General features: G+C 43.7%; 55 protein-coding genes (2 of these 55 cut by a window edge). 2 read left to right on the top strand and 53 right to left on the bottom strand.

Features of this window, described 5'->3' with window-relative positions; genetic code table 11:
- The 30 genes from xerC to SLU01_RS01890 form a co-directional block, all read right to left on the bottom strand.
- Positions 1-768 carry the 5' portion of a tyrosine recombinase XerC gene (gene xerC, locus SLU01_RS01740; protein ID WP_246110837.1) on the bottom strand. Its footprint begins 138 nt before the window's first position, so only the first 768 of its 906 coding nucleotides appear in the window; the start codon lies at positions 766-768; its stop codon lies beyond the left edge, outside the window.
- A 374-nt stretch (positions 769-1,142) separates the two neighbouring features.
- On the bottom strand, positions 1,143-3,218 hold the full coding sequence (gene topA, locus SLU01_RS01745; RefSeq protein ID WP_147054691.1) for a type I DNA topoisomerase: 2,076 nt from the start codon (positions 3,216-3,218) through the stop codon (positions 1,143-1,145).
- A 180-nt stretch (positions 3,219-3,398) separates the two neighbouring features.
- Positions 3,399-4,277 carry a DNA-processing protein DprA gene (gene dprA / locus SLU01_RS01750; RefSeq protein ID WP_147054693.1) on the bottom strand — a complete coding sequence of 293 codons (879 nt, stop codon included), beginning with the start codon at positions 4,275-4,277 and terminating at the stop codon, positions 3,399-3,401.
- Between the two features lie 73 nt (positions 4,278-4,350).
- Positions 4,351-5,253, bottom strand: a complete 903-nt coding sequence (gene sucD, locus SLU01_RS01755) for a succinate--CoA ligase subunit alpha (protein WP_147054695.1) — start codon at positions 5,251-5,253, stop codon at positions 4,351-4,353.
- A gap of 18 nt (positions 5,254-5,271) precedes the next feature.
- A complete protein-coding gene (gene sucC, locus SLU01_RS01760; protein ID WP_147054698.1) occupies positions 5,272-6,432 on the bottom strand; it encodes an ADP-forming succinate--CoA ligase subunit beta in 1,161 nt (386 codons plus the stop codon).
- 117 nt (positions 6,433-6,549) lie between these two features.
- Positions 6,550-6,849, bottom strand: a complete 300-nt coding sequence (locus tag SLU01_RS01765) for an EscU/YscU/HrcU family type III secretion system export apparatus switch protein (RefSeq protein WP_147054700.1) — start codon at positions 6,847-6,849, stop codon at positions 6,550-6,552.
- Positions 6,846-8,744 (bottom strand): TP0910 N-terminal domain-containing protein, encoded by a 1,899-nt coding sequence (locus SLU01_RS01770; RefSeq protein ID WP_147054702.1) that lies wholly within the window; start codon positions 8,742-8,744, stop codon positions 6,846-6,848. The genes SLU01_RS01765 and SLU01_RS01770 overlap by 4 nt, the downstream gene beginning before the upstream one ends.
- On the bottom strand, positions 8,741-9,520 hold the full coding sequence (gene rnhB, locus SLU01_RS01775; protein WP_147054704.1) for a ribonuclease HII: 780 nt from the start codon (positions 9,518-9,520) through the stop codon (positions 8,741-8,743). Before rnhB ends, SLU01_RS01770 begins: the two co-directional genes overlap by 4 nt.
- An 88-nt stretch (positions 9,521-9,608) precedes the next feature.
- A complete protein-coding gene (gene ylqF, locus SLU01_RS01780) occupies positions 9,609-10,490 on the bottom strand; it encodes a ribosome biogenesis GTPase YlqF (protein WP_147054706.1) in 882 nt (293 codons plus the stop codon).
- 19 nt (positions 10,491-10,509) lie between these two features.
- Positions 10,510-11,067, bottom strand: a complete 558-nt coding sequence (lepB, locus tag SLU01_RS01785; protein ID WP_147054708.1) for a signal peptidase I — start codon at positions 11,065-11,067, stop codon at positions 10,510-10,512.
- A 264-nt stretch (positions 11,068-11,331) separates the two neighbouring features.
- Positions 11,332-11,676 carry a 50S ribosomal protein L19 gene (gene rplS / locus SLU01_RS01790; RefSeq protein ID WP_147054710.1) on the bottom strand — a complete coding sequence of 115 codons (345 nt, stop codon included), beginning with the start codon at positions 11,674-11,676 and terminating at the stop codon, positions 11,332-11,334.
- Positions 11,677-11,799: 123 nt separating this feature from the next.
- The gene (gene trmD / locus SLU01_RS01795; RefSeq protein ID WP_218029687.1) at positions 11,800-12,540 is read right to left on the bottom strand and encodes a tRNA (guanosine(37)-N1)-methyltransferase TrmD; all 741 of its coding nucleotides are present in this window, start codon (positions 12,538-12,540) and stop codon (positions 11,800-11,802) included.
- A complete protein-coding gene (rimM, locus tag SLU01_RS01800) occupies positions 12,537-13,052 on the bottom strand; it encodes a ribosome maturation factor RimM (RefSeq protein ID WP_147054712.1) in 516 nt (171 codons plus the stop codon). Before rimM ends, trmD begins: the two co-directional genes overlap by 4 nt.
- Before the next feature lie 214 nt (positions 13,053-13,266).
- Positions 13,267-13,500 (bottom strand): KH domain-containing protein, encoded by a 234-nt coding sequence (locus SLU01_RS01805; RefSeq protein ID WP_147054714.1) that lies wholly within the window; start codon positions 13,498-13,500, stop codon positions 13,267-13,269.
- A gap of 20 nt (positions 13,501-13,520) precedes the next feature.
- Positions 13,521-13,793 carry a 30S ribosomal protein S16 gene (gene rpsP, locus SLU01_RS01810; protein ID WP_147054716.1) on the bottom strand — a complete coding sequence of 91 codons (273 nt, stop codon included), beginning with the start codon at positions 13,791-13,793 and terminating at the stop codon, positions 13,521-13,523.
- Positions 13,794-14,046: 253 nt separating this feature from the next.
- Positions 14,047-15,402: a signal recognition particle protein gene (gene ffh, locus SLU01_RS01815; protein ID WP_147054718.1), complete on the bottom strand. Its 1,356-nt coding sequence runs from the start codon at positions 15,400-15,402 to the stop codon at positions 14,047-14,049.
- 12 nt (positions 15,403-15,414) lie between these two features.
- Entirely contained in the window at positions 15,415-15,750 is a 336-nt protein-coding gene (locus tag SLU01_RS01820) for a putative DNA-binding protein (RefSeq protein ID WP_147054720.1), read from the bottom strand.
- Positions 15,751-15,837: 87 nt separating this feature from the next.
- A complete protein-coding gene (gene ftsY, locus SLU01_RS01825) occupies positions 15,838-16,827 on the bottom strand; it encodes a signal recognition particle-docking protein FtsY (RefSeq protein ID WP_147054722.1) in 990 nt (329 codons plus the stop codon).
- A 29-nt stretch (positions 16,828-16,856) separates the two neighbouring features.
- The gene (gene smc, locus SLU01_RS01830; RefSeq protein WP_170232549.1) at positions 16,857-20,420 is read right to left on the bottom strand and encodes a chromosome segregation protein SMC; all 3,564 of its coding nucleotides are present in this window, start codon (positions 20,418-20,420) and stop codon (positions 16,857-16,859) included.
- A gap of 2 nt (positions 20,421-20,422) precedes the next feature.
- On the bottom strand, positions 20,423-21,190 hold the full coding sequence (gene rnc, locus SLU01_RS01835; protein ID WP_373866380.1) for a ribonuclease III: 768 nt from the start codon (positions 21,188-21,190) through the stop codon (positions 20,423-20,425).
- A gap of 181 nt (positions 21,191-21,371) precedes the next feature.
- Positions 21,372-21,605 carry an acyl carrier protein gene (locus tag SLU01_RS01840; protein ID WP_373866381.1) on the bottom strand — a complete coding sequence of 78 codons (234 nt, stop codon included), beginning with the start codon at positions 21,603-21,605 and terminating at the stop codon, positions 21,372-21,374.
- Between the two features lie 400 nt (positions 21,606-22,005).
- Positions 22,006-22,752, bottom strand: a complete 747-nt coding sequence (fabG, locus tag SLU01_RS01850) for a 3-oxoacyl-[acyl-carrier-protein] reductase (protein WP_147054730.1) — start codon at positions 22,750-22,752, stop codon at positions 22,006-22,008.
- 3 nt (positions 22,753-22,755) lie between these two features.
- Positions 22,756-23,694 carry an ACP S-malonyltransferase gene (gene fabD / locus SLU01_RS01855; RefSeq protein WP_147054732.1) on the bottom strand — a complete coding sequence of 313 codons (939 nt, stop codon included), beginning with the start codon at positions 23,692-23,694 and terminating at the stop codon, positions 22,756-22,758.
- Positions 23,691-24,683, bottom strand: coding sequence for a phosphate acyltransferase PlsX (plsX, locus tag SLU01_RS01860; protein WP_147054733.1), 993 nt, complete (start codon positions 24,681-24,683; stop codon positions 23,691-23,693). Before plsX ends, fabD begins: the two co-directional genes overlap by 4 nt.
- Positions 24,683-25,264 (bottom strand): transcription factor FapR, encoded by a 582-nt coding sequence (fapR, locus tag SLU01_RS01865; RefSeq protein ID WP_147054735.1) that lies wholly within the window; start codon positions 25,262-25,264, stop codon positions 24,683-24,685. Before fapR ends, plsX begins: the two co-directional genes overlap by 1 nt.
- Before the next feature lie 165 nt (positions 25,265-25,429).
- Positions 25,430-27,478: an ATP-dependent DNA helicase RecG gene (recG, locus tag SLU01_RS01870; RefSeq protein ID WP_147054738.1), complete on the bottom strand. Its 2,049-nt coding sequence runs from the start codon at positions 27,476-27,478 to the stop codon at positions 25,430-25,432.
- A complete protein-coding gene (gene sdaAA / locus SLU01_RS01875; RefSeq protein ID WP_147054740.1) occupies positions 27,459-28,367 on the bottom strand; it encodes an L-serine ammonia-lyase, iron-sulfur-dependent, subunit alpha in 909 nt (302 codons plus the stop codon). The genes recG and sdaAA overlap by 20 nt, the downstream gene beginning before the upstream one ends.
- A gap of 14 nt (positions 28,368-28,381) precedes the next feature.
- A complete protein-coding gene (gene sdaAB / locus SLU01_RS01880; protein WP_147054742.1) occupies positions 28,382-29,044 on the bottom strand; it encodes an L-serine ammonia-lyase, iron-sulfur-dependent subunit beta in 663 nt (220 codons plus the stop codon).
- A 115-nt stretch (positions 29,045-29,159) separates the two neighbouring features.
- Positions 29,160-30,818, bottom strand: a complete 1,659-nt coding sequence (gene fakA / locus SLU01_RS01885) for a DAK2 domain-containing protein (RefSeq protein ID WP_147054744.1) — start codon at positions 30,816-30,818, stop codon at positions 29,160-29,162.
- A 21-nt stretch (positions 30,819-30,839) separates the two neighbouring features.
- Positions 30,840-31,199, bottom strand: a complete 360-nt coding sequence (locus SLU01_RS01890) for an Asp23/Gls24 family envelope stress response protein (RefSeq protein WP_147054746.1) — start codon at positions 31,197-31,199, stop codon at positions 30,840-30,842.
- Positions 31,200-31,421: 222 nt separating this feature from the next.
- Here SLU01_RS01890 and rpmB point away from each other — a divergent pair, with 222 nt between their 5' ends.
- The gene (gene rpmB, locus SLU01_RS01895) at positions 31,422-31,610 is read left to right on the top strand and encodes a 50S ribosomal protein L28 (protein WP_041073990.1); all 189 of its coding nucleotides are present in this window, start codon (positions 31,422-31,424) and stop codon (positions 31,608-31,610) included.
- A gap of 160 nt (positions 31,611-31,770) precedes the next feature.
- Here rpmB and spoVM read toward each other — a convergent pair whose 3' ends face one another.
- The 13 genes from spoVM to gmk all read right to left on the bottom strand — a co-directional run bounded on the left by spoVM (position 31,771) and on the right by gmk (position 44,312).
- The gene (gene spoVM / locus SLU01_RS01900; protein WP_147054748.1) at positions 31,771-31,926 is read right to left on the bottom strand and encodes a stage V sporulation protein SpoVM; all 156 of its coding nucleotides are present in this window, start codon (positions 31,924-31,926) and stop codon (positions 31,771-31,773) included.
- Between the two features lie 13 nt (positions 31,927-31,939).
- Complete coding sequence (locus SLU01_RS01905) at positions 31,940-32,593, bottom strand: thiamine diphosphokinase (protein WP_147054750.1); 654 nt, start codon at positions 32,591-32,593, stop codon at positions 31,940-31,942.
- Entirely contained in the window at positions 32,593-33,258 is a 666-nt protein-coding gene (rpe, locus tag SLU01_RS01910; RefSeq protein ID WP_147054752.1) for a ribulose-phosphate 3-epimerase, read from the bottom strand. Before rpe ends, SLU01_RS01905 begins: the two co-directional genes overlap by 1 nt.
- A complete protein-coding gene (gene rsgA / locus SLU01_RS01915) occupies positions 33,251-34,147 on the bottom strand; it encodes a ribosome small subunit-dependent GTPase A (RefSeq protein ID WP_147054754.1) in 897 nt (298 codons plus the stop codon). The genes rpe and rsgA overlap by 8 nt, the downstream gene beginning before the upstream one ends.
- A 14-nt stretch (positions 34,148-34,161) precedes the next feature.
- The gene (gene pknB / locus SLU01_RS01920) at positions 34,162-36,129 is read right to left on the bottom strand and encodes a Stk1 family PASTA domain-containing Ser/Thr kinase (protein WP_147054755.1); all 1,968 of its coding nucleotides are present in this window, start codon (positions 36,127-36,129) and stop codon (positions 34,162-34,164) included.
- Positions 36,126-36,887 carry a Stp1/IreP family PP2C-type Ser/Thr phosphatase gene (locus SLU01_RS01925; RefSeq protein ID WP_246110838.1) on the bottom strand — a complete coding sequence of 254 codons (762 nt, stop codon included), beginning with the start codon at positions 36,885-36,887 and terminating at the stop codon, positions 36,126-36,128. Before SLU01_RS01925 ends, pknB begins: the two co-directional genes overlap by 4 nt.
- A gap of 25 nt (positions 36,888-36,912) precedes the next feature.
- A complete protein-coding gene (gene rsmB, locus SLU01_RS01930) occupies positions 36,913-38,262 on the bottom strand; it encodes a 16S rRNA (cytosine(967)-C(5))-methyltransferase RsmB (protein WP_147054757.1) in 1,350 nt (449 codons plus the stop codon).
- On the bottom strand, positions 38,259-39,200 hold the full coding sequence (gene fmt / locus SLU01_RS01935) for a methionyl-tRNA formyltransferase (protein ID WP_147054759.1): 942 nt from the start codon (positions 39,198-39,200) through the stop codon (positions 38,259-38,261). The genes rsmB and fmt overlap by 4 nt, the downstream gene beginning before the upstream one ends.
- The gene (def, locus tag SLU01_RS01940) at positions 39,197-39,694 is read right to left on the bottom strand and encodes a peptide deformylase (protein WP_147054761.1); all 498 of its coding nucleotides are present in this window, start codon (positions 39,692-39,694) and stop codon (positions 39,197-39,199) included. Before def ends, fmt begins: the two co-directional genes overlap by 4 nt.
- Before the next feature lie 38 nt (positions 39,695-39,732).
- The gene (priA, locus tag SLU01_RS01945) at positions 39,733-42,144 is read right to left on the bottom strand and encodes a primosomal protein N' (protein WP_147054763.1); all 2,412 of its coding nucleotides are present in this window, start codon (positions 42,142-42,144) and stop codon (positions 39,733-39,735) included.
- A complete protein-coding gene (coaBC, locus tag SLU01_RS01950; RefSeq protein ID WP_147054765.1) occupies positions 42,134-43,354 on the bottom strand; it encodes a bifunctional phosphopantothenoylcysteine decarboxylase/phosphopantothenate--cysteine ligase CoaBC in 1,221 nt (406 codons plus the stop codon). The genes priA and coaBC overlap by 11 nt, the downstream gene beginning before the upstream one ends.
- Positions 43,355-43,466: 112 nt before the next feature.
- Positions 43,467-43,691, bottom strand: coding sequence for a DNA-directed RNA polymerase subunit omega (gene rpoZ, locus SLU01_RS01955; protein ID WP_147054767.1), 225 nt, complete (start codon positions 43,689-43,691; stop codon positions 43,467-43,469).
- A 3-nt stretch (positions 43,692-43,694) separates the two neighbouring features.
- Positions 43,695-44,312, bottom strand: a complete 618-nt coding sequence (gmk, locus tag SLU01_RS01960; protein ID WP_147054769.1) for a guanylate kinase — start codon at positions 44,310-44,312, stop codon at positions 43,695-43,697.
- A 334-nt stretch (positions 44,313-44,646) separates the two neighbouring features.
- On the opposite strand from gmk, the gene SLU01_RS01965 reads away from it, so the two are divergent.
- Positions 44,647-46,338 carry an Rqc2 family fibronectin-binding protein gene (locus tag SLU01_RS01965; RefSeq protein WP_147054770.1) on the top strand — a complete coding sequence of 564 codons (1,692 nt, stop codon included), beginning with the start codon at positions 44,647-44,649 and terminating at the stop codon, positions 46,336-46,338.
- A gap of 147 nt (positions 46,339-46,485) precedes the next feature.
- Here SLU01_RS01965 and SLU01_RS01970 read toward each other — a convergent pair whose 3' ends face one another.
- The 10 genes from SLU01_RS01970 to SLU01_RS02015 all read right to left on the bottom strand — a co-directional run.
- Positions 46,486-47,667 carry a hypothetical protein gene (locus tag SLU01_RS01970; RefSeq protein ID WP_147054772.1) on the bottom strand — a complete coding sequence of 394 codons (1,182 nt, stop codon included), beginning with the start codon at positions 47,665-47,667 and terminating at the stop codon, positions 46,486-46,488.
- Entirely contained in the window at positions 47,664-48,608 is a 945-nt protein-coding gene (locus SLU01_RS01975; protein WP_170232550.1) for an S-layer homology domain-containing protein, read from the bottom strand. Before SLU01_RS01975 ends, SLU01_RS01970 begins: the two co-directional genes overlap by 4 nt.
- Positions 48,609-48,736: 128 nt before the next feature.
- A complete protein-coding gene (gene pyrE, locus SLU01_RS01980) occupies positions 48,737-49,363 on the bottom strand; it encodes an orotate phosphoribosyltransferase (protein ID WP_147054921.1) in 627 nt (208 codons plus the stop codon).
- Positions 49,356-50,075 (bottom strand): orotidine-5'-phosphate decarboxylase, encoded by a 720-nt coding sequence (gene pyrF, locus SLU01_RS01985; RefSeq protein WP_147054776.1) that lies wholly within the window; start codon positions 50,073-50,075, stop codon positions 49,356-49,358. Before pyrF ends, pyrE begins: the two co-directional genes overlap by 8 nt.
- Complete coding sequence (locus SLU01_RS01990; protein WP_147054778.1) at positions 50,075-50,986, bottom strand: dihydroorotate dehydrogenase; 912 nt, start codon at positions 50,984-50,986, stop codon at positions 50,075-50,077. The genes pyrF and SLU01_RS01990 overlap by 1 nt, the downstream gene beginning before the upstream one ends.
- A complete protein-coding gene (locus SLU01_RS01995) occupies positions 50,983-51,759 on the bottom strand; it encodes a dihydroorotate dehydrogenase electron transfer subunit (RefSeq protein ID WP_147054787.1) in 777 nt (258 codons plus the stop codon). Before SLU01_RS01995 ends, SLU01_RS01990 begins: the two co-directional genes overlap by 4 nt.
- Complete coding sequence (carB, locus tag SLU01_RS02000) at positions 51,756-54,950, bottom strand: carbamoyl-phosphate synthase large subunit (protein ID WP_147054789.1); 3,195 nt, start codon at positions 54,948-54,950, stop codon at positions 51,756-51,758. Before carB ends, SLU01_RS01995 begins: the two co-directional genes overlap by 4 nt.
- Positions 54,951-54,995: 45 nt before the next feature.
- Complete coding sequence (gene pyrC / locus SLU01_RS02005) at positions 54,996-56,270, bottom strand: dihydroorotase (RefSeq protein ID WP_147054791.1); 1,275 nt, start codon at positions 56,268-56,270, stop codon at positions 54,996-54,998.
- The gene (locus tag SLU01_RS02010; protein ID WP_147054793.1) at positions 56,237-57,151 is read right to left on the bottom strand and encodes an aspartate carbamoyltransferase catalytic subunit; all 915 of its coding nucleotides are present in this window, start codon (positions 57,149-57,151) and stop codon (positions 56,237-56,239) included. The genes pyrC and SLU01_RS02010 overlap by 34 nt, the downstream gene beginning before the upstream one ends.
- A gap of 149 nt (positions 57,152-57,300) precedes the next feature.
- Positions 57,301-57,671 carry the end of a solute carrier family 23 protein gene (locus SLU01_RS02015; protein WP_373866382.1) on the bottom strand. The gene runs 925 nt beyond the window's last position, so only the last 371 of its 1,296 coding nucleotides appear in the window; its start codon lies beyond the right edge, outside the window — the gene reads right to left on this strand; its stop codon occupies positions 57,301-57,303.

Below are 57,671 nucleotides of genomic sequence, written 5' to 3' on the forward strand. Positions count from 1 at the left end.
ATGTGTCGCAAAGGAATGGCGAATCATATGCGGGTAAATTTTACCGTCGATTGCCGCTTCCTCCATCATCATGTTCAGTACATGACGGACACCCCGATCCGTGATTGGGTCACCGCGCAAATTAACAAACAGAGACTGATGATTTTTCTTCTTCATCAATAAAGGACGACTGTTTTTCATATAGGATTCAAGGGCGGATTGGGCAAAGCTGCCGAAAGGAACATAACGCTCTTTTCTTCCCTTCCCCATCACTTTGACAATACCGAGTGAATTATCAATGTCGCTTAACTCGATGGAGGTCAACTCACTTACCCGTATCCCGGTCGCGTAAAACAATTCAAGCAGAGCTTTATTCCGCAACGACTTCGGGTCATCACCTTGACATGAATTGAACAGCGCTTCCAATTCTTCTTCATAAAAAAAAGCCGGAAGCCGCTCTTCCTTCTTTGGATGATGCAATAAACGGAATGCACTATCATTTATCCCGAATCGAGCATTGCTAAACTTATAAAAAGAACGAATGGATGAAATTTTCCGTGAAATAGTCTTCCTGGATAATCCTTTATCGTACATTCTTGTCACATACAATCTTGCTTCAGGATATTCGATATCATTCAGTTCCGTTATTTCTTCCTGTTTCAAAAAGGAGAAAAACTCTTGAATGTCATTACTGTATTCTGAAACCGTCCGTGATGAATAGTTCTTTTCAAGGCGTATATAGGATATGTATTCGTCAAGAACGACAGCCGGTTCAATTTGTTGTTGCAAGTGCTTCACCCCCATAAATGAATCACTTCGTCAATTATAACAAAATTGGAACATGTTTGAATAGTGGATTTTTATTCTTTTTTTAAAGGTAATACTTCCCATTAATCGAATAGGAGGACTAATCCGGAAATTCGAAAGTCATCCACGATTCACTATACATGAATTGATATCGATACGGCAACAGAATCGTCTCGGGAAGTCTGACATCTGATAAATTTTATCTGTTTTTGACACAATTTGTTCAATTTCTCTTTTTATAACACGGAAAAAGCTGCGCCATTATGGATCATCTCCAACCTGGGCAGCCTCTGTTTTTAAAATGTACAATCGGCTAACAGTGTGCATCCTTATTTCAAACAAGGATCAAAGAAAAATTATTCTTGCACGTCTTCTTTATAATCACATTCTGTACATTGAATTTGCACACCTTTTTTCAATCTTTTTTCGACTAGCGTATTTTGACATTTCGGACACGGTCTTGCAATCGGTTTATCCCAAGAGACATATTCACATTCCGGATATCTGTCGCAACCGAAGAATATCCTTTTTGTTTTGCTCTTTCTCTCGACAACTTGCCCTTCCTTACAAGTCGGGCAAGTGACTCCAATCGGTTTGATGATCGCTTTTGTGTTTCTGCAATCAGGGAAATTCGAGCATGCCATAAATTTACCATAGCGTCCCATCTTGAATACCATCGGAGATCCGCATTTTTCACAGTCTTCTCCGGCCGGCTCATCTTTAATTTCAATTTTCTCCATTTCCTCATCGGCCACTTTTAGATGCTTTTCGAACTCTTTATAGAATTCATCAATTACTTGGACCCATTGGATTTCCCCTTCTTCAACATTATCGAGGCTTTTTTCCATCTCAGCAGTAAACTCGATATTGATGATATCTGGGAAGTATTGAATCATAGCTTGATGGACGATTTCGCCAAGCTCTGTCGGCACGAAACGTTTGGCATCCAACGTGACGTAGCCCCGCTTTTGAATCGTATCAAGTGTAGGCGCATAGGTCGACGGCCTTCCAATTCCAAGCTCTTCCAGCGTCTTTACAAGCCTAGCTTCCGAGTACCTCGGTGGCGGCTGAGTGAAATGCTGTTTCGGATCGATATCGCTGCCTTTTACACTTTCGCCTTTTTCCAACGGCGGCAAAATACGGTCCTTTTCTTCTTCCTTATCGTCTTCACCTTCGATATAGACTTTCATGAATCCAGGAAATTTCACTTCAGATCCAGTCGCCCTGAATTTCACATCGCCATTCATCAAATCAGCAGTCACCGTATCAAGTACAGCAGGTGCCATTTGACTTGCGACGAAACGTTCCCAAATTAACCTATACAGTCGATGTTGATCGCGCGATAAAAATGTTTTCATCGCCTCTGGCGGTCTCATAACGGACGTAGGTCTCACTGCTTCATGAGCATCTTGGGCATTGGTCGATTCCTTCGCCTTCAACTTAGTTGTCGCGATGAACTCCTTGCCATACATCGTTTCAATGAAATTAGCAGCTTCACCTTTTGCAGTTTCTGAAATCCGCGTTGAATCGGTTCTCATATACGAAATAAGACCAACAATACCTTCTTTTCCTATATTGATACCCTCGTACAGCTGCTGTGCAAGCATCATAGTCTTACGAGCTCTGAAATTAAGTTTCCGTGCTGCTTCCTGTTGTAAAGAAGAAGTAGTGAACGGCGGAGCAGGGTTCCTTTTTCTTTCTTTCTTCACCAGGTTTACTACTTCAAAGTCATCGCCCGACATTTTGGACAATACTTCATCGACCTGTTTTTTGTTTTCAAGTTTCATTTTTTTCGACGCGTCCCCGTAAAAAGAGGCATCGAACGTCTTTCCATTTTTACTGAAATTCCCTGTGATACTCCAGTACTCTTCAGGAATGAATGCCTTTATTTCATTTTCACGATCAATAATCAGACGCATTGCTACGGACTGTACGCGCCCGGCGGACAGGCCCTTTTTAACTTTCTTCCAAAGGATAGGACTAATATTGTAGCCTACGAGTCTATCCAGTATCCTTCTCGCTTGCTGAGCATCCACTCTATTCATATCGATCGGTCGCGGGCTTTTGAAAGATTCCTTTATGGCATCTTTCGTAATTTCATTGAATACAACGCGGCAATCCGACTCCGTATCTACTCCTAATTGATGTGCCAAATGCCAGGCAATTGCTTCTCCTTCTCTGTCGGGGTCAGCCGCCAGAAAGATTTTTTTCGCTTTTTTAGCATCTTTCTTCAATTCCTGAAGGATCGGTCCTTTTCCACGGATTGTGATGTATTTCGGTTCATAATTGTTTTCAGTATCGACACCCATTTGACTGCGGGGTAAATCCCTTAAATGCCCAATGGACGCACGCACTTTATACTTTTTTCCTAAATAACGTTCTATTGTTTTCGCCTTAGCCGGCGACTCAACAATCACTAAGTAATCTGCCATATGCTATGTTCCTCCTCATAGAGGTTTCCTATTTATCCACCTGATGGACATTGTTGTTTTATTCATGCCCATTCTGCTCGACGGTGAATACGGACATAAAAGAATATCTGTTGCAAAATGTATAACAGATTTGAATTAAAATCAACCTTTTCAATACAGGGTTTGTTTTTTACATGTTTTTTACGAACGTGTTTCAAACGCCTGAAAGCCGTTCCATATAGGTTTTGCCCCTTGGTCAATCAATTTATTCGGCCCCAGTGATAATGGCGATGTAATCGGGCCAGGAACGGCATATATGGACTTTCCGTGTTCAAGTGCGTGATCCACTGTACTCATCGTACCACTCTTTTCTTCTGATTCCGTAATAATGACGGATTCAGACAAACCGCTAATAATTCGATTCCTCATTGGGAATGTCCATTTTGCCGGCCTCATATAGGGTGGATATTCAGTTAGCAATAAATGTTCTTTCGCAATTTCCTCGGCAAGTTTCCTATTTTCTTTCGGATATAAGTGGAATAAGCCATGTCCAAGGACGGCGATGGTTTTGCCCCCATACCGAATTGCCGACTCATGCGCCATTGCATCAGCACCTTTTGCAAGTCCCGATACAACAATCGCTCCATTTTCGACGAACGGGGGGACTATAAAGTCTAACGCTTTCCGTGAATAGTCGGTTGCCTTTCTTGAACCGATGATTGCGATCTTTAAGGATGTTTGCAATAAAGACGGAACACCTTTCAAATAAAGGACTGTCGGCGGATCAATGAGCCATTTTAATGATTCAGGATAGTTTTTGTTTGTTATTGGTAAAGGAATGATATTTTCATGATGAAAAAGTAGATGAAAAGGGGTATGTTCATGCAGTTTAAGCTGTTCATTCAGTCGGACTGCTTTACGTTCGGGGATTTGTAGCAGTTTCGCCAGATCGCCTGTGCGATGATTGAACAGATGTCGAAGATCGGGGTCCATCTTCATAATTGACGATAATTTATTGAACGGAACCGGGTATACATAATGCAAAGCTAGCAATCTTCGGTCGACACTCGTAAGCTCCATCTTTTCCTCCTTTTATTTCTGAATATGCAAAAGAACAGCATGCAGTTTTACCCGCATGCCGCATCTATATAAATCAATGAGTTTTACATTTTTCGTATAGACCTTTTTCTTTGATAACCTTAATCAATGTTTCACCAATGACAGAAGGCGTGTCAGCAACTTCGATACCTGCAGCGTTCATCGCTTTGATCTTTTCTGCAGCAGTACCTTTACCGCCTGAAATGATTGCGCCAGCATGGCCCATACGCTTTCCAGGAGGTGCAGTTTGTCCGCCGATGAAGCCTACAACAGGTTTCGTCATATTCGCTTTTACCCACTCAGCAGCCTCTTCTTCAGCAGTACCGCCGATCTCACCGATCATAACGACCGCATATGTTTCAGGATCTTCATTGAACTCTTTCAATACATCGATGAAGTTCGTGCCGTTTACAGGGTCTCCACCGATACCGACAGCTGTCGTTTGACCGATGCCTGCTTGGCTCAATTGGTGAGTCGCTTCATACGTCAATGTTCCAGAACGTGAAACTACACCTACATGGCCTTTTGTATGAATGTATCCTGGCATGATGCCGATTTTACATTCATCAGCCGTGATGACGCCTGGGCAGTTTGGACCAACGAGACGAGTCTTTTTGCCTTCCATATAGCGTTTCACTTTAATCATGTCGATAACAGGAATATGCTCTGTGATGCAGATCGTCATATCCAATTCAGCATCTGTAGCTTCCATGATTGCGTCAGCCGCGAACGGAGCCGGAACGTAGATGACTGAAACGTTTGCTCCTGTAGCTTTAACAGCTTCTTCAACAGTATTGAAGACAGGCACTCCTTCAACTTCCGTGCCGCCTTTGCCCGGTGTAACACCGCCGACGATTTTTGTGCCATACTCAAGCATTTGTTTCGTATGGAAAAGCGCAGTTGAGCCAGTAATACCTTGTACAATCACTTTTGTATCTTTATTAATATAAATTGACATCGTTTGTCCCTGCCTTTCTTAGCCTACGAGTTCAACAATCTTTTGTGCACCGTCCGCCATTGTGTCAGCAGCGATGATATTTAAACCTGATTCGTTCAATAGCGCTTTACCTCTGTCTACGTTTGTACCTTCCAAACGAACAACAAGCGGTACTTCAAGGCCGACTTCTTTCGCAGCTGCAATAACACCCTCTGCGATAACGTCGCATTTCATAATTCCGCCGAAAATATTTACGAAAATCCCTTTAACATGTTCGTCGGAAAGGATGATCTTGAATGCTTCTGTAACTTTCTCAGCAGTCGCGCCGCCCCCAACGTCAAGGAAGTTTGCGGGTGTTCCGCCATAGTAATTGATTGTATCCATCGTAGCCATTGCAAGTCCCGCACCATTGACCATGCAGCCGATATTTCCGTCAAGGGAGATATAGCTCAAGTCGTATTTAGATGCTTCGATTTCTTTTGGATCTTCTTCCTCGAAATCGCGCAATTCGACAATATCTTTGTGTCGATACAATGCATTGTCATCAAAATTGAATTTCGCATCCAATGCCAATACATTATCATCGCCGGTTACGACGAGTGGGTTGATTTCTACGATTGAAGCGTCTTTTTCAATAAATACTTGATAAAGACCTGTCATGAATTTTGCAGCTTTATTCACAAGATGAGTTGGGATATTCATGTTGAATGCCATGCGTCTTGCTTGGAAGCCTGTTAGTCCAACAACCGGATCTACTACTTCTTTAAAGATCTTTTCAGGTGTCTTTTCAGCAACTTCCTCGATGTCCATTCCGCCTTCTTCAGAACCCATCAAAGTGACACGATCTGTAGCGCGGTCTACGACAAGACCTACATAATATTCTTTTTTAATATCTGACCCTTCTTCGATAAGAAGTCGTTTCACTTCTTTTCCTTCAGGACCTGTTTGATGGGTAACAAGGGTTTTACCAAGAAGTTCCTTCGCATATTCGCGCACTTCGTCAAGATTTTTCGCGATTTTAACACCGCCCGCTTTACCACGCCCGCCTGCATGGATTTGCGCTTTGACGACGACAACTTCCGTGCTGAGTTCTTTTGCCGCTTTTACAGCTTCATCGGGCGAGAATGCTACCCGACCGTTTGAAACAGCAACGCCATAATCTCTGAGCAGCTGCTTTCCTTGATATTCATGGATATTCATCTTACATCCTCCAATCGAACTTGTAGCTCATAATTTACTGCCGTATCCATTGTAGTAAACATGTCAAATAATGTCCACAATTGTATTTGGTAAATGTGCATTTTTTGACAACGTTCGTCATTTATCGATTGTTCGTTTTAATGAATTATGCTCCCGATCAACGTGATAAATATAGGCAAAGACTTCAGCAACCGCTTGGTACAGTTGTTCAGGAATTGTTTCATTCACATCCAACTGACCCATCAACTCCACTAAAGTCGGGTCTTCTTGTATTGGAACATCATGCTCCAATGCCTTTCCGATAATATTTTCTGCAATCTTACCCTTGCCTTTCGCGACGACTTTAGGAGCTTCTCCTGCCTCTGGATCGTAAGAGAGAGCAATTGCTTCTTTTCTCATATGCTTTTTTTCTGTCATATCCGAAAGTCAACTCCCTGGTGATCAGTCATAAGCTTTGGCTGCTTTAAACCCTTTTCTTCTTCCAAGAAATTTTTAAAAGAGATACCTGAAAGTTGATAGTCCAATGCTTCCAGACCTTTCTTCAACTTATCTTGGAGACGATTTCCAACAACTTTCAACATTTCATTCTCATTATAGATCGTGACAGCAATGACTCGATTTTGAACTTGCATATCGACTACCGTTTTATTGATAGATTCCAAGTCAAGATAAAAGAGGATCCTTGCATAATCGGGATCAATTTTTCCGTCATCTTTCATTCGTCCGTTCCATTGCAAAGTTGCATCAATCCGCTTCCCTAGTAATTCCAGGGGAAGTTGCATGACAATCTGTTGATTCATGCCCGTTTCGGTTGAATGAAGCATTGATCCATTCATTCGCGCAACGACCATTTCCGCCGCTTCCTTCACTGCTGGTGAAATCGAGCTGTCATGCAACAGTGCAACTAACTGGGGTTTTAGCATCTCTGCAGTCTTCGAGAAATCCGCTTCCCGATGTAACAATCCTGCCTCATAATTCATTCCCAAAACTTTGAAAAGGGTTTGCATCGCTTCTTTCATTGCCTTTCCATCAATCGCTTGTTCAACAGCCATTTGCGACGCCTGTACAAGTTCCTTGACAGCTGGAAGTTGAGACTGCTCCATCGTACGGAACAGTTCAGGAAGCTTAGCATCAGCGTTTTCCAGTTGCAATACTCTCATCATAGTAACTGCAGCCTCTGTCTTGGCTTGCATGGAATTAGATTGATCCGTTACTGCACGAAACAATAATTTGCTTATCTGTTCGCTAACGGTTGAAAATCTCATTTCGCTAAGAGGAAGCTTTTCCATTTCATTCAGAAGCCCTATCAGTTGGGATTTAAACTGCTGTTGTATGACAGGATCATTTTGAACCGAAATTTTCATTTGATCAAGACGTGCAGCTGCAACTTCGCTCTTCGCATTTACAACGGCTTTCAAGACGTCTTGCCATGATTCCAAAGTCATCGTTGCAGGACGTACTTCAGGACTGCTAACTAGAGCCGTGGAGCTCGACTGTTCGACAAGTGATGAATGAAGCACATGTTGCAAATTGGCAAGCGATGATGTAGAAGGCAGAATTCCACTGTTTTTCATCAGCTGTAATACATGGAACCTCTCCATCTGCGGGGCATTATCATCAAGGAGCTTTTGCATCGCACCACTAAAAAGCATCCTCTCCGAAGTGGCTGTCATACTTTTGCCCATTTCCGCTAACGTCTTCAAAATGGCATCCTTCAGTTGCGGCTGGACACCTTCATCGCTCCCTAACGCAGCCTTAAAAGTGTCAATAACAGTATGTAACCCTTCTTTCGCTTCAACTCCGATAAGGGATTTGAAATTAACGTCATTAAGCGGCAGCTTCATTTCAACTAATTTTTGCAGAGAATTCAGCGCTTCGTTGCGGAGAGCTGATGGAACTGTTTTCAAAAGTTGCTCTGCTTCCAAAAGAATTTCACGGGATATCGGGAGTTTTTGTTTCATGAAATGGTTTAATAAACTTTGCATTTCCTGTGATTTTGGCAACTGCATGGATTCCATCAAGTTCAGTAATTGTTTTGATTGGCCAACAGACTCTTGCAAAGGTCCTGAAACTACTTTTAGCTGCAGCTCCGGTTCTGTGGATTTAACTTGGAAATAGTAGGCATCTCCCGCCTTCATCGGCACTTCCAACTTCGCCATCAACTTTTGCCCGCCGATTTGGACTTCAGCCATCTGTCCCGGAAAAAGTTGTTTGATTTGTCCATGAAACATCTGGCCTTCACGCAATGTTAAGGGTTTTTGGGACGTCATTGTGGACTGCGCTGTTAACCGGGGAATCGACGGATGACTCAATTGGCTTCAGTCCTTTCCAACATGGATTTTACAGGCTCAAATGTCTTTCTATGATGTTCACACGGTCCATGGTTCAATAGAGCCTCTACATGCTCTGATGTGCCATAACCCGCATTCTTTCTGAATTTATACATCGGATAATGAATGTCGAGCTTTTCCATCAACTCATCTCTCGTAGTTTTAGCAAGGATGGAAGCTGCCGCTATCGCTAAACTTTTCTCATCCCCTTTGATGATCGATTCTGTCTCGCAGTTGACTTGGAGCGTCATTGCATCGACCAAGACGATGTCCGGGCGGATTGAGAGAGCGTTAACTGCAGCTTCCATCGATTCGATTGTTGCAACATAAATGTTCAATTCATCAATCCGTGCAGCAGATTGAATATGAACGGAATAACTTACCGCAATCTCCTTGATGAGGGTTGCCAGCCGTTCCCTTTCCTGTTTTGATATCTTTTTTGAATCATCCAGCCCTAGAAGGTCATCCACCCGCTCAGGCAAGACGACAGCTGCACAGACAACCGGACCAGCCAACGGTCCCCTTCCTGCTTCATCGACCCCACACACTAAAGCATCTTGTGTTCGTTTATAGCTGGCATCAAAGGCTATTTTTCCTTCAAACGCTTGTTTCACTTGTCTTTTTTTCTCGTAATTGCGATTCCAACGTGCAAGTTCTTTTTTCACCCCTGCGCGATGATCCGCTTTAAGCTGTTCCATCCAAGGTTCGGGAGTCATCGTCGTTTGAAGCTGTTCAGCTATTTCTTTAATGGTTTTCATTTTTCCACCTTCTATATGTATATCTGCATTAGTCTTTATATCGGCTAAAATTATTGCCCTTCAATTGAAAAAGGTCGATGCCACGGAATTATTCCGTAACTTCATCGACCTTTTTTTCTTTATTGTCGGAGATGAAATCGAAAGTCAACTTGCCAAGCAGTTCACTGCGGATGTCCTGAATGATCAATTCAGCCACTTTGTCATAATCGATTTCCCCGCCTTGCGTATAAGTCTTGCGGGTTTCTCCTATTGTATTAAATACTTTTTGGATGTCGTCTCCTACAGTTTGAATGCCATATCTCTTTTCAAGCCGATCAGGATAACGCTCTTCCAAAAAGCGAAGACCATAGACCGCCAAGTTTTCCATGTTGACGACCGTATCTTTGATTGCGCCTGTTAATGCAAGCTTATACCCGACGGATTGGTCTTCAAATTTCGGCCAAAGAATTCCCGGTGTATCAAGCAACTCCAATTCTTTTTCGAACTTGATCCATTGCTGGGCTTTTGTCACTCCCGGTTTATTTCCCGTCTTAGCAATATTTTTCCTTGCCAACCGATTAATCAATGTTGACTTTCCGACATTCGGAATCCCGACGATCATTGCGCGGATCGCCCCAGGTCTAATACCTCTTTTTTTCATGCGCTCGATTTTCGGGGCCAGTATTTCCTTAGCCGCTTTTGTCACCGTTTGCATTCCTTTTCCTTCGAATGAATTGATAGCGACCGCTCGGATGCCTTCAGTTTCAAAATGTTTAATCCAACGCTCTGTCTCTTTATCATCAGCAAGATCCATTTTATTCAAAATCACTAACCTTGGTTTTTGCTGGATCACTTCATCAATCATCGGATTTCTTGAGGAAAGGGGTAACCTTGCGTCTATTAACTCAAATACAATATCAACCAGCTTCAGTTGTTCTGTCACTTCACGTCTTGCTTTGGCCATATGGCCTGGAAACCATTGGATGGTCATTGTTACTCATTCCCTTTCTTCACTCCACCGTGCCGAAGTCTTTAATCGGCCAAAATACGAATTTCGTACTTCCGATGATTTCGTCTATCGCGACAGCTCCGATATGTCTGGAATCCTTACTTTTCCTGCGGTTATCGCCCATGACAAAGACATAGCCTTCCGGAACCGTCTCACGTTGGATCTTTTCTTCGAGTGTAAAATCCTCCGTTAATGGCCCATCCGCAATTTCCGCTTTGTACTTATCCAGATAAGATTCTTCATACGGCTCATCGTTGATATATAAAATATCATCCCGGTATTCAACCTTATCTCCCGGGAGACCGATGACCCTTTTAATATAGTCTTTCTTTTCGGGGGCATGGAAGACGACGATATCGAACCGATCAGGTTTACCTAGCGTATAACCGATTTTGTTTACGATCATTTTATCGCCATGTTCGAGCGTCGGCATCATCGAAATGCCGTCTACAACAATTGGTGTGAATAAAAATATCCGAATGATTGCCGCCAAACCAAACGCGATTAAAAGCGCCTTAATCCATTCCCATGTTTCATTTTTCTTTTTTTCTTCATTCATCGCCAAAGCCTCCCGCCTAACTACTATCCTTATTGTACAGTCTATTCCTATTTGAATCAAAGAACAAAAGCGAAGGGTGGCGGTTAGCCTCGACAGGCATAAGACAGATCTGCGAAACGGCGCTTTTTGCCGTGCAGCGGAGATGACTTATGACCCGAGAGGCTGCCACCCGGAGCTGGATGCAAAAAGAAAGGAGACCATTTTTCAGGTCTCCTTTTACTTTCAATCGGAAACAGCAGAGACTTGGTCCCCACCATTCCAATATTATCGGATTTCTTTAATACGTGCAGCTTTTCCGCGTAGGTTACGTAGGTAGTACAATTTAGCACGACGTACTTTACCGCGACGAGTTACTTCAAGTTTAGCAATTTTCGGTGTGTGTACAGGGAATGTACGTTCAACACCTACACCGTTGGAGATTTTACGGACTGTGAATGTTTCACTGATTCCGCCTCCACGACGCTTGATAACAACACCTTCGTAAATTTGGATACGTTCGCGCGTACCCTCAACGATTTTCACGTGTAGGCGGACAGTGTCCCCAGGACGGAAATCAGGAATATCAGTACGAAGTTGGTCTTTTGTTACTTCTGCAATAATGTTTTGCATGGTTTTCTCTCCTTATTCACAGATGCTCATGCATTGCTTACCTTTGCAGCGGAACACCAGTCAGTATGTACTCCCCATAGAAGTACATAGTAGATGTTATCATAAATATTGCACATCTGCAAGTCATTTTTCTTCGTTACGAAGCTGTTTTAAGTATGCCTGTTGATGTTCTGTCAATGGGGCATCCACTAGAAGGTCTTTTCTTCTCTTGAATGTCCGTTTTAGTGATTGTTCTTGTCGCCATTTTTCGATTTCTGCATGATTGCCTGATAACAGGACATCAGGGACTTTCATTCCTCTGAAATCGGCTGGTCTTGTATATTGAGGGTGTTCGAGAAGCCCTGTTGAGAATGAATCATGGACGGGGGAATCTGTGTTGCCTAAGACGTTTGGAAGCAGCCTGACTACGCTGTCGATGATCGCCATTGAGGCAATTTCTCCACCGGTCAGCACGAAATCTCCGAGTGATATTTCGTCCGTGACTAGATACTCACGTATACGCTCGTCATAGCCTTCATAATGGCCGCATAGAAAAACAAGATGTTCTTCCTTGGAAAGTTCCTCAGCCTTTTGCTGATTGAACCTCTCCCCTTGGGGACACATCAGAATGACACGTGGCTTTTTCGATTCATCGAGAGCCAACGATTCGACGGCAGCAAAGAGCGGTTCAGGCTTTAAAACCATTCCTGCCCCTCCGCCGTACGGGTAGTCGTCCACTTTATGGTGCTTGTTGCCTGAGAAGTCTCTGAAGTCGGTCACTTTAAATGTTACCGCCTCGTTTTCCTGGGCTTTTTTCATGATGGAAGAGTGCAGCACCCCTTTGAACATTTCCGGGAACAAAGAGAGCACATCTATTTTCATCATGAAAGAAGCCCTTCCATCGGTTCGATGATAATCCGTTTCTGCTCAATATCCACTTCTTTGACAATGTCGTCGATATATGGAATATATTGTGGCTTCCCTGCTTTAGGTGTAACTGTCCAAACATCATTCGCCCCTGTTGCTAATATTTCCGTTACTTCTCCGATTTCTTCACCCGTATCCGTGAGTACGATGCAACCAATGATTTCATGGTAGTAAAATTCGCCTTCTTCGAGCTCCCCGAGCTGTTTTTCAGAAACCTTCAAGAGGCCGTCCCTGTATTTTTCCACATCATTGATATTGATATGGCCTTCAAAGGTCAGAAGGTCGAAGTTTTTATGGCGTCGGTGACTTGCCACAATGAGCTTGATCGGTTTTTTTTCATTGGGCATAAATAAAGTAAGTTCATTCCCGATCGCATATCTTTCTTCCGGGAAATCAGTGCGCGAGATGACACGCACTTCACCTTGTATTCCGTGTGTGTTGACAATTTTTCCTACATTGAACCATTGCATGCAATACACCTTCCTTTCTCATTTCGAGCATGATAGATCTGGAATAAACTAAAATAAGTATCAATTAATCACAAAGAACAAATTATTAGTTATTCTATATAGACAAAAAAAGGAGGGAACATAAGCTCCCTCCTTTTGCACAGGTTTCAAACAAGCAAGAAGTATGCTTGCGGGTAGCCTGTTGGTTAGTCTGATCTGTCGCTTTCGCTTTTAATCAGTCAATGATATCAAGGTAAATTTTCTTACCGTGGTGACTGCCTGCTGCTGAATAAACAATAGTTCGTATCGCTTTCGCAACACGCCCTTGCTTTCCGATCACTTTCCCCATATCTTCAGGGTTCACGGAAAGTTTGTAAGTGACTCGATGATGTTGTTCATCTTTGTCGACCTGAACATCCCCGGGATGATCGACTAAAGGTTTGACAATCGTTTCAATCAGCTGCTTCATGTCCACCCCTCCTGATATGATTACTTACCGTATTTAGCGTTGTGGAATTTCTCCATGATGCCTTGGTCTGAGAACAGGTTACGAACTGTATCAGATGGTTTTGCACCGTTTTGAAGCCATTTAAGCGCCAATTCTTCGTTGATTTTTACTTCCGCTGGTTTTGTAAGCGGGTTGTAAGTACCAACTGTTTCGATTTGACGGCCATCACGTGGTGAACGTGAATCTGCTACTACAATACGATAGAAAGGAGTTTTCTTTGCTCCCATACGTTTAAGACGAATTTTTACTGACATTTTTACTTGCACCTCCGAATAGTTTCACACAAGATAGTATATTATCAAGGTTTTTCATGTTTGTAAAGTGTTTTTTCTTAACACCTAAAAATCAATGTTGATTTCCACTACAGGCGGACGCTTTCCGCCGGCATGGCTTCAGTCTCCTCACTCCACTTCGCTTCGTTGCGGGGTCTTCAGCTCATGCTATTCCGGCAGGAGTCGCCGCCTTTCGTTGCAATCAACGGAGCTTCCTAGAAACAAAATCAAGTAGTTACTTGAATAAAGAGTCGAATCCAGGCATTTTCATCTTCTTTTTGCCTTTTTGTTGCATGTTAGTCATCTGTTTGACCATCTTTTTCATTTCTTCAAATTGCTTAAGAAGTCGATTCACTTCCTGGATGGAAGTTCCTGATCCTTTTGCAATCCGCTTTCGCCTGTTGGCATTGATGATTTCCGGGGTCGTACGTTCTGCTATTGTCATCGATCGGATGACAGCTTCTACGCGTCCCATCTGACTTTCATCGACTTGAGCGTTTTCAAGGCCTTTAATTTTATTCATTCCGGGCATCATTTTCAAAATCTCATCCAAAGGACCCATTTTCTTTACTTGCTGGAGTTGATCTAAAAAGTCGTCGAGTGTGAATGTTTGCGTCCGGAACTTTTGTTCAAGCTCCTTCGCCTTCTCTTCATCGACATTTTCTTGCGCTTTTTCAATTAAGGACATGACATCGCCCATCCCTAGAATCCGGGATGCCATCCGCTCAGGATGGAATGGTTCAAGCGCGTCCATTTTTTCGCCCATACCGACGAATTTAATCGGCTTCTGCGTAACGGAACGGATAGATAATGCGGCACCGCCTCGAGTATCGCCATCAAGTTTGGTCAATACGACCCCCGTGATGCCGATAGCGTCGTCAAAGGATTTAGCTACATTGACGGCATCCTGTCCTGTCATCGCATCGACGACGAGGAACACTTCGTCAGGCTTACTCAATTCCCGGATATCCTTCAATTCCTGCATAAGATTTTCATCGACATGCAAACGGCCCGCCGTATCGATGATGACGACGTCATGGTGTTCCTTTTCGGCTTCTGCAAGCGCTTGTCGCGCAATCTCAACCGGAGATACATCCGTCCCTAAAGAAAATACCGGCATCGTCAACTGTTTGCCGAGGGTTTCGAGCTGCTGAATCGCGGCTGGACGATAAACGTCAGCAGCGACGAGCAACGGCTTTTTATTATGCCGTTTACGAAGTACCGTCGCTAGTTTTCCGGTAGTCGTCGTTTTACCCGCGCCTTGCAAACCGACCATCATAATGACGGTAGGGGATTTCCTTGCGAATTGGATCGGATTCTGTTCCCCACCCATTAAATTCGTCAATTCATCCTTGACGATTTTCACGACTTGCTGGCCAGGCGTCAAGCTCTTCATAACGTCTTGGCCGACTGCCCGCTCGCTCACTGTTTTAACGAATTCTTTTACGACTTTCAAATTGACGTCCGCTTCTATAAGTGCAAATCGCACTTCGCGCATCATCTCTTTGACGTCAGCCTCACTGATCTTGCCTTTGCCCTTTATTTTCTGAAGCGTCCCTTGCAGGCGCTGGGCCAAACCTTCAAATGCCATGCATAGAACCCCCTACTCATGATCTTTTAATGCAGTCAATAGGATCTGCATTTTTTCGGATGTTCCATGATTCATTGTTGGTAAGAGCTGTTCAAGCTCTTCGATCATTTCCATCCTTTTTTGGAATTTCGAAAAAAGATTTAATTTATCTTCATAGTCTTCCAACATTGCTTCTGTTCTTCGGACATTATCGTAGACCGCTTGCCTGGAAACCCCATATTCCTCTGCAATTTCGCCGAGAGAAAGGTCATCCAAGTAATACAGTTGCATATAAATGCGTTGCTTTTCGGTCAACAACGTCTGATAGAAATCATAGAGGAAGTTGACGCGTGTCGTTTTTTCAAGCATCCCGCTTCGCCCCCTCTGCCAATCTTAGTATGGCGAGCATGAACTGTCAAGTAATAATACTTGTCTAACCGAAAGCGAAGGTGTGATTTATTCTTCAGCTTCCTTCTCCAGTCCTTCTGCAAATAGCCCGTACACATATTTTTCTGGATCGAATGGTTGAAGGTCATCCATTCCTTCTCCAAGCCCTACGAATTTTACGGGGATGTTCAGTTTATTGCGGATAGCTAAAACAATTCCGCCTTTAGCAGTTCCATCAAGTTTTGTAAGAACAATTCCAGTAACATTCGTCGCTTCTTTGAAAGTCTGTGCCTGGATCAATGCATTCTGTCCAGTTGTAGCATCAAGTGCAAGAAGAACTTCATGCGGAGCGCCTTCAATCTCTTTTCCGATCACACGGTGGACTTTCTCCAATTCGTTCATCAAGTTCACTTTGTTTTGCAATCGACCGGCAGTATCACAAATAAGGACATCCACCTTACGATTTTTCGCTGCGCGGATCGCATCATACATAACTGCTGCAGGATCAGACCCTTCCGATTGTCTAATGACCTCAACACCGACCCGTTCGCCCCAAACGACAAGTTGGTCAATCGCTCCTGCACGGAAAGTATCCCCCGCCGCAAGCATGACTGTCTTCCCTTCCTCTTTCAAACGAGCCGCCAGCTTACCGATTGTCGTCGTTTTTCCGACACCATTCACGCCAACCATCAGAATCACTGTCAGTTCATCTTGCATATTCAGATCCGTATCAAGTTCCTCGCCAGCTTTGTATATTTCAACTAACTTTTCAGATATGACCGATTGAATACCGTCCGTATTTTTAATGTTCTTCCTTTTGACTTCCCATCGCAACTGATCAACGAGTTCCATCACTGTTTCTACACCAACATCAGCCTGTAATAAAAGTTCTTCAAGCTCTTCAAAAAAGTCCTCGTCCACTTCCCGGAAGCGGGCAACAAGATCATTTACTTTTGAAGTGAAGGAATTTCGTGTTTTCGAAAGACCATCTTTAAATTTCTCGGTAACCGTTTCGTTAGTACCTGTAATTTTTTCTTTCAGCTTCTTGAAAAATGCCAATCCAATTCTCTCCTTTTATCCTCATTCATCTATCCAAGCATCTCTGCCGGAACTTCTGACAGTTTTACTGAAATTAGCTTCGAGACGCCCGATTCTTGCATCGTAATACCATACAAAACATCCGCTCCTTCCATCGTACCTTTACGATGAGTAATGACGATGAATTGTGTATTGTCCGAGAACTTCTTCAAATACTTACTGTACCGGATGACATTCGCTTCGTCGAGCGCCGCCTCTACCTCATCTAAAATACAGAAAGGGACTGGCCGGACTTCTATAATTGAAAACAGTAAAGTAATCGCCGTAAGCGCACGTTCTCCGCCGGATAACAGACTTAAGTTTTGCAATTTTTTACCAGGTGGTCGGGCAACTATTTCCACACCGGTTTCCAGTAGATTATCAGGCTGCGTAAGAATCAAATCTGCATCTCCCCCGCCGAACATCTCCTTAAAGACCGTATGGAATCGACTTCTAACAGCATTGAAAGTCGTACCAAAGCGCATTTCCATTTCCTTATCCATTTCAGACATCGCTTCGTTCAATGTGTTTTTTGCTTCCAGCAGATCATTTCGTTGCTCAGTAAGAAATGCATGGCGTTCAGAAACTTCTTTGAACTCCTGGATAGCACTTGGGTTAACCGAACCTAGCGATTCCCGTTCTTCTTTCAGGTGTGTCACCCGATTTCTTGTCTGTTCAACATCAAAATTATTTTCAATCTCACTGCTAAAGTCTGGATAAAGTCCATATTCATCTAACAATCGATTTGTAATAGATTCATATTTCACTTCAAGTCGTGAAACGGTTACGTTGATTTCGTTTAAAGCCGAAACGGCCTTCCCCTCGTCGATCCGTAGTTGCTTCAATGAATATTCCTGTTCATCCAGAGTATCTGCAATCCGATTCCGATTTGCCCTTTCATCCATCAGCGATTTTTCAATCGATGATTTTTCAGATGCTGATCGTTCGATATTGGCTGTAATTTCTTCCGGTGTAAGCTCTATTCCATCTTCATGTTCGGAATATAACAGTTGATCGGCCGTTAAAGCGGATATCTTTTGTTCAAGATGAACAAGCGTTTCTTCCATCTCCGCAATAGATGACTGCTGATGACCTTTCTGTTCCCGATGGATTGCCGCTTGCTCCCTTAGCTCACTATTTCTAGCCATTAGGGCAGCTTCCTCATTACGTCTATCGGCAGCTAGGCGTTCTAACGTCTCAACTTCCTTTTGTGTGGAAGCCAGTGTTGACTTTACCATTGCATGTTCCTCAAGCAATGCCGATTTCTTATTTGCCAATTCTGCACCGACGTTTTCAGCACCAGCCTTGCCTTTTTCCGCCAGTGAGATTTGTGATTCAAGTGCTCTCACTTCCATATCCATTTCACGAAGACCCGAATCTACAGAAGATTGTTCTTCACGAAAACCCTCTAGCTGTTGGCGGAATCTTTCCGTATCATGCATGTGTTGGGCGACAGCCATTTTTGAATCACCCATTTTTTTCGTCGCGGTTTCAATCGATGTCGCCATGCGTTCAATCTGGGCGCTTAACGTTTCCAGTTCCGCCTTTCTAGAAAAAACGGATGATTGTCCTTTAGCCCCTCCGCCAGTGAGAGAACCGCCGGCATTCACGACATCGCCGTCAAGTGTAACGATTCGATATTTATAATCCAACGTTTTTGCAATTGCCGAGGCGCCAGCCAACGACTTTGCGACGACAGTCATACCAAGTAGGTTTTCAGTTATGATTTTAAAGGCATTATCGGTTTGTACAAGTTGCTCAGCCGTTCCCACGAACTCGGGATGTTGTTCAGCGATGCGAAGAGATGCAGATGGAAGCCTCCTTGGTCTCATGACATCCCGAGGAAGGAATGTTGCCCGGCCCGCATTCCTTTGCTTCAAATAACCGATAGCATTCCTTGCTTCCGCCTCTGTTGATGTGACTATATGCTGTGCCGCACCACCTAAAGCCGTTTCTATCGCTTTGATGTAAGGATCCGCTATCGTAATCAGCTCAGCGACAGCACCGTCCACACCACGCAATCTTCCTTCCTTATTTGCAATGAGTACAGATCTTACCCCAGAATAAAAACCTGAGAATTCCGCCTCTAAACTTTTAAGTGCACGCAATCTTCCTTGCATTTCAGATTGTTTATTCAAAGCGTTTTGCATGAACTGCTGTTGGTTTTTTAAATCCTTATCCGATTCCTCATAACATTTTTCTGAGTTTCTGTATGCGGCTTCCACTTGCTCCCTTTTAGCCTTCAAAGACGCAATTACTTTTAGTTGCATTGATCTTTTTTCATTCACTTCATGAAGTTTCGCTTTTAAAACAGAGGTTTGTTCCAATATCCTGTCGGTTGAATTCTTTTCGCCCTGCAACCGTTCTTCAATATGCTTCAAATCGTTTCTAATTGTCGCCTCTTCATTCAAAAGGTCGATATATGTTGATTTTAATTCATCAATTTCTTTTTCAGTCTCTTTCACTGACCTTTTAAGAATTTGTGAAATCTCGTTCATTTCGGTTTGGATTATCTCCAGCTTGGAGTTAGTGCTATCCATCTTCTCTTTCAAAGCCGATAACTTGACTAAGAAAACGTCTTTGTCCTTTTGGGCAGCAGCCAACTCTTTGTTAATGCGAATTATATGTTGCTCGGTATTCTTTTGCTTTTCAATTGTTAAAAGGCGCCGACCTTCCCACTTTTCAGTTTCAGCACTTAGTTCAACCAATTGCTTTTGAAGTAGTTCAATTTTTCTATCAGTATTTGCCAATTGATTTTTCAGCACATTTGAATTTTGCTCGGCCTTTGCAATTTCTGATTCAATTCCACTTCGCTGTCTCTTTTTTTCATCGAGAAGCGCTGTTTTCGCTAGTAATGATTCGCGAAATTTGGCTCCATCATAATTAAGTAGACGTACATCCGCTTCCCTAATTTCAGCGGATAGAACTTTATATTTTTCGGCAGCCTCTGCATTTTTTTCAAGCGGACCGATTCTTACATCCAATTCCTTCAAAATATCAAGGACACGATCCAAATTATCTTCCGTTTCAAAAAGCTTATGTTCGGCTTTTCTTTTCCGGGTTTTATATTTCAATACACCCGCCGCTTCGTCAAAAATACTTCTTCGATCTTCAGGTCGGCTGTTTAAAATTTCATCAACACGGCCCTGGGATATGATGGAAAAGGCCTCTTTTCCCAATCCCGAATCCATGAAGACATCATTAATATCCTTTAGTCGACATTGCTGACCGTTCAACAAATAATTACTTTCACCTGAGCGAAAAACACGCCGACTAACACTTATTTCCGTATAATCCAGCGGAAATAGCCCATTTGTATTATCGAGGATGAGTGTCACCTCGGCAAAATTCAGTGGCTTGCGAGAATCACTGCCTGCGAAAATCACGTCTTCCATTTTGGCGCCACGCAAAGATTTAGCCGATTGTTCTCCTAGTACCCAACGGATTGCATCAGTAATATTGCTTTTTCCGCTGCCATTAGGTCCGACAATAGCAGTCACACCCGGTACAAAATCAATGCCAATGCGCTCGGCAAATGATTTGAATCCGATAATCTCTACTCTTTTAAGAAACACAATCAGTTCTCCCCTTCGGCCTCAATTCCTTTTAATACTTGGATGGCTTGACGGGCCGCTTCCTGCTCGGCTTCTTTTTTTGACCTTCCGATTCCCATACCTAATTCGCGGTCTTCCAATCTCACGACGGTGACAAACTTTTTCGCATGCGCTGGACCTTTCTCTTCGATGATTTCATAATTTAAGTTGCCGCTGTTTGTCTGTTGAATAATCTCCTGCAAGCGACTTTTATAATCCATCACATGCGAAAAAGCACCGTCTCCAATTTTCGGGAACACAATCTTTTCAAGGAAGCCCGTGACCGGTTCCATCCCTTGATCCAAAAATAAGGCTCCAATATAGGCTTCAAAAACATCCGCTAGCAGTGCAGGTCGCATCCTGCCGCCAGTTTGCTCCTCACCTTTGCCAAGTAGTATGTAATCTCCAAAATGAAGTTCATTGGAAAACTTAACAAGTGACGGTTCACAAACGATTGCCGCTCTTAGCTTCGTCAGTTCACCTTCGCTCATATTCGGCTCGGTTGCATAAAGAAAACGTGAAACTCCAAGTTCCAAAACGGCATCGCCTAGAAATTCCAGTCTTTCGTTATCAGAGAAGTTTTTTCGACGATGTTCATTTACGTAAGAAGAATGGGTAAATGCATTGTAGAGGAATGACTCATCTTTAAAGAATATATTCAAGCGTTTTTGTAGGTCTTCAAATTTCCTTCGCACTTCAGCTGGAAGGGGCATGTTTACATTTTTATTTTTTTGCTTCGGTTTTGGATTCATCAAGATTCTGCCTTTCACTTCGTAGTTCCTTTAATTTTACACGGTTCGCGCCATACATGCAAAACCAAAAAGAGATACTTTCATACCTTTTCTATTAAGAAAGGATGAAAGCATCTCGATGGAAGTTCGTTTACATACGCATGAAGCGTAATTGAACTCTTTTTTGGAGATTACGATAAGATTAATTCACTTTTTCTTCGATATACTTTACAGCATCACCGACAGTTCCGATCTTTTCAGCGTCATCATCGGAAATTTCCATATCGAATTCATCTTCTAATTCCATTACAAGCTCAACGACATCCAAAGAGTCTGCGCCGAGATCATCACGGAAAGAAGCTTCAGGTTTCACTTCGCTTTCATCGACACCAAGACGGTCGACAACCACTTTCGTTACTCGTTCAAGTACTGACAAAACATTCACCTCCCCTCAAGAAAAGCGTAGGGCGGCGTTTAGATGCGACAGGCGCTGGAGGGCAGAAGTTAAAGGCGCTCTTTGCCTTTACCTTCTGCCCGAAGCGACCCGAGCAGCTGCCGCCCGCAGCTGGACAAAACGAAAAGCGTAGGGCGCTTGCTTAGCCCCGACAAGCGCTGGAGGGCTTGAAATAAAGGCGCTCTTTGCCTTTATCTTCAAGACCGAAGCGACTCGAGGGGCTAGCGCCCGAAGCTGGACAACAAGAAAAGCGTAAGCGGCCTGCTTAGGTGCGACAGGCATAAGACAGACCGGCGAAGCGGCGCTTTTTGCCGCACAGCTGGACTGGCTTATGACCCGAGCACCTGGCCGCTGAAGCTGGACACTAAAAATACAACGATACTTACATCACCATACCGCCATCAACATGAATTGTCTGCCCGGTTATATAATTTGCATCGTTAGACAACAGGAATGCAACAGCTCCTGCAACGTCTTCTGAAGAGCCGAGTTTTCCTAATGGAATTGCTGACAGCATTTGCGTCTTCACTTCTTCAGGAAGCGCGTCTGTCATATCGGTCGTAATAAATCCAGGGGCGACTGCATTAACCGTAATGTTACGGGTTGCCAATTCCTTTGCAGTTGTCTTCGTCAATCCGATAACTCCCGCTTTCGCGGCTACATAGTTCGCCTGTCCCGGGTTGCCGATGACGCCGACAATGGATGCTAGATTGACGATTTTCCCCGCACGTTGCTTCATCATTTGCCGCGTAACAGCTTTTGTGCATAGGAAGACACCTTTTAAGTTGATGTTGATGACATCATCCCATTCGTCTTCTTTCATGCGCATCAAAAGATTATCCCTTGTAATTCCGGCATTGTTTACTAGGAAATCGATTGAACCGAAGTTTTCCATTGTAGCGTCAATCATTTGTTTCACTTGATCCGCATCCGAAACATTTGCCTGGATTGCAAAGGCTTCACTACCCGAATCCTTAATGATTTGCACTACTTCATCGGCTTTTTCTTTGCTGCCGCTATAATTCACAGCAACTCTAGCCCCTTCTTTGCCTAACAGGATCGCAATCTCTCGTCCAATCCCTCGGGATGCCCCCGTAACAATTGCCGTCTTCCCATCAAATCTACCCATTCCTTACCACCCTTTCGATGCTTCAATCGCCGCTTGCAACGTTTCCTCATCATAAACAGGAATCACTGTGACGGATCTATCGATTTTCTTCACAAGTCCGCTAAGTACTTTACCAGGTCCACATTCAATGAAATGCGTCACTCCATGTTTGATCAACTGGCGGACGGAATCTTCCCAGAGAACCGGAGAATACAATTGTTCAACGAGGAGTTGTTTGACCTTCTCCTGATCTGTAACTGCTGCGGCATTCACATTCGCAATGACAGGAATTGATGCTTCTTTCATTTCCAACTCATCCAATGCGTTTTTTAGTCGTTCTGCTGCTGGTTTCATAAGTGACGAATGGAACGGACCGCTGACGTCAAGCGGAATCGCCCTTTTGGCTCCCGCTTCTTTTAAATCAATACAGGCTTTTTCGACCCCATTTTTCGTACCTGAAATGACAATTTGTCCTGGACAGTTCAAGTTTGCCGGTTGAACAGGATACCCTTCTGCCGTAATTGAATCTGTCACTTCCTTTAACTTTTTGCCGTCGAGCCCAAGAATGGCTGCCATCGCACCCTGCCCCGCTGGAACTGCATCGTTCATGAATAATCCGCGTTTACGGACTACTGAAACTCCGTCTTCGAATGATAAAACTCCTGAAGCGACAAGGGCTGTGTATTCCCCTAAGCTATGTCCTGCTGTGTATGCAGGTGTAATCCCCTCTTGGACGAGCCGGGAAGCGATCATGGCCCCGACTGTCAATAAAGCCGGTTGCGCGTTATATGTCAATGTGAGCTCTTCTTGCGGCCCATTTGAGATTAAGCCGCTTAACTTAAAGTTAAGCACATCATCCGCCTGTTCAAAAAAACGTTTACTATCCTCATGTTCCGCAAGCTCCACACCCATCCCGACAGATTGTGAACCTTGTCCCGGAAAAATAAAAGCAACTTTCGTCATTCCGAACCCACCTTTCCGACCGTTTCTCTAATCGTTCCACATACATCGAATTCAACCATCGTTCTTGCTTGCCTAATGGCATTAAAAATCGCATTGGCATTGGATGAGCCGTGCGCCTTTATAACAGGGGAATTCAAACCGAAAAGGCCTGCACCACCATACTCTGTATAATCCATTTTTTTCTTTAATCCGCGAAGGCCGTCTTTGACCATTGCTGCCGACAACTTGGATTTCAATGAAGCGCCATATACTTCTTTCAACATCGTAAAGAAGCCGGAAGCAGTACCTTCGATCGTCTTTAAAACCATATTTCCTGTAAAGCCGTCCGTAACGATAACATCGGCTTGTCCGCTCAATAATTCCCTTGACTCAATATTTCCGATAAAGTGAATCGGCGCTTCTGAAAGGAGGCCGAAAGCGGCTTTTGTCAATTCATTGCCTTTGCCTTCCTCAGTACCAATATTTAAAAGTCCAACACGCGGCTTTTTTATGCCTCGAACTTTTTCTGCATAAATGCTTCCCATAATAGCGTATTGCTGTAATTGCACTGGTTTTGCATCCGCATTCGCACCAACATCCAAAAAGACGAAACCTTTTCCATCAATCGTCGGAAGTGTTGGTGATAGCGCTGGACGGTCAATGCCTTCAATTCGACCGACGATGAATAGCCCGGCAGCCATCAATGCACCGGTATTCCCGGCAGAAACACATGCCTCTGCTTCCCCGTCTTTTACAGCTTGCGCCATCCGCACCATGGAAGCATCTTTCTTTCTTCGAATTGCACGGACAGGCTCATCATCCGGTTCGATGATTTCCGTACAGTGAATCACTTTTAAACGGTCATGCCCCTTCATATAAGGAGCCATCTTCTCTTCATTTCCATAAATATGTATATGTATATCATCAAATTCCGCAAGGCTTTCAATAGCGCCGGCAATTATTTCTCCGGGCGCGTGGTCTCCGCCCATTCCATCTAAAGCTATGATCATCATGATTTCCTCCTGCTCTGATCCGTCGTCTGATACATTTCAAATTCCCCAGTAAAGACTGTTTCGTTCTCTACAGTCGAGAAAACTTCAACGAAAGTCCTTTTGTCGTTCGAACGGTCCTTATCGACGATAGCGCGGGCAATAACGCGATCGCCTGCTTTGACAGGCCTCAGAAAATGGAGTGTCGAAGTGACAGTCAGGGCAAGATCGTCATCGAGAACCGCAACAGCTAATGAGTTCGCCTGTGCGAATAAATGATGTCCCCGAGCTATTCCATTCCGCTGAAAAACATGTTCTTCCGATACATCAAATATTGAAATTGCACGCTTATCCAATTCGATATCTACAATTTCTCCGATTACTTCATCAGATTGAAGTGATTTCACTTCGGCTTCCATCGTCCTTGCGGCGACAGTTTTCAACCTTTCGCGCAACTCAGGAATGCCACATTCCAATCGATCCAATCGGATTGTTTGTACACTTACGTTAAATTGCCTGGATAATTCTTCATCTGTCAGAAAAGGATTCTGTTCAAGGCTTATTCCAAGCTGGCGCTGCCTCTCCCTTTTTGGAACTCTCAATGATTTCACCCTTCCGGATTAGCACTTGGTACTAATACCAGTATATTATCATAGTTCTTGATTGATTTCTACAAAAACCTGATTCAATGATTCTCCCTTAAAAATCAAAAAAGGATTACAAGTTATAACTTCGCTTGTAATCCTTCTATTGATCGTTTCTATTCTTCAATCCATTCGTTCCTGCGAGAGTGCACCGGATTGTTCCAGGCCTTCTCTTAGCAAAGCATACTCAGAATCAGTCCAAAAACGATTGGATGAAAGCATCTCTTCAGCATCTTTACGTGCCGTCTCAAGAGCACGATAGTCGTGGACGAGATCTGCCATTTTAAATTCAGGCATTCCACTTTGTTTTTTACCGAAGAAGTCGCCTGCGCCTCTCAACTCCAAATCCTTTTCAGCTAACAAGAATCCATCATTCGTTTCAGTCATCGATTGCATCCGTTCTTTCCCCTCTTCATTTTTAGGATCTGCCAGAAGAACACAATACGATTGATCGGCACCACGACCGACACGTCCCCTTAATTGATGGAGCTGGGCTAACCCAAAGCGGGTTGCGTCATAAATGAGCATAAATGTAGCATTCGGGACATTCACACCAACCTCAACAACCGTTGTAGAAACGAGGCAGTTGATATTCCCGTCACTAAAATCACGCATGATTTCATCCTTTTCATCAGAATGAAGGCGCCCGTGCATAAGTCCCACAGTATACTTGCCCGAAAAATGTGAAGAGAGTTGCGCGTGTACATCGACTGCGTTTTGCACATCGAGTTTGTCCGATTCTTCTATCAAAGGACAAATTACATACGCCTGTCTACCAGCTTGCAACTCCTTCTCCATCTTTCGTAAGACAGGCATCAATGACTCTTCCTTTAACCAATATGTTTCAATTTCTTTACGACCCGCAGGCATTTCATCCAAAATTGAAACATCCATTTCTCCGAATGCCGTAATCGCCAATGTCCTTGGAATGGGGGTCGCCGTCATGAAAAGCACATCCGGGTTCAACCCTTTTTCCCTTAGGATACGACGTTGTTCTACACCAAACCGGTGTTGCTCATCTGTTATGACGAGACCTAATTTAGCGAAACTGACATCTGGTTGGATAAGGGCATGCGTACCGATGAGCAGGTCGATTTCTCCATTAGCTAAATGCTCAAGGATGTTCTTTCTCGCCTTACCCTTTGTAGATCCGGACAGAAAGGCGACCCTCACACCAAATGGTTCAAACCAAGATGAAAGCGAATCAGCATGCTGTTCAGCAAGGATTTCAGTCGGAGCCATCAGTGCTCCTTGGAAGCCGGCGGTGATGGCAGCATAAAGCGCAATCGCTGCAACGACAGTTTTCCCTGAACCCACATCACCTTGCAAAAGGCGATTCATCCTTTGATGGCTTTTCATTTCTGCACATAGTTCATTCACAACTCTTTTTTGTGCACCTGTCAATTCAAACGGCAAAGATGAAATGAACGATTTCAACCGCTCAATATCATAGTGAATGGCTATCCCTTTTTCTGCATCTTTACGAATCTTCTTCATCCCGATCATTTTCAATTGGAATTTCAACAATTCCTCATAGACGAACCTTCTTCTCGCTTGCTTGACGTCGACAGGTGATTTAGGGAAATGAACCATTTCCAACGCTTCGCTGATTGTGGGCAGCTTATATGATTCGCGTAACGAACCCGGTAACTCTTCTTCCATCTCGCCACCACATAAATCCAACGCTTGCCTCATATATTTTCGGAACGTTTTTTGATGCATGACGTTTTTCAAACTATAGACCGGTTCAAAGTCGGCTTGATCGGTTTTCGGACCATCGCTGAAATTGCTGACATTGATCACTTGCCTGCCCCGATCCCATTTCCCCGTCACGGTTACAATCATTCCTATCGTGAGACGCTCCTTTAAATAATGTTGATTAAAGAAAACCGCTTTTACTAGATGATTTCCTGCAAGCAGTCGAATTTGAAGGCGAGATCTGTTTCTGCCTAAAAAAAGAACGGAAGGCTCGCTTTCGACCCTTCCTTCAACAGTAACCCGTTCATTATGCGGCGTATCAGCCAAGTTTTTCAGTCTGAAATCTTCATGCCGGTACGGAAATGTATTGATTAAATCTTCTATCGTTTCAATACCCAATTTTTGCAGTTGTTCGGCGGATGCCTTGCCTACACCTTTAAGCGTTGTTACAGCGTCATGAATTGACGGTGTCACGAACCGTTTTATCCTTCCCGAAAATCTCGGCTTCCAATCTCTTCCCAGTAGGTGTAGCTGCTAGTCCGCCTTTCGCAGTCTCCCTTAAAGCGGAAGGCATTGTTTGTCCAATCCGATGCATCGCCTCAATCACTTCGTCCGTAGGAATTCTACTTACAACTCCCGCGAGAGCCATATCAGCTCCGACAAGCGCTTTTGCAGCACCCATCGCGTTACGTTTCACGCAAGGTACTTCAACGAGACCCGCAACCGGATCACAAACAAGTCCAAGCATGTTTTTCATGACAATCGAAAATGCTTCAGCGCTTTGTTGAGGGGTTCCGCCTGCCATTTCAACAATGGCAGCTGCAGCCATCGAGGCAGCAGATCCTGTTTCAGCCTGACATCCTCCAGCAGCTCCTGAGATGGATGCATTATTCGCAACTACAAATCCGAAAGCTCCTGATGTGAATAAATAATTCACCATCTGTTCCCTTGTCGGGTTTAATTTTTCTTTTACTGCAAAAAGTGTTCCAGGTACAATGCCCGCAGCCCCTGCGGTCGGAGTTGCACAAATCATACCCATTGCCGCATTTACTTCATTTGTAGCGACTGCTTTGCTCACTGCATCCAAGATGAGATCGCCTGATAATGATTTACCGGACTTTATATAATTTTGAATAAGCACAGCATCTCCGCCCGTCAAACCTGAGGTAGATTTCACACCTTGCAGGCCTTGCTCTACTGCACTTTCCATCACTGTGAGATTGTTATCCATTTGTGCAATGATCTCTTCACGTGAACGACGTGTAATTAGCACTTCCTGCTCAATCATTATTTCTGAGATCGGTTTATTTTGACTTTCGGCAAGCGCAACGAGTTCCTTAACCGTACCGAATAGAACTTCCATCGATATATTCCTCCTTAGTTCGCCAACGTCGATACTTGTGTGACATTCGGCAGAGATTTTAATTCATTTATGAGCGTTTCATCAAACATTTGATCGACTTCAATGACCATAAGCGCCATCTTCCCTTTTTCTTTACGACCTACTTCCATATGGGCGATATTCATGCCTTGGGAAGCAATCGAGTTTGAAACGCTTGCAATGACACCTGCACGGTCATCATGCACAACAAGCAAAGCAGGGAAATGACCGGATAGGCGTAGCGGGAAACCATTCAGTTCAGTGACTTCCATTGTCCCTCCGCCAATTGAAATGCCAACAAGTTCCATTTCACCTTGGCTATCCCCAATGACAACTCTTGCTGTATTCGGATGGTCGGCTTCTTCCTCTTCCGGAATGAATTCAAATGTCATTCCTAGCGCAGCCGCATCTTCGAAAGAAGTTTTAATTCTTTCGTCAAAAGTGTCATAGTCCAGTAGGCCGCCAATGATGGCTACGTCCGTTCCATGTCCTTTATATGTTTCTGCAAATGAACCATAAAGATATATTTTAGCCCATTCCGGCTGCCTGCCGAACAAATCCCGAGCGACACGCCCGATTCTTGCTGCGCCAGCGGTATGGGAAGATGAAGGTCCGATCATAACAGGACCAATAATTTCAAAAACGGATCTGTATTTCAACCAAACTACCCCCTATTTAAAAGACAAGCTATCATTCATTTTACAATAAAACATTAATAAAGACAAAATAGAGAAAACGGCACGCCTATAAGTGCGTACCGTCTTCTAATTCTGATTACTCTACAGATAGGATATATGGGTAAAGTGGTTGTTTACCGTTATATAGTTCTACTTCAACATGGTCATAAGTTGACTCCACAAAGCTTGCAAGTTCAGATGCTTCAGATTCCGCGACGTTCTCACCATAGATAATCGTTACGATTTCATCATCTTCATCAATTAATGAACTAAGCAATGTTTTAATTACTTCATCCAAAGAAGGCTCGGAGATGATGATCTTATTTCCGGCAAGGCCCATAAAATCATCTTTTTGAATATCAATTCCATCAATGGATGTATCTCTGATCGAATGTGTGACTTGTCCAGTCTTTACATTCGATGCAGCTTTAGACATACTTCTTTCATTTTCGGCAACTTCTGCTTCTGGATTAAAGGCTAATATAGCTGCCAATCCCTCAGGCACCGATTTTGTTTCGACGACAGCTGCTTCGATACCGACCACTTCAGCCGCTTGTTTCGCTGCCATAATAATGTTTTTGTTATTCGGCAAGATGATGACTCGTTCAGCACCGACATCCTTTATCGCTTTGACGATGTCTTCAGTTGAAGGATTCATTGTCTGGCCGCCTTCAATCACCGCGGATGCACCTATGCTCTTCAGCAGTTCCGCAATTCCATCCCCCATCGCGACCGTAACGATAGCATAAGGATGCGCAATCTTTTCATCTTTTTTAGCGGAATGGTCTTCACCGACAATATTGATGTGCTGCTGTCGCATATTCTCAATTTTAATGTTGATAAGAGAACCATATTGCTGTGCATAATTCAGGGCCTCACCCGGTTCTTCTGTGTGAATATGTACTTTTGCGATTTCGTCGTCTGAAATGACAAGTAATGAATCTCCCAGCTTACTGAGATCTTGTCGGAAATCTCCTTCTTCGAACGGATTTCCCTTCACTTTTTCCTCTTCGAATTTCACCATGAATTCCGTGCAGTAACCGAATACGATATCTTCCGTATTCATGTAACCTTGAACACCACGATGATGTTCCGCATTAACGAGATCATCCATCGATTCAACGACAGAACGTTCAGGAAGCGCTTCACCTTTCAAGCATGCCAAAAAGCCTTCATATACATAGACAAGGCCTTGTCCACCACTATCTACAACACCGACTTCCTTTAACACAGGAAGCAGATCAGGGGTCCTTTTCAATGAAGCTTTTGATTCAGCCACTATCGCTTCCATAACGTCAATGATGTCTTGGCTTGTTTTTGCAGCTTCAACGCCTTTGTTTGCAGCGTCTTTCGCGACAGTCAAAATTGTGCCTTCCACCGGCTTCATCACCGCTTTATAGGCAGTTTCCACTCCGTAATTCAATGCTTCGGCAAATTTTACACTATCCAATTTCTCTTCATCTTCAATCGCTTTTCCAAAACCGCGGAACAATTGAGAAAGAATAACGCCTGAATTCCCTCTAGCACCCATTAAGAGCCCCTTGGATAAAGCTTGGGCAGTCTTTCCCAGATGTGCAGATACATGCGCTTCCGTTTCCTTCGCACCCGACGTCATAGATAAATTCATATTTGTCCCTGTATCACCATCGGGTACAGGAAACACGTTTAGTGAATCGACATAGTCGGCATTCAGATGAAGGTGATGAGCCCCCATCTTCACCATGTCGGCAAATTTCACACCATCAATAAAATTCATTGAAATGTTTTCCTCCTTCTATCAGCTCGTCACCCGAACTCCTTGAACAAATATATTCACTGAATCCACCGTTAACGATAATGTCTTTTGTAAAGTGTATATAACTTTGGATTGCACTTGGTATGCAACCTCGGAGATTTTAGTGCCGTATCCAATGATGACATACATATCAATATGTGTTTCATCGCCGATATTTCTCACAATAACTCCTCTTGCATAATTTTCTTTTCCAAGGATATCTGTAAGCCCATCCCGGATCTGATGACGTGAAGCCATGCCTACAATTCCGTAGCATTCGATTGCCGCCTCTCCAACCACTTGTGCAATGACGTCATTCGTAATATCTATTTTACCGTAATCGTTTTTCAATTCAATTGACATGAAAGCTTCCCCTCCTGCATCCTTTTCGCTATCCTCATTGTACTATACAAGTAATCATTATAAAAGAAGAACTACCCGATATACAAATGAAATCTGTAAAGGCATTTCCCTTGAAAGGTTCAGTAAAAAAGGTTGCAAGCCATTATTTCCTGTGATAAAGTATTATGGTATGCGAATTAGATAGTGAATCGCTTAATCAATTTTAGCGAGGAGGTCATAAAAATGGCTAAAGAATGTGTAATTACTGGACGTAAAGCCCGTGCTGGAAATGCCCGTTCACACGCAATGAACGCTAACAGACGTACTTGGGGAGCAAACCTTCAAAAAGTCCGTATTCTTGTTAACGGTAAACCAAAACGTGTTTGGGTATCCGCAAGAGCACTTAAATCAGGTAAAGTGCAACGCGTATAACGAAATGCGGAAACGACCGTTTAGGTCCGACAGGCATAAGACGGATTGGTGAAGTGGCGTTCTTTGCCGCGTAGCCAATATGGCTTATGACCCGAGGAACTGGTCGTTGGAGCTGGACAATACCATAATAAAAAGAAATAAAACGCCAGGCCGAATGAGTTCAGCCTGACGTTTTTTCTTTTTTCTTTTTTCTGTTGCGCTGGCTTGCACTTGCTGCTGCCTGGCTCTTCTGCTTATCATCTTTTTGGAAGACAACCATGCATTTTCGGACAAAACTACTGAGAAACTTCGGCATCGTGAATGTATAGACTCGCAATTCCCCGCTCCTTTCAGGAATCTGAACTCCTTACCATTAAGCATATGCCTTGCCGGAAAGAGATAGTACAAACTTCTGCATTTGCTTCATTGCTTGTAAATTTGGTCATACCCATTTCTATGCGGGCATTAACCGTTTCATACTTGAAACCTGTTAAAGTGAGGCCTACTACCGTTTCACCAAAAGGGAAAAATGAAATATAGGGAAGCTCTACGATTTTTTTCACCCGATGGACTCCTGGGTGCAAAATTGATAATTCATTGTTGGAGCTTTTAATGAATAACACAATATCTTTATTCGCAAGCTGCGACCTATATAACAACTGCAACGCGGATTCAAAATGATCCAATCTTCCACCTGTAACACCCGTCAAAATAATTTCCTCAGGTTGGTAGGCAATGGCACGCGCGACCGCCAATTCCGTATCCGTCTCGTCTTTTTCCGATTGGAATGAATCAACCTTTTCCACCGAAGACTGGATCAATTGGAATTCTTCAACGCTTACCGAATCAAAATCACCGACGGCTTCCTTCGGCACAATCCCTTCATTCAGTAAATGAAGAGCCCCTCTATCCACTCCGATGAAAATTGTTTGATCCGATTGCATTGCTGATAGATCAGGTAATTCTTCACGGGGTCCACCTGCACAAACGACAACTCTTCTCATCAATTCAGCACACTTTCTCCTGCCAATTTAATCCGTTTCAATGCTTCAGCACGATCTTCCGCATTGTAGATGGCCGATCCAGCGACAAAGATCGTTGCACCTGCCTGAGCACAAGGAATGATCGTTTCCTCATTAATGCCCCCATCAATTTCGATTTCGATGTCCAAACCTTTTTCCTTGATGAGATCAGACAATTGTTTCACCTTCGGAATAACCGAATGGATGAACTTCTGTCCGCCGAAACCTGGATTTACTGTCATGAATAACACTAGATCGACATCTTCCAGAATGTGAATGATCTGCTCGACAGGTGTATGCGGGTTCAGAACGACACCCGGTTTAACACCGTAGGAGCGTATCAGCTGGATCGTGCGGTGCAAGTGTCTACAAGCTTCAACATGGACAGTAATGTAGTCAGCTCCTGCTTTAGCGAACTGTTCAATATATGCATCAGGATTGTCAATCATGAGATGAACATCTAAAGGAAGTTCTGTAACGGGCCGCAACGCTTCGACAACAATTGGCCCCATCGTAATATTCGGAACGAAATGTCCGTCCATTACATCAATATGAATAAGCTCTGCTCCTGCTTTTTCTACTTCTTTTACTTCATCTGCCAACTTTGAAAAGTCAGCTGCTAAAATCGATGGTGCAATTTTAATCATTTTTCGGATACCTCGGCTTTCGGTCAGTAATCTCTTGCATGAACTGTACATAATTGTCATAACGGGAACTTATGATTTCTCCCGTCTCTACTTTCTCTTTTACTGCACATCCCGGTTCCTTCAGATGCAAGCAACCTCTGAATTTACAATCTTGCGCCACGCTTTCCATATCGACAAAGTAATCGCGAAGCTCTTCTTTTTCGATATGATCGAAATCAAGCGAACTAAATCCAGGAGTATCCGCAACAAGCCCGCCTTCCACTTCAATCAGTTCCACATGGCGGGTTGTATGCTTTCCTCTTCCTAATGCTTCAGAAATTTCACCGGTCTTTAAAGATAACTCGGGAATTAATGTGTTTAACAACGTCGATTTGCCAACCCCGGATTGACCCGCAAGCACGGTCGTTTTTCCTTGCAAGAACGGTTTCAATGTCGATGATAAGCCAGAATCTCCGATAAAGGTCTTAACGACCTCATATCCGATCCCTTTATAATATTGCATTGCGGCCTCCGCATGTTGAAGACCTTTTTCATCCGCAATGTCCTTTTTCGTCAGACAAATCACCGGTTGAATTCCAACCGATTCGATGACGACGAGAAATCGATCCAGTAAATGAAGGCTGAAATCCGGTTCAACGATTGAAAACACTAGCAATGCTTGGTCAACGTTAGAAATAGGCGGCCTGACGAGTTCATTATTTCTTTCATGCACTTCTGTAATCGTTGCATCATTGTCACCTTCGCGAACAATTGTTACGAAATCGCCAACGAGAGGGGAGATTCCTCTATTTCTGAATACTCCCCTACCTTTGCATTGAACCGTTTCCCCATCATCTTTTTTCACGTAATAAAAACCGCTAATCGCTTTTCTAATTTGTCCTTCCGGCATCCAATCCCTCTTTCTTATTCTTCGATATCGTCGTAATCGAACATCTCTTCCTTGATGACGGTATTGTCTCTGACGACTCTATATCCGCCCCGTTGCCCTTCTTCCAATTCAATTGGAACCATCGTGCGGGTATCTTCAGTGATTTCGAATTCATCAAACGGATCTGCCATCGAATGTTTGCTATCTTGAACATAGATTTTAACAGTTTGCGGTTCAGGCTCATCCGGTTCTTCTTCAAAATCATCCACGACCGTAGGCTCATATGGAATGTCAATCCGTTTCACCGTATATTTAACAGATTTCTTTTCCTTACCTTTCGAAATCGCAACATCGATTTTAGCTCCTTTTTCAACTTCAGTGTGAGCGGCAGGCTTTTGCCAAATGACATGACCTTCCGGAATCGTATCGTGGAATTCTTCTCGAATCGCGCGTATATCAAAACCGGATGTCTTTCCATATTCCTTTAACTGGTTCTGATTATATCCCGTAAGATCGTCTACTAGCTGAACTTCTTTTCCTAGACTCACTGTTAACAGAAGATCCGTATCTTCGGGTACAACTTCCTCCCCGACTTCCGGATTCTGTCCTATAATCCGCCCTTTCGGCTCATCAGAGTGAACGTTCTTCGTATCGACGGATTTAAAAATATTTTCGAGAAAACTTGCAAATTCATCGTCAAAGTCACGACCCGTGTAGTCAGTCATTTCTGTCGTTTTCTTGCCTGTACTCACATAAAGCGTTACAGGGGAACCGACTTTCCGCTTCTTATCCGCCTCAGGAATTGTACGGAAAACCTGCCCTTTTTCAAATTCATCGGAATAGTCTTCTATGGACTCTTCCACGACGAAACCTGCTTCCGTCAATCGATCGATCGCTTCCGCTTCATCATATCCGACGACATCCGGGATAGCCTTTTCTTTCGTTCCTAATAAGGAAGGCAAAAAGATGGCCAATAAAGCGATGGCTATAAGGCCAATTGAAATACCTAGTATGATTGGCCACTTTCTACGTTTCTTTTTCACTGGCGGTTTTGCTTCCGGAACAACCGGTTCAATTTTTTTCGTCGTCTCCGACTCATCAAATTTCGAAGTTTCCGTTATTGCGGGAATGATCCGGGTCTTATCGTCATCAAAAGGTACGTTGAATTTCGCTTCATGCTGCCTCTCGGGAGATAGAACTGAAAACAAATCATCATACATTTCATCTGCAGATCGATATCTATATGTAGCGTCTTTTGCAGTCGCTTTTAAAATGACATTTTCTACACTTTGAGGAATGTCAGGAAATGTCAGCCGAACTGAAGGCGTTTCCTCCTGTAAATGTTTAAGAGCGATCGCCACGGCGGTCTCTGCTGAAAATGGCAGCTCACCGGTTAATAACTCATAAAAGACAATCCCCAATGAATAGATATCCGATTTTTTTGTTGCCATGCCGCCTCTGGCCTGTTCAGGAGATAAATAATGAACAGTTCCGATAACCGAGTTCGTTTTCGTATGAGCCGTCGCACTAAGCGCCATCGCAATTCCAAAGTCAGTAATTTTCACATTGCCTTCTGAATCCATTAAAATATTTTGCGGTTTTATGTCTCGATGGATAATGCCATTATGATGGGCATTTGCAATCGCTGATACTAATTGTTTCATGATGCCAACCGCTTGAGCAACTTTTAATGGACCGTTAGTCTGAATGAATTTCTTTAACGTCTGACCTTCAATATATTCCATGACAAAATAATGAAGCTCTCCATCCTCCCCGACATCGAATATATTAACGATATGTGGATGAGTCAAACTTGTAGCGGAAAGTGCTTCGCGTTGGAATCTTCTTTTCAAATCTTCCTCATTGGCAAAATCGTAATTCAATACTTTGATTGCAACATCGCGATCCAAGATGATATCGTGCGCTAAATAGACTTTCGACATACCACCTTCTCCGATTCCTCGGATCACTTCGTAACGCCCACCGATTCGTTTGCCTATCATTGTTGACTCACCTCCGAAGCTGAAGGACCAGCTAAAATGACGGAAATGTTATCTTCTCCGCCCATTTCATTGGCAAGCCTTATCAATTCCATTGCTTTATCTCGAAGATCCCCGTCCGTTGCGACGATACGATGGATCCGTTCGTTGTCGACTTTATTGCTCAATCCGTCTGTACAGATCAACAAATAGGTCTGACCGTTCAATTCAATATTGTAAAAATCAGGGGTAATGAATTTTTCTGATCCGACTGCCCTCATGATCCAATTTCTTTGAGGATGTTTTGCCGCTTCCTCTTCAGTGATTTCCCCCGAATCAAGCAATATATTGACGAACGAATGGTCTTTCGTGATTTGCAAAATCTCCCTTTCGTCTATCATGTATACTCGACTATCGCCGACATGAGTGACTAGACCTTTATTGCCATAAATGAGAACAGCATCCAACGTGGTTCCCATGCCTTTAAAATTCTCATCTTTTTCTGCGATATTGAATATAGTGCGGTTTACGTATAAAATCATTTCTTGCAATAGTTCTTTCCAGTCTTCTTCATCTAGACTCTTGGGATTTTCAACTTTCAAAAATTTTTCCCCAAGTATTTGAACTGCTGTTGAGCTTGCATAATCCCCACCACGATGCCCCCCCATGCCATCAGCAATAATAGCTAGCGTCGGCCCATCTTTAATTGTAAAAACTGCCGCGCAATCTTCATTTACTGTCCGCTTTCGACCAATATCCGTCAGCACTTCGAATCGCAACACTCGTCCCCCCTTTAATACAACTTCTTCACCTTTTTCGAAAAGCAGCAACAAAAAATCCATCACTTCCAAAATGCTGTGGCAGCACTTGCAACATATCGTCCTTAATCGCTAATGGTGCATGATTGCTTAATGCATCCAGCGGGACTAATTCAATATCGGGATGTTTATCAAGGAATTTACGTACCATTCCTTCATTTTCTTCATAGTCGACTGTACAAGTGCTGTAGACGATTATCCCATCCTCTTTGATGAGACGATAGGCTGTATCAAGCAATTGTCCTTGGATTCCAACTAATTTATCCAAATCCTGCTCGGTCTTATTATATTTAATTTCCGGCTTTCGACGAATGACGCCCAAACCGCTGCAAGGTGCATCGACAAGGATCCGGTCAAAGGAGGAAGGCTCATAAATGGATTCCAATTCCCTGCTATCACCGCTCTTCGTCTTGATGGAACTGATGCCAAGCCGTTGTGCATTCGACTCGATTAAAGCCAGTTTATGCTCATGCAGATCATGTGCATAAATTTCACCTTTATCATTCATTTTTTCTGCGATGAATGTTGTTTTTCCTCCTGGCGCCGCACACATGTCAAGCACTTTCATATCCGGTTTAAGGTCAAGTGCAAGAACTGGCAACATGGAACTTTCATCTTGGATAGTCAATAGTCCGTTTGAATAAGCTTCCGTATTCGCCAAACTTCCACTTGATGCTTGGATGCTTTCGGAAACAACTTCTCCCTTAGTTGCATCGATTCCCTCTTTCGACAATGCAATCAAAGTGTCCTCCACTGTCGATTTTAAAGAGTTTACCCTGGCCGTCATTCGGGCTGGATGATTATTTTCATGGGCCATCGCCCATGCCTCTTCCTTGCCGTATTGCTCAATCCAACGGTTGATCAACCACGTTGGGTGACTTGTTTCAATTGATATTCTTTCAATATCATCCTTGATGTCTTCTAGCGGGCGCACTCCTTTACGCAAAACAGAACGTAATATGCCATTCACTGTTGCTGCAATCCCTTTATGGCCACGCCTTTTTGCGATTTCTACAGCTTCATGGACGACTGCATGCGGAGGAATCTTCGTTAAATAAATAATTTGGTAAATGGATAACCGCAATAGTTCCCTCACCCAAGCATCAAGCTTTCCTTTTACAAAAGGTTCCAAGTAATAATCCAACGTCATTCTATGCTGCAACGATCCATATGTTAACTCTGTCAATAAACCTTTGTCTTTAGGATCGATGGCGTATTTTTTGATCGTCCGGTTTAGAAGTAAGTTGCTATATGCCTGATTATCATTAATTTCCATCAAAATCGATAAGGCTGCGTCACGGACATTTCCATTCCAAATTTTCTTTTTGGGATTTGTCATTCGAAATGATCCCCTTCGCTCCATTTGGCTCCTACTCCATTCATGAATTCCTCAGCAGACAATCGCTTTTTTCCGGCTGGCTGCAATTCGGTAATAGCAATCGAAGTATGATCCCCAGTTTTTATAATAAGCCTGTCCTTCAACAATTTAATAAGTGTCCCGGGTGATTGATCCGAATCGATATCAGATTTCTCTGCTTTCCAAATCTTGACGTTTTCCCCTTGGAAAACCGAGTATGCTCCTGGCCAAGGATATAAGCCGCGGATTTGATTGTATATCGCAGTTCCTCCGCGTGACCAATCAATTTTTTCTTGCTCACGTGTAATATTTCCTGCAAAGGAGACGTATTGTTCATCTTGTTGAATACGTTCATTCGTTCCGGCTAATATCGAAGGAAGCGTTTCCTTTAATAATTCCATGCCGGCAATGGACAACTTTTCAAAAAGTATACCGGTAGTATCCGTTTCTTCAATAGGGACACGAACTTGTGAAATAATGTCACCTGCATCCAATTTCTGCACCATATACATGATGGTCACTCCAGTTTCCGTTTCCCCGTCGATGACGGCTTGATGGATTGGAGCGCCTCCCCTATATTTCGGCAATAGAGAAGCATGCACGTTAATGCAGCCAAAGCGAGGTGCGTCAAGCAATTCTTTTGGCAATATTTGACCGTAAGCAGCTGTTACGATAAGATCCGGTTTTAGTTGAATGATCTCCGATAACTCCGTCGAATTTTTTAGTTTTTCGGGTTGCAATACAGGTAACCCTAGACGGACTGCTTCCCCTTTGACTGGGGGCGGAGTAAGGACCCGCTTTCTGCCGACCGGACGATCGGGTTGCGTGACAACTGCTGCGATTTCAAAGCCTTCGTCATGCAACATCGTCAAAACCGGCACGGAGAAGTCCGGTGTTCCCATGAATACGATTTTCGTCATTCCGCTTTTTCCTCCTCATCGACTTCATTAAATTCCTCCGGATCAACAATCCGCTTGATTTTAGAATCGAAGAGGATACCGTCCAAATGGTCGATTTCATGGAGGATTGCGCGCGCTTCATAGTCTTCTGCTTCCAGCTCATATAACGAGCCGTCCCGTTCCTGCGCTTCTACACGTACAAAGAAGGGACGCTCCACTTCTCCATATAAACCGGGGAAACTTAAACAGCCTTCCACATCTACTTCGGAACCTCCGATGGCAGTGACAACTGGATTTATCATTTCAATAACGTCGTCGCCTTCTCCTAAATCGACGATCGCGACTCTGACAAGTTCTCCGATTTGAGGTGCAGCAAGTCCTACTCCGTCCGCCGCTACCATTGTTTCATACATATCATCGAGCAATTTCGCAAGTTTTTCATCAAATTTCTCTACTTCCTTACAACGCTGTGTCAAAAGCGGTGAAGGGCTTTTTACGATTTCAAGTATTGCCAAATCAATTCCTCATTTCTAGCTGTCTATGGTGTGTCCTGTTAAAAGATGGAGGCTGGCTCCATATCGACCGTCATAAGCAGGCCTTCCTTCAACCAGTTTGTCCGGTACATTTTTATCAACTGTTGAAGCGTTTCAATTAACTTCGGCTCTTTTTTGTATTTTATCAAACATTGGTATCTATATCTATTGTTTACACGACTGATGGCCGCTGCTGCGGGTCCGATGATGACTGTGTCTTGAGAAAGATTGCTCTTCATAAACCGAGTCGCTTTATCAGCAAAGTCCGCCACTTTCAATAAATCTTCATGTGAAAATTGGATCAGTGTTATATAAAAGAACGGAGGATAGCCGTATTGTTTACGTGCCAACATTTCCAAATTATAAAACGTTTCGTAATGCTGGGTTTTCGCTAACTCAATGGCGTAATGTTCAGGCGAGTATGTCTGGATGAATACTTCCCCCGCTAACTCATGTCGGCCAGCCCTTCCGCTCACTTGTGTCATTAACTGGAATGTTTTTTCAGCTGCGCGGAAGTCCGCTAAATGTAATGTCGTGTCTGCAGCAAGCACGCCAACCAATGTAATATTCGGGAAATCCAGCCCTTTCGCAATCATTTGCGTTCCAAGGAGAATATCCGCCTTCCCTTCACTGAATTGGCGAAGCAGACGTTCATGCGCTCCTTTTTGGCGGGTTGTATCCACATCCATCCGAATTACTCTTGCCTCCGGGAATAGCTTTGAGATCTCCTCTTCCGCTTTTTGCGTCCCTGTGCCGAAAAATCGGATATGCTCACTTTCACATTCCGGACAATCGAGCGGAACCGCCTCTTCATGGCCGCAATAATGGCATTTTAAACTTTCATTTGCTCGGTGGTATGTTAGGGAAATATCGCAATTTGGACACTCTACGACAGTGCCACAGTCTCTGCATAAAACGAATGACGAGAACCCCCTTTTATTTAGAAAAAGGACGATCTGCTCCTTTTTATCAAGCCGTTTTTGGACAGCGTCCGCCAACTGAACGGAGAACATCGAGCGGTTTCCTTCTTTTAATTCATCCCTCATATCGACTACCGTTACAGCAGGCAAAGACTGGTTTTTCGCTCGTCTTGATAGTTCGAGCAATGTATAAACCCCTTTCGTTGCTCGAGCATATGACTCAAGTGAGGGGGTTGCGCTCCCTAAAATGACAGGGCAACCGTAAAATTCAGAACGCCAAATCGCAACGTCCCTTGCATGATAGCGTGGCGTATCATCTTGTTTGTATGTCGACTCATGCTCTTCATCCAAAATGATGATCCCAACGTTTTCAAACGGAGCAAAGATGGCCGATCTGGCGCCGACGACGACTTTCACTTCCCGCCGGTGAATTTTCCGCCATTCATCATATTTCTCTCCTGCAGATAATCCGCTATGCATCACAGCAACTAAACTTCCAAATCGCTCTTGGAAACGGGATGTCATTTGTGGCGTCAACGAAATTTCCGGAACGAGGACAATTGCTTCTTTCCCCTTATCCAATACATGTTTGATCGCCCGCAGATAGATTTCTGTTTTTCCGCTACCAGTTACGCCGTGTAAGAGGAAAGTTTCCGCCTTATCTTTGTCGGAAGCTTCATTCACAGCTTTAAGAGCTTTTTGCTGCTCATCAGTGAGTTGCAACGGAATCGGTGTATCCAACAGACGTGGAGCATCAGGTTCTCGATAGATTTCTTCATGCCGTTCAGAGGCCGCTCCTTTTTCAATTAGAGCTTTCAAAACGGTATTCGTCAATCCAGTTTCGTTCAAAAGCTTAGCGGCTTCCATCGTCTTACCCGCGTGCCCGAGCATCCACTTAATCATTTCTGCCTGTTTTTTTGCATTTGGATGAATCGCCTTCTCCAGCTCTGTTAAAGTGGAGGCATCCATTATTCGGACGGTCCTCACTTTTTTCACTTTTGTTTGTTGGCTAATTGCGGTATCGACCGTTACAATGCCTTTATCAGCATAGATTTTAATCGCTTTCAACAGATTGGAATCGGTCACCTGTTTTAACGGGACTCTTGTCCGTCCATTGAAAAAAGCCATTAACCCGGCATCTTCGATTTTCTCGGGCTCCTTCACAATGATGAATTTTTCGTATTTTGCACGCATTGCTGCGGGCAGCATCACTTGTAAAGCATCAATTTCATAAGAAAGTGTTTCCCTAGCCAAGCGTTTTGAAAGTGTCAGAAGCTCGGAAGAGAATACAGGTTCCAGATCGATCAATTCATCAATTTGTTTTAACTTGCCTTCATCAACTTCACTTTCGTCTTTCAGTCCGGTAACGTAACCTATTATTTTCCGTGGGCCAAAAGGGACTTTTACTCGTGAACCACATTCGATGACAGCTTCAAGATGCTGCGGCACGCCGTAGTCAAAAGGTCGATCAATTGGATACGCAGATACATCAACGATGATTTCAGCGATCATTTGAATTTGGCCATTCCTCTGCAATGATCGTTTTAAGCAATACTTTTGCAAGCTCGTTCTTTTGCATCGATTCGAATGGATATTGGTTTCCTTTCCTCGTCAATAACGTAACGACATTCGTATCATTTCCGAATCCGCCGCCTGGATCTGTTACATCATTGACAATAATATAATCCAAGTTCTTATTGGTAAGTTTGGATTTCCCATAACCAATTGCATCATTCGTTTCCGCTGCAAACCCGACAAGGATTTGTTTTTCTTTCTTATCACCGAGCGTTTTGAGTATATCTGTTGTCCGTTCAAGTTCGATTGTTGAATCTCCGTCCTTCTTTTTCATCTTCTGCGCATGCTGCTCTTTCGGACGGTAATCCGCAACTGCCGCAGATTTTATGACCATCGACGCATCATCATAATAGGACAAAACAGATTCGAGCATTTCTGCAGCGCTTTCCACTTGTACAAGTTTAACTCCGGATGGCTTTGGCAAATCAACCGGTCCGGATATTAAGACTGTGTCGGCACCTAATTCGGCAGCCACTTCCGCCATGGCATAGCCCATCTTTCCACTTGAAAAGTTGGATATGTACCGGACCGGGTCAATCCGCTCCCTCGTTGGACCTGCTGTCACAACAATCTTTTTCCCTAACAGCGGCAAGTCTGCCGTTGAACCTAAAAACCTTTGTTTCACCAGTTCAACTATTTTTTCAGGTTCTTCAAGTCTTCCTTTTCCTACATAGCCACAAGCCAAAAAACCTTCAGATGGTTCAATGAAACTGAAGCCATCATCATGCAATTGTTGAATATTGCGGACGACTGATCTATTTTCATACATATGAACATTCATCGCAGGAGCAATCCAAACGTCAGACGTTGTAGCAAGTAATGTGGAAGTGACCATATCATCCGCAATTCCATTCGCAATTTTCCCGATGATGTTGGCCGTCGCCGGTGCAACAATGACGAGATCTGCCCAATCTGCAAGATCTATATGTGCGATGACTCGAGAATCCTTTTCATCAAACGTATCGAAATAAACATCGTTTCTTGACATGACTTGGAATGCAAGAGGTTGTACAAATTCCATCGCCGAGGCTGTCATAATTACTTTCACTTCTGCTCCTGCTTGTGATAATTTACTAACAAGCGCAACAGATTTATAGACGGCGATTCCGCCAGTGACACAGACTAGAATTTTTTTATTCAACAACAACAATCCCACCCTTTACCGTTATATCAGTTAAAATGACAAACTCCCTAAGAAAGTTTGTTTCTAAGGGAGTCATGCACGAACCTATTTAAATGCATCCAACAAAAGTGGATGATCAGATTTCGTCTTCGTAGACGATGGAAGCATCTTGCACCTGTTTCGATAAAGCGCCTGCAGCCACTTCTTCCAAAGCTTTCCCTACATTTTTATAAGATGTATAGGATGAAAGTAATTCGTTTTTACTTTCCTGCATTTCACGTGCGCGTTTAGCAGCAAGAGTGACTAATGTGTATTTCGAATCGATCTTGCCTTTTAAAGAATCAACTGATGGATATAACATAAATTATTCCCCTTCCAACATAAGTAAGTAACGTTTTTCGACACGTTCACGACGACAATGTTCAGCTGTGACGATGGCGTTGATTCGATCGCAAGCTTTCGAGACTTCGTCGTTTTCCACTACATAATCGTATAAATTCATCATTTCCAGTTCATCACGTGCTTTTAACACTCGGCTCGCAATGACATCTGCTTTTTCCGTTCCTCTTCCGACCAAGCGATCCTCGAGTTCAGACAGACTCGGTGGTGCAAGGAAGATGAAAAGTCCATCGGGAACCTTTTCACGGACTTGCGCAGCACCGACAACTTCTATTTCAAGAAATACATCTCTGCCGGCATCAAGTGTTTCATTGACATAATCAAGAGGAGTACCGTAGTAGTTGCCGACGTACTCGGCATACTCCAATAATTTTCCTTCGCTGATCAGTCTTTCAAAATCACTGCGGGATTTAAAAAAATAGTCGACACCGTCCTGCTCGCCTTCCCGCGGACTTCTTGTCGTCATCGATATCGAATATTCATAGTTCGTATCAGGTTGTTGAAACAGTTCTTTTCTGACAGTCCCTTTCCCTACGCCGGATGGGCCGGAAAGGACGATCAGAAGTCCACGTTGTTTGTACATGCAATAATCCCTCTTCTTATGTAATCTAAAGTTTCTATATAAAACAAACTAAAGAGATCAACTTAAACAGTTGTTTTCCGTTCCAGGCGGACGCTTTCCGCGGGCATGGCTTCAGCCTCCTCACTTCGCTTCGCTTCGTTGCGGGGTCTTCAGCTCATGCTATTCCCGCTGGAGTCGCCGCCTTCCACTCCAAACAACGGAAATCTCAATGTATATTTAATTTGTTCGTTCTATATATTGTTTAATTCATCATAGCAAACAATCTTCTCATATTATAACATATCACACCGTGAGAGTGCTAAAATGGAACAAAACGTTTGAAAGAGGAATTATCATGGCATTTGACGGTTTATTCACAGCAGCGATTACACAAGAGCTGCAGCAAATTAAAGACGGACGGATTTCAAAGATCCATCAGCCGAATGCACAGGAAGTTGTTCTATTAGTGCGGGCGGGAAGAAGCAATTATAAACTTCTCATTTCCACTCATCCATCGTATTCCCGTGTGCAGCTGACAGATGAAACAATTGCAAACCCAGCGGAACCACCGATGTTTTGTATGGTGTTAAGAAAGCATCTTGAAGGCGGAATGATCGAGTCGATTCGTCAATCGGGTAATGACAGAATTATCGAGTTCGATATTCGGGCTAAAAATGAAATCGGGGATAATATTCACCGACGACTGATTGTTGAAATCATGGGTCGGCATAGTAATTTACTTATGATCGACCCGGAACGGAATATAATTATCGACAGCATGAAGCATTTGCCTCCTTCCGTAAACAGTTATCGCACGGTTTTGCCGGGACAGCCGTATGTCCCTGCCCCTCCGCAAGAGAAATTGGATCCTTTCGAGTTGGATGAGCATAAGTTTCTAGCATTATTGCCAGAATGGGAGAATGCCAAAAAAGTTGTCGGCAAACTTTCTGGTTTCTCGCCGATCCACGGAGAAGAGCTTCTGCATCGGTTGAAAGGAATCTCGGAAGAAGACGCATATGATGTCTATAAAAACTTCCTTTCTTCATTTAAAGGTGGAACTCAAACACCGACGATAGCTGAAGTCGGAAATAAAACCATCTTTTCAGCAGCAAAATTGACATATGCCGATAAAACGGTCGCAACGTTCGATTCACTCGGTGAATTGCTTGATAAAGTCTATTTCGCACGGGCAGAACGTGAACGTGTGAAATCACAAGCGGCGGATTTGGAACGTTGGCTTGATAATGAAATCGCGAAGTTGAAATTGAAGATGGAAAAACTGGGCAAAGAGCAAAAATCGGCAAAGAAACTCGATACGTTCCAGTTATATGGTGAGCTGCTGACAGCAAACAGCTATGCCATCCAGAAAGGCGATTCGGAAGCGGTAGTTGACAACTATTATGAGGAAAACACGACTGTCACCATTCCGCTCGATCCGAGAAAAACCCCGATTGAAAATGCCCAGCGCTATTACTCCCGCTATACGAAGGCTAAAAATGCATTGATTATGATTGCAGAGCAGTTGGAGAAAGCGAAAGAAGACATCGATTATTTTGAGATGATCAAACAGCAGGTCATGCAAGCTTCCCCTGAAGATATCGAAGAAATTCGCGAGGAATTGGCAGAGTTAGGTTTGATGCGGGCAAGAAAAGGCAAGAAGAAGCAGAAGCCGAAAAAGCCTTCTCCGGAAGTCTATGTTTCATCATCAGGGATTCCGATTTCGGTAGGGAAAAATAATAAACAGAATGATTACTTGACATTTAAGATTGCGGCACGGGATCATGTTTGGTTGCATACGAAGGATATTCCGGGATCGCATGTTGTCATTCATGATACGAATCCTGATGAGCAGACGATTGAAGAGGCAGCGGTCCTTTCGGCTTATTTCAGTAAGGCGAGGGGTTCGTCGTCTGTTCCGGTCGACTTTACGGAAATTCGACATGTGAAGAAGCCGAATGGTGCTAAACCTGGTTTTGTTATTTATTTTGAGCAGAAGACGTTGTTTGTTACACCTGATGAGGATGTAGTAAGGAAATTGAGGAAGTGAAAAAGGATTGCCATCGCAAATCAAGATGGCAATCCTTTTTTATAATGCATCTGTCCGCTCTTCTCCGACGGGTAAGTAGTGTAGAAGGCCGATCTCTTCGAGGCCTTTTTTAATTTTTGTCGTATACCCTAGGTGCTCATCGGATAATTAAGCCGCTTTTGACTCAATCATTTCCTCAAGGACAGGCAAGTATGTGGGATCGATTGCCGACCATAATTGGTAGGAGTTGATCAAATCCTCTAAAGTGAGATGCTTATAGTCGTCACCTTTAAAGCCTAAATCAGGGGCTATCCGATACCAAATGTCTTTATTATCACGAATCCATTCATCTTTTTGAATGGTGATTGCTTTTTGGATGGACTTCGCTGTCTCCAAATACTTCTCATCGCCAAATTCATTGTAAGCCATGAGTAAAATGTTCATCCCACCTAAAACGTGATTCATGGATGAGTGGGTTTGTACGTCCTGGATGAGCGGGAAGTAATCCGAAATATAAAATGCATCTTTTGCGATTGGAATTATATGCCCTTCGTCTTTACGTGACACCAATAGATCTGCATAACTCCGCAACGGTTCTTTCGAGTCCTTTATCCCGAATTCGTCACCACTGCGGTAATAGAATAAGGCGATTTGTTCATTGAAGCGCGTATCGATGAATGGTGCAGTAATTCCGTATAAGTCCTTCAAATACGTGCTCGTCACTTCGGTTTCCCAATAAGGCTTTTCGCCACGGAAATTTTTCAAATTCACGAATGAGTTGAATATCAAGTTTTCAAAGTAACGGTCTTGCTGTTGATGATACAACGTCAATGCCCGGTCTTCTTTCAACAATAAAAGACTACGGCCATAGCCTTGTCCATTTTCAGGCAATGGCTCCGTCGTTGTCACCATTTTATTGAACGGACCAATTGCAGTGTACCAGCTGTTCCGCTTCTTATAATACTTGGCGCTTTCCAGCATCCAATCTTCACGATGCTCGTCATTTTCAAAAAGTAGATTTTCCGAATTTAAATACCATTGGTCTACAATGTCTTGTCCATCGGATTGTAGTGTATGCACGGATAAAAATGTCGAATCGACCTGTGCGAATGAAAGAGCTTCATCTTCTTTTAGCAACTCCCGCATTTGGCTATGGCCTCCATGCGCATAATCCATCGACAACTGTTGGGAGCGGTATGATTGTCCGACCATTCTTTCTTGTATAGTTCCGTCTTCGTTGATGAATCGAAGGACGCCTGTCGGATAGGACGTCATGTCGGTGTTGAATAAATCTTCGGTGTTTCTTTTGATTTCATTTTCATCAAAACGATATAGCTCATATGATTTCACGAGATTTTCCTTTTGCAAGACATCCCCGATGGATTGTCGAGTTTAGAGAACAAAAAATAATCACCATTATCAAAAGAGCGTACCGTCAACTCAATGAGTGCCCCTTGTTCACCTACCGAATACGTATAAATATTGTCTCGCGAAAATCCATTATCAATTCGTTGATGGTAGTCAAAACGAATTTCCTCAGTCGATCTAAGATAAATTGGATGTTCATCAAAAGAAACTTTCATTAAATCAACTGATGACTGGACAGGTTTGTAAGTATCTGAAATAATCTGTTCTGATAAAACATAGTCTTTTTGGTTGGTGAGAACACCTTTCTCTGCTAGCGACCGGTACAAAGCAACAGCAAATGTCGCACGATCTACAGGTAATTTCTCTTGAACGAATCCTTGTACAATAGGTGGCACCTTATTCATTTTTACTGGATTCATGAAATCCAAATACCGAGGGCTTAATTTTGTAAGTTCATCTTTAGTCATGTTAACACCGAATGCTTTATTAAGCGCTGATACCATCTGTTCAACAGTCAATGGATCGTCTACACCGAAAGAACGGGTCGAACGAGCGCTAAGAATCCCCGTTGCGATTGTTGCATTTACCGCTTCTAACAATTGTGCTTCTTGAATATCATCATAAGATAATATAGATTCCGGTTTTGGCAATTTTAACGCCTTATAAAAGGCTAATGAAGCTTCTCCTGTAGTAATCGGCACCGCAGGCCTAAATTGCAAATCGCGATATCTTTCCATCAAGCCATTCTCAACGAGCGACATGATTTCATTTTTCGCCCAGTAATCAGGAGCAATATCTGTAAATTTTGTTTCTATCTTCTTTTCTATCGTTTGACTATTGTCGTTTACAGCATAAGCGGTTGGAGACAGTGCAATGGCGATTGCTATCACGATCGGAGCAGCATATGCAAATGTCTTATTCATATCGTTTGCTTCCTCCATTATAAATATGATTCATAACAGTTTAACATATATAATAGACGTCCGTTAAAAAAGAAAAACGTTATGCGCTGTTTACTTGAACGCATAACGTTTTGTCGTTTCCTTTTTATTTATAATAAACCGGCCTTCAGTTTTGTATGCCATTCCGATAAACCGACCATTGACTCCTTTGTGATCGCACCACTTTCAACTGCCGTCTCTGTAAGGGTGCCGAAATCAGTCAAGCTTTTATAAGACAGATTTGCTTCGTCAAATGCTTTAGCCGCACTTTCAAGCTCGTATGTAAATATGGATACGACACCCAAAGCGTTTATCCCCTCCGAACGAAGTGCTTCAACGGCATTCAAGCTGCTGCCCCCTGTGGAAATCAGATCTTCTATAATGACTGCTTTGTCCGAAGGAGACACTTTCCCTTCAATCTGTTTACTGCGTCCATGCCCTTTTGCCTTTGAACGGATATAGACCATCGGCAAGCCCAATATATCCGCGACCCATGCAGCATGCGGAATACCGGCTGTTGCTGTTCCTGCGATGAGTGTAGCTTCAGGGTAATGTTCTTTAATCAATCCTGCAAGACCTTCAGCGATCAGCTTGCGCCCTACAGGATCAGACATCGTCAATCGATTATCACAATAAATTGGGGACTGGATGCCTGATGCCCAAGTGAAACGATCTTCTGGACTCAACTCAACTGCCCCAACATTCAATAAAACTTCTGCGATTTCCTTTTTACCCATTTCTGTCAGTTCCTTTCCATAGCGCGTTAATTTGTTCATATGCAGCACGGGGATTTGAAGCGCCAGTAATCGCTCTTCCGACTACGATATGCGTTGATCCCTCTTTTCTAGCTTCTTCGGGAGTTGCAATTCTTTTTTGATCTTGCACATCATTCTCCGGCAGACGAATCCCGGGAGTGACCTTCAGAAATTCAGGCCCGCAAACTTCCGATATGATTGCCGCCTCTTGCACTGAGCAAACAACGCCATCTAATCCCGCATCTTTCGTAAGTTTTGCGTAATGAAGGACAGATTGTTGAAGTGAAGCTTGGATGAGCTGTTCTTCTTTCACTTGCCGCTCATCTGTCGAAGTAAGCTGAGTCACTCCAATAATTGAAGGACGTTTTATACCTGTTGGTGTCCCTTTATCAAGCCCTTCTAGTGCAGCTTCCATCATCGTTTTCCCGCCAGCGGCATGAACATTGACCAAATTTACACCTAAACTTGCCAGTACTTCCATCGCCGATTTTACCGTATTCGGGATGTCATGAAGCTTTAAGTCCAAGAAAATATCAAACCCGCGTTCTTTTAATCTCGCAATAATTGCAGGGCCTTCTTTATAATAAAGCTGCATTCCTACTTTGACATTCACGTCACCTTCGAAAACAGTAAGAAATTCGAAAGTTTTTTCTGCGGATTCAAAATCCAATGCAATGATAGGGGATTTCTTCATTAACGATGGCTCCTTCCAATTAACTCTGAAATATGTTCTACACCAAGCTCGTCCAATTTTGCAGGCAATTCATTGATGATAGTCGGACAAATGAACGGATCAACAAAATTCGCTGTTCCGACTGCGACGGCACTTGCTCCCGCCGAAAGAAAATCAATGACATCGGCTGTTTCAGCAACGCCTCCCATCCCGATGATTGGGATGCTAACAACCTGACTCACTTCGTAGACCATTCGGATAGCGACTGGTTTGACAGCTGGTCCAGACAAGCCACCTGTCACATTTGCGATAATAGGCCGTCCCGTTTTTTGGTCAAGTCGCATGCCGACTAATGTATTAATCATCGTGATACCATCAGCACCGCCTGCCTCTACCGCTTTTGCAATTTCTTTAATATCCGTTACATTAGGGGATAATTTCACGTACACCGGCACTTCAGATACCTCTTTCACTGCTGCCGTTAAATCTTGCGCCTGCTGAGGGTCTGTCCCGAATGTAATTCCGCCGCATTTCACGTTTGGGCATGAAATATTCAATTCCAGTGCTTTCACATTCGGTGCGGTTGAAATGGTTTTCGCCACTTCTATATAATCCGCAGTTTCTGTCCCAGCAACATTCGCGATGATCGGCACATCGAACTGCTCAAGCCAAGGCAATTCATTTTCCATGACGCCTTGCAAACCTGGATTTTGCAACCCAATTGCATTCAGCATGCCTGACGCCGTTTCTGCCACTCGGGGCGTCGGATTGCCGAAACGCGTCTCGAAAGTCGTCGCTTTGATCATAATAGCACCCAACTGCGATAAATCGTACAAGTTCCCATATTCCTTGCCGAATCCGAAACAGCCTGAGGCCGGCATGATCGGGTTTTTCAATCGCAATCCAGGCAATTCCACTGCCAATCTATTCATATCGACACCACCCCCGCAGGAAATACTGGACCATCCGAGCATACTTTGACGTATTTTTCATCCGATTTATCAGTCGTCTCACATACACAAGCGAAGCAGGCACCGATGCCGCAACCCATCCGTTGTTCGAATGAAAGGAAGCCCTTCTTTTCGGCGTAAACCGTTTGCACGGCGTTAAGCATGGGCATCGGACCGCAGCTATAGTAAGTTGCAAAGTCGTCGTTAATTGTTTCCATCACATTCGTGACGAATCCCGCAACACCTTTAGTACCGTCTACTGTAGCGATATATGTATCGCCTAATTGATTAAATTCTTCCTCATAAAAGGACACATCCGCTGTCTGGAAGCCTAAAATATGAATGCATTTAACACCTTTAGCAGTCAATTGCTTTGATAGTTCATATAATGGCGGAACTCCAATTCCTCCGCCAATTAATACCGCTGTTTCGCCTTCAGCTGTTTCAGCAACCGGGAACCCGTTGCCCAATGGACCAAGAACATCGACTTCTTCCCCTTCGACTTTCTTGGAAAGCAACGTAGTCCCACGACCTTCAGCACGGTAAATAATTGTCATTTCGCTTTTTTCATCGTTTATCGACGCGATTGAAATCGGGCGTCTGAGCATCGGTTCAAATGAATCTGACACGCGTATATGGACAAACTGGCCAGGGGAGTTAATTTCCCCTACCAGCTTGCCAGATAGCTTCAATTCGAAAATATTCTTTGCAATCTTCCGTTGCCCGGTCACTTTCATCCGATCTTGGATTATCATACGATCACCTGCTGTTTTTGCATATTTTCCGTTTGGAAGGACATGGACTCGATAACGCGGAGCATCGCTTCAGCTGTATCGATCGATGTAAAACACGGAATACCATTTTCAACTGATTCGCGTCGGATACGGAAACCGTCACGTTCAGGCATTTTTCCTTTCGTCAATGTGTTTATGACGAGCTGCGCTTCTCCATTTTGAATGATATCTATCAATGTCGTACCATCTGAGCCGATTTTGCTGACTGTCTTTACTTTTATACCGGCTTTCTCCAATGTTTTCGCAGTTCCGTTTGTTGCAAGGATGCGATAGCCGTTATTCGCAAATCGCCTTGCAAGTTCGACGACCTCTAGTTTATCTTTATCAGCTATGGTCATAAGAACCGACCCATATTCTTTTATTTCCATTCCAGCAGCAACAAGCCCTTTATATAATGCTTTTTCTAAGGTCTTATCTTTTCCCATTACCTCGCCGGTCGATTTCATTTCTGGCCCAAGCGTAGTATCGACGCGTCGCAGTTTCGCGAATGAAAACACCGGAACTTTCACATAGACACCTGTTGGCACTGTTGCAAGGCCGCTACCATATCCTTGCTTCGAAATGGACTGCCCTAAAATCGCTTTTGTCGCCACATTTGCCATAGGTATGCTTGTAATCTTGCTTAAGAATGGGACTGTCCGGCTCGATCGGGGATTCACTTCAATGACATACACTTGGTCATCGGAAATGACGAATTGGATGTTGAGCAGTCCGTTGATCTTCAAACCGATTGCCAAGCGTTCCGTATAATCCACAATTGTCTCGACCATTGCGGCCGAAAGGTTTTGCGGAGGGAAAACCGCAATCGAATCACCAGAGTGGACGCCCGCCCTTTCGATATGCTCCATGATTCCCGGGATGAGCACGCTATTACCATCACAGATCGCGTCAACTTCGATTTCCGTCCCCGTCAGGTAGCGATCAATCAATACCGGATGTTCTGGACTCGCTTCTACTGCATGTTCCATATAATAAAGAAGTTCAATTTCCTCATAGACGATTTCCATTGCGCGCCCTCCCAAAACATATGAGGGTCTAACAAGAACTGGATAGCCTATCTCTTTTGCAATTGTCACAGCTTCTGTTATGGACATCGCAGTTTTCCCAAGCGGCTGTGGAATCCCGATTTCATGTAATGCACGTTCGAATTTATCTCTGTTTTCAGCTCGATCGATATCTTCAAGGGCAGTCCCTAAAATTTTCACTCCACGCTCTTCCAAGCCGGCTGCCAAATTGATAGCCGTCTGACCACCGAATTGAACAATAACTCCTTCAGGCTGCTCCAAATCGATGATGTGCATGACGTCTTCGATTGTAAGCGGCTCGAAATACAATTTATCCGAAATCGAGAAATCTGTTGACACCGTCTCCGGGTTATTATTTATGACGATTGCTTCGTAACCCGCTTGCTGTATCGCCCATATTGAGTGAACCGTCGCATAGTCAAATTCAACTCCTTGACCGATCCGGATCGGTCCTGAACCGAGCACGATGACACTTTTCTTTTCGGACTTGATGGATTCATTCGCTTCTTCGTATGTCCCGTAAAAGTAAGGAGCGTCAGATTCATAGTTTCCAGCGCATGTATCTACTTTTTTAAAGACGGGAATGATTCTATGTTCTTTCCTGAATTTGTAGATGGATAGTTCATCTACATTCCAAAGGTGGGCGATGGTCACATCCGAAAAGCCCATTCGTTTTGCTTCACGGAGTGCTTTTGCATCAAACGGGTGCAATGCCAACTCCTTCTCGAATTGGACGATCTTTTCAAATTTGCCTAGGAAGAATAGATCGATTTGGCTCCATTCCTTCAATGTATCAATTGAAACACCTCTGCGCAACGCTTCCCCGATGAAGAACAGTCTCTCGTCGCCCGCGTCGCGAATCCGTTTTTCAATCCATTCACCGGACAAATCGGCTGTACCTTTTAAAGCCAATCCGAATTGGCCAGTTTCCAAGGAACGGACCGCTTTCAGTATTGATTCCTCGAACGACCTGCCGATCGCCATCACTTCCCCTGTTGCTTTCATTTGCGTCCCTAAATTACGTTTTGCTGACTGGAACTTGTCGAAAGGCCATCGTGGAATTTTCGTGACGACATAATCGATAGTCGGCTCAAAAGATGCATTGGTTACTCCAGTCACATTCTTCATTTCATCAAGAGTGAGGCCAATCGCAATTTTAGCGGCTACTTTAGCGATCGGATATCCAGTCGCTTTTGAAGCTAATGCCGATGATCGGCTTACGCGTGGATTCACTTCGATAATATAGTAGTCAAGATTTTGCGGATCTAGTGCAAGCTGTACATTGCAGCCCCCCTCGATTTCTAAAGCTCGGACAATCTTCAATGAAACATTCCGGAGCATTTGCTCTTCTTGATCTGTCAATGTCTGGCAAGGCGCGGTAACAATTGAGTCTCCCGTATGGATGCCAACCGCATCAACATTTTCCATATTACATACGATAATGGCATTATCTGCTGAATCCCGTATCACTTCGTACTCGATTTCCTTCAAGCCGGCAATCGATTTTTCGAGCAGGCATTGTGTGACCGGACTATATTTCAAACCGCTCGTTACAATTTCCTCGAGCTCTTTGTCATTTTTGCAAATTCCCCCTCCTGTGCCGCCAAGTGTGAAGGCGGGGCGAACAATGACTGGGTAGCCGATTTGTTGAACAAATTTGTAGGCTTCCTCTAAGTTGTGAATGATTTCACTTTCTGGGACTGGCTCACCCAATTCATTCATTAAGGAACGGAACAAATCTCGGTCTTCTCCTTTATGTATTGCTTCGAGCTTTGTTCCTAGTATTTCGATTTCCATTTCTTCTAAAATACCGGATTGTTGAAGTTCAATCGCCATATTCAATCCCGTTTGACCGCCCAATGTCGGCAGGAGAGCATCTGGTCGTTCCTTGCGGATGATGCGACTGACGAAATCGAGTGTTAACGGTTCGATATATACTTTGTCGGCAATTTCCGTATCGGTCATGATTGTTGCGGGATTCGAGTTGATGAGGATCACTCGATACCCCTCTTCTTTCAATGAAAGGCACGCTTGTGTTCCTGCGTAGTCGAACTCGGCAGCCTGACCGATGATGATCGGACCGGATCCGATTACTAGAATCGTTTCTATATCTTGACGTTTTGGCATTTTACTTCCCCTCTCCGTTGTTTACATTGAACCTATCCGAAAATTTTACTTAGCTTGCCAAACGATGTTCCCGCTGTAAATTGTTGTTACCGGCCATCCGACACAATTCCAGCCGTCAAAAGGGGTATTTTTACCTTTAGATTCAAACGTTTCACGATCAATCTTTTGTTCTTTATTCAAATCCAAGAGAACAAGATCGGCTCGTGCTCCGACTTCGATCTTCCCGTACGGCAAACCGAAGACGTCAGCTGGCTTTTCAGTCATCCAATCAATCAATTGTTTCAACGTCCATTTTCCTTCTTTCACAAAATGCGTATAGAGAAGTGGAAAAGCAGTTTCAAATCCTGTTATGCCGAAAGGAGCTTTTGCAAAACCTGCACTTTTCTCATCCGCCGTATGTGGGGCGTGATCGGTTGCAATAAAATCGAGCGTGCCGTCCATCAGACCTTCCTGCAACGCCAGCAAGTCATCTATTCCCCGAAGTGGAGGATTCATCTTCCAATCAGCATCGTCTCCAGGGATGTCTTCTTCAGACAAAATCAGATGATGGGGACTCACTTCTGCCGTTACATGAATCCCTGCTTTCTTTGCATCACGAATAACTCTTACAGATTCTTTTGTACTGACGTGGCATACATGGTAATGAGCACCTGCCGCTTCAGCTAGAAGAATATCGCGCGCGATATGAACCGACTCAGCGATAGAAGGGATACCCGGAAGGCCAAGCTCCTTGTTCCTCTTCCCTTCATGCATCGCTCCTCCATAGATCAACGTATTATCTTCACAGTGGGCGACAATCGGCATCCCAAGCTCTGCCGCATCCTGCATCGCCTCATACATCATTCCTGCCTGTTGAATACCAACTCCGTCATCAGTAAATGCGAAAGCTCCGTTCTCCTTCAGTTCTTTCAAATCCGTCCGTTCTTTTCCCGCTTCTCTAATTGTGATGGAGGCGTACGGAAGAACGCGTATATGAGCTTTTTCTTCAATCAGTTGATTGACGAGCGACAAGTTTTCTTTCGTGTCGGGTACCGGTCTCGTATTCGGCATCGCGCAAATCGTCGTGTATCCTCCTTTAGCAGCAGCAAGTGTCCCTGATTCAATCGTCTCTTTATGCTCGCCGCCAGGCTCCCGTAAATGGACGTGGACATCGATGAATCCAGGAGCTACTAACAGGCCATCGCCCTCTATGACTTCTGCAGTTCCGGCATTTAAGTCGTCGCCAATTTCTGTTATTAGCTCCCCTTTGATTCGCACATCTGTTAAGACCATTTCACCTTCGTCATTCAATACATAGGCATTTTTAATGATTTTCTCCATGTCAATTCCCGTCCTTTCAGTATCGTTTCTAAAATCGCAGAGCGGATATACACTCCATTTTCTACTTGTTTAAAAATTCTGGACCTTCGTCCCTCCACAAGACTTCCCGCTATTTCCACATCCCGGTTGAATGGAGCAGGATGCATGATGATCGAACCAGGCTTCATACTTGCCTCTCTTTCAACTGTCAAACCGTATTTCCGATGGTATTCTTCTTTTGTAAATCCGGTTTCACCATCATGTCTTTCATGTTGGACTCTTAGAAGCATCACTACATCGCTTGTTTCGATTGTCCCTTCCCACTCGCTTACGCTATCAAATTCTCCAGCCCACTGAGGAGGGCATAAGAAAGTGACATTGGCGCCAAGTTTTTTTAATGCGTCCGCGTTCGATTTAGCAACTCTGCTATGAACGATGTCGCCTGCGATTAGCACATTAAGTCCTTTAAAACCTCCAAAGGCTTCTTTGATTGTGAACAGATCCAATAATGACTGTGTTGGATGCTGACCTGAACCATCTCCACCGTTGATAATCGCTAAATTCAAATTTCCGACCAGCTCTTCATAGTAGCGTTCTTCCGGATGTCTGATCACGACAGCATCCATTCCAATTTCTTCTAACGTCCGAAGAGTATCGTATAATGACTCACCTTTTAAGACACTTGAGAAACCCGATTCAAAAGGAATGACTTCAAGTCCCAATTTTCGCTCTGCCACTTCAAAGCTCATCTTTGTACGTGTGCTAGGTTCGAAAAACAAATTACTGATCATATATTTCTCAGACATTTCACGGATACCGTAATGTTTAAGTATTTCGGCGCGGTCTAAAATTGCAGTAATGTCCTCGATTGTCAGATCCTTCATTGATAATAGGTTTTGCATGTTAAAATCTCCTCTCATTTAGGTGAAAAAAGACCTTTCCAGTGTTCGGAAAGGTCTTTTGCGCGTGACTGAACAGCCGTCATTCAATCGAATGACTGTTCGTCAATAGAACCCTTCCTTGTCTCTCTGTACAATTTTAAAAGGTCTTCCTATTCTATTGGATCATCTGCCAAGCTCTCATTTGTTCTTCCTGGCAAAATCAAGTTAAGAAATACGCCGACGATTGCAGCAAGCGCCATTCCTCCCACTTGGAATGTTTCACTAATATTGATGGAGGCCCCTCCGATTCCGATAACGAGTATGACCGAAGCGATAACAAGATTCCGTTGTTGGCCAAAATCCACTTTATGATCGACCAGCATCCTCAGCCCTGAGGATGCGATGATGCCGAATAGCAGAATTGAAATTCCGCCAAGTACAGCTTGTGGAATCGTTTCGATGATTGCCATTAGTTTCCCGATAAAGGAGAAGAGAATCGCGAACACCGCAGCTCCAATAATGACATAGACGCTATAGACAC

It is taken from the genome of Sporosarcina luteola, assembly GCF_007991495.1.
Taxonomy (GTDB): domain Bacteria; phylum Bacillota; class Bacilli; order Bacillales_A; family Planococcaceae; genus Sporosarcina; species Sporosarcina luteola.

What these genes read in the sequence shown, in the direction of transcription:
- sdaAA (WP_147054740.1), bottom strand. Translation starts at nt 28,367, where the DNA reads ATGGAAGTTCTATTCGGTACGGTTAAGGAACTCGTTGCGCTTGCCGAA.
- rsmB (WP_147054757.1), bottom strand. Translation starts at nt 38,262, where the DNA reads ATGACAAATCCCAAAAAGAAAATTTGGAATGGAAATGTCCGTGACGCA.
- rnc (WP_373866380.1), bottom strand. Translation starts at nt 21,190, where the DNA reads ATGAATCCAAAACCGAAGCAAAAAAATAAAAATGTAAACATGCCCCTT.
- carB (WP_147054789.1), bottom strand. Translation starts at nt 54,950, where the DNA reads ATGCCAAAACGTCAAGATATAGAAACGATTCTAGTAATCGGATCCGGT.
- fmt (WP_147054759.1), bottom strand. Translation starts at nt 39,200, where the DNA reads ATGACGAAAATCGTATTCATGGGAACACCGGACTTCTCCGTGCCGGTT.
- fabG (WP_147054730.1), bottom strand. Translation starts at nt 22,752, where the DNA reads ATGGGTAGATTTGATGGGAAGACGGCAATTGTTACGGGGGCATCCCGA.
- SLU01_RS01820 (WP_147054720.1), bottom strand. Translation starts at nt 15,750, where the DNA reads ATGCTTGAAAAAACGACACGCGTCAACTTCCTCTATGATTTCTATCAG.
- rplS (WP_147054710.1), bottom strand. Translation starts at nt 11,676, where the DNA reads ATGCAAAACATTATTGCAGAAGTAACAAAAGACCAACTTCGTACTGAT.
- sucD (WP_147054695.1), bottom strand. Translation starts at nt 5,253, where the DNA reads ATGTCAATTTATATTAATAAAGATACAAAAGTGATTGTACAAGGTATT.
- rimM (WP_147054712.1), bottom strand. Translation starts at nt 13,052, where the DNA reads ATGCAATGGTTCAATGTAGGAAAAATTGTCAACACACACGGAATACAA.
- SLU01_RS01805 (WP_147054714.1), bottom strand. Translation starts at nt 13,500, where the DNA reads ATGAAGCAGCTGATTGAAACGATTGTCAAACCTTTAGTCGATCATCCC.
- ylqF (WP_147054706.1), bottom strand. Translation starts at nt 10,490, where the DNA reads ATGACCATCCAATGGTTTCCAGGCCATATGGCCAAAGCAAGACGTGAA.
- gmk (WP_147054769.1), bottom strand. Translation starts at nt 44,312, where the DNA reads ATGTACAAACAACGTGGACTTCTGATCGTCCTTTCCGGCCCATCCGGC.
- rsgA (WP_147054754.1), bottom strand. Translation starts at nt 34,147, where the DNA reads ATGCCGGAAGGACAAATTAGAAAAGCGATTAGCGGTTTTTATTACGTG.
- SLU01_RS01905 (WP_147054750.1), bottom strand. Translation starts at nt 32,593, where the DNA reads ATGAGAAGAGTTGTCGTTTGTGCAGGTGGACCCCGTGAAGAATTACCT.
- plsX (WP_147054733.1), bottom strand. Translation starts at nt 24,683, where the DNA reads ATGATCATAGCTTTAGATGGAATGGGCGGAGACCACGCGCCCGGAGAA.
- rnhB (WP_147054704.1), bottom strand. Translation starts at nt 9,520, where the DNA reads ATGAAAACCATTAAAGAAATAGCTGAACAGCTTCAAACGACGATGACT.
- rpmB (WP_041073990.1), top strand. Translation starts at nt 31,422, where the DNA reads ATGGCTAAAGAATGTGTAATTACTGGACGTAAAGCCCGTGCTGGAAAT.
- SLU01_RS01975 (WP_170232550.1), bottom strand. Translation starts at nt 48,608, where the DNA reads ATGAATAAGACATTTGCATATGCTGCTCCGATCGTGATAGCAATCGCC.
- lepB (WP_147054708.1), bottom strand. Translation starts at nt 11,067, where the DNA reads ATGAATGAAGAAAAAAAGAAAAATGAAACATGGGAATGGATTAAGGCG.
- priA (WP_147054763.1), bottom strand. Translation starts at nt 42,144, where the DNA reads ATGATCGCTGAAATCATCGTTGATGTATCTGCGTATCCAATTGATCGA.
- rpoZ (WP_147054767.1), bottom strand. Translation starts at nt 43,691, where the DNA reads ATGTTATATCCATCAGTTGATTCTTTAAAAGGCAAGATCGATTCGAAA.
- rpsP (WP_147054716.1), bottom strand. Translation starts at nt 13,793, where the DNA reads ATGTCAGTAAAAATTCGTCTTAAACGTATGGGAGCAAAGAAAACTCCT.
- pyrF (WP_147054776.1), bottom strand. Translation starts at nt 50,075, where the DNA reads ATGAAGAAATCCCCTATCATTGCATTGGATTTTGAATCCGCAGAAAAA.
- pyrE (WP_147054921.1), bottom strand. Translation starts at nt 49,363, where the DNA reads ATGGGTAAAAAGGAAATCGCAGAAGTTTTATTGAATGTTGGGGCAGTT.
- ffh (WP_147054718.1), bottom strand. Translation starts at nt 15,402, where the DNA reads ATGGCATTTGAAGGTTTGGCCCAGCGCCTGCAAGGGACGCTTCAGAAA.
- pyrC (WP_147054791.1), bottom strand. Translation starts at nt 56,270, where the DNA reads ATGGAGAAAATCATTAAAAATGCCTATGTATTGAATGACGAAGGTGAA.
- pknB (WP_147054755.1), bottom strand. Translation starts at nt 36,129, where the DNA reads ATGATAGGCAAACGAATCGGTGGGCGTTACGAAGTGATCCGAGGAATC.
- SLU01_RS01965 (WP_147054770.1), top strand. Translation starts at nt 44,647, where the DNA reads ATGGCATTTGACGGTTTATTCACAGCAGCGATTACACAAGAGCTGCAG.
- dprA (WP_147054693.1), bottom strand. Translation starts at nt 4,277, where the DNA reads ATGGAGCTTACGAGTGTCGACCGAAGATTGCTAGCTTTGCATTATGTA.
- fakA (WP_147054744.1), bottom strand. Translation starts at nt 30,818, where the DNA reads ATGAATTTTATTGATGGTGTGAAATTTGCCGACATGGTGAAGATGGGG.
- SLU01_RS01890 (WP_147054746.1), bottom strand. Translation starts at nt 31,199, where the DNA reads ATGTCAATTGAATTGAAAAACGATTACGGTAAAATAGATATTACGAAT.
- topA (WP_147054691.1), bottom strand. Translation starts at nt 3,218, where the DNA reads ATGGCAGATTACTTAGTGATTGTTGAGTCGCCGGCTAAGGCGAAAACA.
- trmD (WP_218029687.1), bottom strand. Translation starts at nt 12,540, where the DNA reads ATGATGAAAATAGATGTGCTCTCTTTGTTCCCGGAAATGTTCAAAGGG.
- fabD (WP_147054732.1), bottom strand. Translation starts at nt 23,694, where the DNA reads ATGACGAAAGTTGCTTTTATTTTTCCGGGACAAGGTTCACAATCTGTC.
- SLU01_RS01990 (WP_147054778.1), bottom strand. Translation starts at nt 50,986, where the DNA reads ATGAATAGATTGGCAGTGGAATTGCCTGGATTGCGATTGAAAAACCCG.
- SLU01_RS01995 (WP_147054787.1), bottom strand. Translation starts at nt 51,759, where the DNA reads ATGATAATCCAAGATCGGATGAAAGTGACCGGGCAACGGAAGATTGCA.
- SLU01_RS02010 (WP_147054793.1), bottom strand. Translation starts at nt 57,151, where the DNA reads ATGCAAAACCTATTATCAATGAAGGATCTGACAATCGAGGACATTACT.
- sucC (WP_147054698.1), bottom strand. Translation starts at nt 6,432, where the DNA reads ATGAATATCCATGAATATCAAGGAAAGCAGCTGCTCAGAGATTATGGC.
- rpe (WP_147054752.1), bottom strand. Translation starts at nt 33,258, where the DNA reads ATGATTAAAATTGCACCATCGATTTTAGCAGCTGACTTTTCAAAGTTG.
- SLU01_RS01765 (WP_147054700.1), bottom strand. Translation starts at nt 6,849, where the DNA reads ATGACAGAAAAAAAGCATATGAGAAAAGAAGCAATTGCTCTCTCTTAC.